Annotated in this window: 48 protein-coding genes and 1 riboswitch; of the genes, 27 read left to right on the plus strand and 21 right to left on the minus strand. The window is 39.0% G+C overall.

Going from position 1 to position 57,598, the window contains the following annotated elements; translation table 11 throughout:
• Nucleotides 1–251 precede the first annotated feature (251 nt).
• The 4 genes from rpe (at nucleotide 252) to OC25_RS21405 (ending at nucleotide 5,793) form a co-directional block, all read left to right on the plus strand.
• A complete protein-coding gene (gene rpe / locus OC25_RS21390) occupies nucleotides 252–923 on the plus strand; it encodes a ribulose-phosphate 3-epimerase (RefSeq protein WP_039480287.1) in 672 nt (223 codons plus the stop codon).
• An 80-nt stretch (nucleotides 924–1,003) separates the two neighbouring features.
• Nucleotides 1,004–3,424 (plus strand): TonB-dependent receptor, encoded by a 2,421-nt coding sequence (locus OC25_RS21395; RefSeq protein WP_039480290.1) that lies wholly within the window; start codon nucleotides 1,004–1,006, stop codon nucleotides 3,422–3,424.
• Nucleotides 3,425–3,701: 277 nt separating this feature from the next.
• Nucleotides 3,702–4,775 (plus strand): 3-phosphoserine/phosphohydroxythreonine transaminase, encoded by a 1,074-nt coding sequence (gene serC, locus OC25_RS21400; protein ID WP_039480294.1) that lies wholly within the window; start codon nucleotides 3,702–3,704, stop codon nucleotides 4,773–4,775.
• A 67-nt stretch (nucleotides 4,776–4,842) separates the two neighbouring features.
• Nucleotides 4,843–5,793 (plus strand): D-2-hydroxyacid dehydrogenase, encoded by a 951-nt coding sequence (locus OC25_RS21405; RefSeq protein WP_039480299.1) that lies wholly within the window; start codon nucleotides 4,843–4,845, stop codon nucleotides 5,791–5,793.
• A 49-nt stretch (nucleotides 5,794–5,842) separates the two neighbouring features.
• Here the strand turns inward: OC25_RS21405 and OC25_RS28165 are convergent, their stop codons facing one another.
• From OC25_RS28165 to OC25_RS21415, 3 genes are all read right to left on the minus strand, one after another.
• Nucleotides 5,843–5,989 (minus strand): hypothetical protein, encoded by a 147-nt coding sequence (locus OC25_RS28165; protein WP_167335428.1) that lies wholly within the window; start codon nucleotides 5,987–5,989, stop codon nucleotides 5,843–5,845.
• The gene (locus OC25_RS21410) at nucleotides 5,970–6,500 is read right to left on the minus strand and encodes a hypothetical protein (protein WP_039480302.1); all 531 of its coding nucleotides are present in this window, start codon (nucleotides 6,498–6,500) and stop codon (nucleotides 5,970–5,972) included. The genes OC25_RS28165 and OC25_RS21410 overlap by 20 nt, the downstream gene beginning before the upstream one ends.
• A gap of 91 nt (nucleotides 6,501–6,591) precedes the next feature.
• On the minus strand, nucleotides 6,592–7,380 hold the full coding sequence (locus OC25_RS21415) for an SAM hydrolase/SAM-dependent halogenase family protein (protein ID WP_039480305.1): 789 nt from the start codon (nucleotides 7,378–7,380) through the stop codon (nucleotides 6,592–6,594).
• 103 nt (nucleotides 7,381–7,483) lie between these two features.
• On the opposite strand from OC25_RS21415, the gene OC25_RS21420 reads away from it, so the two are divergent.
• The 5 genes from OC25_RS21420 (at nucleotide 7,484) to OC25_RS21440 (ending at nucleotide 11,246) form a co-directional block, all read left to right on the plus strand.
• A complete protein-coding gene (locus tag OC25_RS21420; RefSeq protein ID WP_039480308.1) occupies nucleotides 7,484–8,443 on the plus strand; it encodes a PhoH family protein in 960 nt (319 codons plus the stop codon).
• Between the two features lie 81 nt (nucleotides 8,444–8,524).
• Nucleotides 8,525–8,803, plus strand: coding sequence for a hypothetical protein (locus OC25_RS21425; RefSeq protein ID WP_039480314.1), 279 nt, complete (start codon nucleotides 8,525–8,527; stop codon nucleotides 8,801–8,803).
• 99 nt (nucleotides 8,804–8,902) lie between these two features.
• Nucleotides 8,903–9,847 (plus strand): phosphoribosylaminoimidazolesuccinocarboxamide synthase, encoded by a 945-nt coding sequence (locus OC25_RS21430; protein ID WP_039480317.1) that lies wholly within the window; start codon nucleotides 8,903–8,905, stop codon nucleotides 9,845–9,847.
• A gap of 44 nt (nucleotides 9,848–9,891) precedes the next feature.
• On the plus strand, nucleotides 9,892–10,269 hold the full coding sequence (locus tag OC25_RS21435; RefSeq protein ID WP_039480323.1) for an STAS domain-containing protein: 378 nt from the start codon (nucleotides 9,892–9,894) through the stop codon (nucleotides 10,267–10,269).
• A 71-nt stretch (nucleotides 10,270–10,340) separates the two neighbouring features.
• Nucleotides 10,341–11,246, plus strand: coding sequence for a ribonuclease Z (locus tag OC25_RS21440; protein ID WP_039480327.1), 906 nt, complete (start codon nucleotides 10,341–10,343; stop codon nucleotides 11,244–11,246).
• Nucleotides 11,247–11,431: 185 nt separating this feature from the next.
• Here the strand turns inward: OC25_RS21440 and OC25_RS21445 are convergent, their stop codons facing one another.
• The 3 genes from OC25_RS21445 to OC25_RS21455 form a co-directional block, all read right to left on the minus strand.
• Complete coding sequence (locus OC25_RS21445) at nucleotides 11,432–12,385, minus strand: MlaD family protein (RefSeq protein ID WP_039480330.1); 954 nt, start codon at nucleotides 12,383–12,385, stop codon at nucleotides 11,432–11,434.
• 162 nt (nucleotides 12,386–12,547) lie between these two features.
• A complete protein-coding gene (locus OC25_RS21450; protein ID WP_039480333.1) occupies nucleotides 12,548–13,324 on the minus strand; it encodes an N-acetylmuramoyl-L-alanine amidase family protein in 777 nt (258 codons plus the stop codon).
• A gap of 11 nt (nucleotides 13,325–13,335) precedes the next feature.
• A complete protein-coding gene (locus OC25_RS21455; RefSeq protein ID WP_039480421.1) occupies nucleotides 13,336–14,199 on the minus strand; it encodes an N-acetylmuramoyl-L-alanine amidase family protein in 864 nt (287 codons plus the stop codon).
• 164 nt (nucleotides 14,200–14,363) lie between these two features.
• Between OC25_RS21455 and OC25_RS21460 the strand changes: the two genes are divergently transcribed.
• The 6 genes from OC25_RS21460 (at nucleotide 14,364) to trxA (ending at nucleotide 21,176) form a co-directional block, all read left to right on the plus strand.
• Nucleotides 14,364–16,934: a putative LPS assembly protein LptD gene (locus OC25_RS21460; RefSeq protein ID WP_245222117.1), complete on the plus strand. Its 2,571-nt coding sequence runs from the start codon at nucleotides 14,364–14,366 to the stop codon at nucleotides 16,932–16,934.
• 4 nt (nucleotides 16,935–16,938) lie between these two features.
• Complete coding sequence (locus OC25_RS21465) at nucleotides 16,939–18,183, plus strand: competence/damage-inducible protein A (protein WP_039480339.1); 1,245 nt, start codon at nucleotides 16,939–16,941, stop codon at nucleotides 18,181–18,183.
• Between the two features lie 56 nt (nucleotides 18,184–18,239).
• Complete coding sequence (locus OC25_RS21470) at nucleotides 18,240–19,601, plus strand: dihydrolipoamide acetyltransferase family protein (protein WP_039480341.1); 1,362 nt, start codon at nucleotides 18,240–18,242, stop codon at nucleotides 19,599–19,601.
• Between the two features lie 64 nt (nucleotides 19,602–19,665).
• Complete coding sequence (locus OC25_RS21475) at nucleotides 19,666–20,280, plus strand: hypothetical protein (RefSeq protein WP_039480343.1); 615 nt, start codon at nucleotides 19,666–19,668, stop codon at nucleotides 20,278–20,280.
• A 13-nt stretch (nucleotides 20,281–20,293) separates the two neighbouring features.
• Nucleotides 20,294–20,842, plus strand: a complete 549-nt coding sequence (locus OC25_RS21480) for a hypothetical protein (RefSeq protein ID WP_039480346.1) — start codon at nucleotides 20,294–20,296, stop codon at nucleotides 20,840–20,842.
• Between the two features lie 37 nt (nucleotides 20,843–20,879).
• Complete coding sequence (gene trxA / locus OC25_RS21485) at nucleotides 20,880–21,176, plus strand: thioredoxin (protein WP_039480349.1); 297 nt, start codon at nucleotides 20,880–20,882, stop codon at nucleotides 21,174–21,176.
• Here the strand turns inward: trxA and pdeM are convergent, their stop codons facing one another.
• From pdeM to OC25_RS21505, 4 genes are all read right to left on the minus strand, one after another.
• Entirely contained in the window at nucleotides 21,177–21,815 is a 639-nt protein-coding gene (pdeM, locus tag OC25_RS21490) for a ligase-associated DNA damage response endonuclease PdeM (protein WP_039480352.1), read from the minus strand.
• Between the two features lie 65 nt (nucleotides 21,816–21,880).
• Nucleotides 21,881–24,358 (minus strand): ligase-associated DNA damage response DEXH box helicase, encoded by a 2,478-nt coding sequence (locus tag OC25_RS21495; protein ID WP_039480355.1) that lies wholly within the window; start codon nucleotides 24,356–24,358, stop codon nucleotides 21,881–21,883.
• Between the two features lie 179 nt (nucleotides 24,359–24,537).
• Complete coding sequence (locus tag OC25_RS21500; RefSeq protein ID WP_039480358.1) at nucleotides 24,538–26,127, minus strand: ATP-dependent DNA ligase; 1,590 nt, start codon at nucleotides 26,125–26,127, stop codon at nucleotides 24,538–24,540.
• Nucleotides 26,124–27,158 carry a ligase-associated DNA damage response exonuclease gene (locus tag OC25_RS21505; RefSeq protein ID WP_039480361.1) on the minus strand — a complete coding sequence of 345 codons (1,035 nt, stop codon included), beginning with the start codon at nucleotides 27,156–27,158 and terminating at the stop codon, nucleotides 26,124–26,126. The genes OC25_RS21500 and OC25_RS21505 overlap by 4 nt, the downstream gene beginning before the upstream one ends.
• Before the next feature lie 184 nt (nucleotides 27,159–27,342).
• Here OC25_RS21505 and OC25_RS21510 point away from each other — a divergent pair, with 184 nt between their 5' ends.
• Together OC25_RS21510 and OC25_RS21515 are read left to right on the plus strand one after the other, a co-directional pair.
• Nucleotides 27,343–27,948, plus strand: a complete 606-nt coding sequence (locus OC25_RS21510; RefSeq protein WP_039480365.1) for a hypothetical protein — start codon at nucleotides 27,343–27,345, stop codon at nucleotides 27,946–27,948.
• A 3-nt stretch (nucleotides 27,949–27,951) separates the two neighbouring features.
• Nucleotides 27,952–28,662 carry a DUF3307 domain-containing protein gene (locus OC25_RS21515; protein ID WP_039480368.1) on the plus strand — a complete coding sequence of 237 codons (711 nt, stop codon included), beginning with the start codon at nucleotides 27,952–27,954 and terminating at the stop codon, nucleotides 28,660–28,662.
• A 32-nt stretch (nucleotides 28,663–28,694) separates the two neighbouring features.
• Here OC25_RS21515 and OC25_RS21520 read toward each other — a convergent pair whose 3' ends face one another.
• From OC25_RS21520 to OC25_RS21545, 6 genes are all read right to left on the minus strand, one after another.
• Nucleotides 28,695–30,863, minus strand: a complete 2,169-nt coding sequence (locus tag OC25_RS21520) for a S9 family peptidase (protein WP_039480371.1) — start codon at nucleotides 30,861–30,863, stop codon at nucleotides 28,695–28,697.
• 96 nt (nucleotides 30,864–30,959) lie between these two features.
• Nucleotides 30,960–31,643, minus strand: coding sequence for a hypothetical protein (locus OC25_RS21525; protein WP_039480374.1), 684 nt, complete (start codon nucleotides 31,641–31,643; stop codon nucleotides 30,960–30,962).
• Between the two features lie 23 nt (nucleotides 31,644–31,666).
• Nucleotides 31,667–32,443, minus strand: a complete 777-nt coding sequence (locus OC25_RS21530; protein WP_039480377.1) for an enoyl-CoA hydratase/isomerase family protein — start codon at nucleotides 32,441–32,443, stop codon at nucleotides 31,667–31,669.
• A 1-nt stretch (nucleotide 32,444) separates the two neighbouring features.
• Nucleotides 32,445–34,520 (minus strand): ComEC/Rec2 family competence protein, encoded by a 2,076-nt coding sequence (locus tag OC25_RS21535; protein ID WP_039480381.1) that lies wholly within the window; start codon nucleotides 34,518–34,520, stop codon nucleotides 32,445–32,447.
• Between the two features lie 2 nt (nucleotides 34,521–34,522).
• On the minus strand, nucleotides 34,523–36,550 hold the full coding sequence (locus OC25_RS21540; protein ID WP_039480384.1) for a ComEA family DNA-binding protein: 2,028 nt from the start codon (nucleotides 36,548–36,550) through the stop codon (nucleotides 34,523–34,525).
• A 373-nt stretch (nucleotides 36,551–36,923) separates the two neighbouring features.
• A complete protein-coding gene (locus tag OC25_RS21545) occupies nucleotides 36,924–37,259 on the minus strand; it encodes a MerR family transcriptional regulator (RefSeq protein ID WP_039480387.1) in 336 nt (111 codons plus the stop codon).
• 116 nt (nucleotides 37,260–37,375) lie between these two features.
• Here OC25_RS21545 and alaS point away from each other — a divergent pair, with 116 nt between their 5' ends.
• Nucleotides 37,376–39,988, plus strand: a complete 2,613-nt coding sequence (alaS, locus tag OC25_RS21550) for an alanine--tRNA ligase (protein WP_039480390.1) — start codon at nucleotides 37,376–37,378, stop codon at nucleotides 39,986–39,988.
• A gap of 82 nt (nucleotides 39,989–40,070) precedes the next feature.
• On the opposite strand, the gene OC25_RS28000 is transcribed toward alaS, so the two are convergent.
• The 3 genes from OC25_RS28000 to OC25_RS21560 all read right to left on the minus strand — a co-directional run bounded on the left by OC25_RS28000 (nucleotide 40,071) and on the right by OC25_RS21560 (nucleotide 41,844).
• Nucleotides 40,071–40,574, minus strand: coding sequence for a hypothetical protein (locus tag OC25_RS28000; RefSeq protein ID WP_156131553.1), 504 nt, complete (start codon nucleotides 40,572–40,574; stop codon nucleotides 40,071–40,073).
• A 93-nt stretch (nucleotides 40,575–40,667) separates the two neighbouring features.
• Complete coding sequence (locus tag OC25_RS21555) at nucleotides 40,668–41,177, minus strand: hypothetical protein (protein WP_039480394.1); 510 nt, start codon at nucleotides 41,175–41,177, stop codon at nucleotides 40,668–40,670.
• A 109-nt stretch (nucleotides 41,178–41,286) separates the two neighbouring features.
• Nucleotides 41,287–41,844, minus strand: a complete 558-nt coding sequence (locus tag OC25_RS21560; protein WP_052266382.1) for a hypothetical protein — start codon at nucleotides 41,842–41,844, stop codon at nucleotides 41,287–41,289.
• Nucleotides 41,845–42,159: 315 nt separating this feature from the next.
• On the opposite strand from OC25_RS21560, the gene OC25_RS21565 reads away from it, so the two are divergent.
• The 6 genes from OC25_RS21565 to OC25_RS21590 all read left to right on the plus strand — a co-directional run bounded on the left by OC25_RS21565 (nucleotide 42,160) and on the right by OC25_RS21590 (nucleotide 49,754).
• Nucleotides 42,160–43,347 (plus strand): ATP-binding protein, encoded by a 1,188-nt coding sequence (locus tag OC25_RS21565; protein WP_039480397.1) that lies wholly within the window; start codon nucleotides 42,160–42,162, stop codon nucleotides 43,345–43,347.
• A gap of 54 nt (nucleotides 43,348–43,401) precedes the next feature.
• A complete protein-coding gene (gene gatB, locus OC25_RS21570) occupies nucleotides 43,402–44,853 on the plus strand; it encodes an Asp-tRNA(Asn)/Glu-tRNA(Gln) amidotransferase subunit GatB (RefSeq protein WP_039480400.1) in 1,452 nt (483 codons plus the stop codon).
• Complete coding sequence (locus OC25_RS21575; RefSeq protein WP_039480403.1) at nucleotides 44,853–45,965, plus strand: TlpA disulfide reductase family protein; 1,113 nt, start codon at nucleotides 44,853–44,855, stop codon at nucleotides 45,963–45,965. The genes gatB and OC25_RS21575 overlap by 1 nt, the downstream gene beginning before the upstream one ends.
• Before the next feature lie 103 nt (nucleotides 45,966–46,068).
• Nucleotides 46,069–46,758 (plus strand): response regulator transcription factor, encoded by a 690-nt coding sequence (locus OC25_RS21580; RefSeq protein WP_039480406.1) that lies wholly within the window; start codon nucleotides 46,069–46,071, stop codon nucleotides 46,756–46,758.
• A gap of 444 nt (nucleotides 46,759–47,202) precedes the next feature.
• Entirely contained in the window at nucleotides 47,203–47,925 is a 723-nt protein-coding gene (locus OC25_RS21585; protein ID WP_039480409.1) for an RluA family pseudouridine synthase, read from the plus strand.
• A 38-nt stretch (nucleotides 47,926–47,963) separates the two neighbouring features.
• The gene (locus tag OC25_RS21590; RefSeq protein WP_039480412.1) at nucleotides 47,964–49,754 is read left to right on the plus strand and encodes a chloride channel protein; all 1,791 of its coding nucleotides are present in this window, start codon (nucleotides 47,964–47,966) and stop codon (nucleotides 49,752–49,754) included.
• 183 nt (nucleotides 49,755–49,937) lie between these two features.
• Here OC25_RS21590 and OC25_RS21595 read toward each other — a convergent pair whose 3' ends face one another.
• Nucleotides 49,938–51,341 carry a sigma-54-dependent transcriptional regulator gene (locus OC25_RS21595; RefSeq protein ID WP_039480416.1) on the minus strand — a complete coding sequence of 468 codons (1,404 nt, stop codon included), beginning with the start codon at nucleotides 51,339–51,341 and terminating at the stop codon, nucleotides 49,938–49,940.
• Nucleotides 51,342–51,452: 111 nt separating this feature from the next.
• Complete coding sequence (locus OC25_RS21600; protein WP_039480419.1) at nucleotides 51,453–52,700, minus strand: serine hydrolase; 1,248 nt, start codon at nucleotides 52,698–52,700, stop codon at nucleotides 51,453–51,455.
• Between the two features lie 86 nt (nucleotides 52,701–52,786).
• Nucleotides 52,787–52,981, plus strand: a riboswitch (cobalamin riboswitch).
• Between the two features lie 95 nt (nucleotides 52,982–53,076).
• On the opposite strand from OC25_RS21600, the gene OC25_RS21605 reads away from it, so the two are divergent.
• Genes OC25_RS21605 through OC25_RS21615 form a run of 3 tightly spaced genes read left to right on the plus strand, consistent with a single transcriptional unit; the run spans nucleotide 53,077 to nucleotide 57,375 of the window.
• On the plus strand, nucleotides 53,077–55,110 hold the full coding sequence (locus OC25_RS21605) for a TonB-dependent receptor plug domain-containing protein (RefSeq protein ID WP_052266383.1): 2,034 nt from the start codon (nucleotides 53,077–53,079) through the stop codon (nucleotides 55,108–55,110).
• Between the two features lie 19 nt (nucleotides 55,111–55,129).
• Entirely contained in the window at nucleotides 55,130–56,233 is a 1,104-nt protein-coding gene (locus tag OC25_RS21610) for a YncE family protein (RefSeq protein WP_052266384.1), read from the plus strand.
• Nucleotides 56,234–56,253: 20 nt separating this feature from the next.
• Nucleotides 56,254–57,375, plus strand: coding sequence for a hypothetical protein (locus OC25_RS21615; RefSeq protein ID WP_052266385.1), 1,122 nt, complete (start codon nucleotides 56,254–56,256; stop codon nucleotides 57,373–57,375).
• Nucleotides 57,376–57,598 lie beyond the last annotated feature (223 nt).

A 57,598-nucleotide genomic window follows, 5' to 3' on the forward strand; every position in this document is an offset into this window, starting at 1 on the left:
TCATGCTGAACTTGTTTCAGCGTCTCAATAATGAAAACCCTTTCAGTTTACTGAAAGGGTTTTTGTTTATACATTGAAAGTGAAATATCAACTTTTCTTCTAACCATTGTATAAAACTTTTACTTCGTACAAATATATCTTGCATCAGCAAACTTAAAACTTTCGCACATCTTTTGTAACTTGCATACTTAGTAAAACCTAAAAACAACCGTAATTGCGACACACAAAGCAATTACGAAAACCCATAAGAGATGAAATACATTATAGCCCCATCCATACTTTCGGCCAATTTTGGCAATTTGCAGCGCGATATCGAAATGATCAATAACAGTGAGGCCGATTGGTTTCATGTTGATGTAATGGATGGTGTTTTTGTACCCAATATATCTTTTGGCTTCCCGGTTATGGCTGCAGTTAAAAAACACGCTACCAAACCTTTGGATGTGCATTTAATGATTGTTGAACCTGATAAATACATCAGCGATTTTGCAAAGGCCGGAGCCGACCGCATTACCGTACATTACGAAGCCTGCACACACTTGCACCGTAGCATTCAATTGATAAAGGCATCGGGTTGTAAAGCAGGGGTGGCTCTAAATCCGCATACACCTGTTACTCTGTTGCAGGATGTAATTGAAGACCTGGATCTGGTTCTGATTATGTCGGTTAACCCAGGCTTTGGTGGTCAGGCATTTATTCACAATACCTACAAAAAAATACAAGACCTGAAAGCATTGATTAAAGGCATAAACGACGATTTAATTATAGAAGTAGATGGAGGTGTGGGCTTGCAGAATATCGCTGCGCTTGCATCTGCTGGTGCCAATGCTTTTGTGGCAGGTAATGCAATTTTCGCAACCGAAAGCCCTACAACAACAATTGCTAAAATGAAACAATTAACCCATAACAGTGTGAGTATTTAATTGTTTTATTGCTATATTGTTTCTGATATGACGACTGTTTATCAGTCTTAATATTTAAAACTTCAGTCTTTCTGTTAAAAATGCTCAAATTTCGGCTGCTCTTTTTTCTTTTAATTGCTGGTTGCAGTCTGGCACTTGCGCAACCACTGGTGAGGGTTTCCGGAATAGTGCAGAATGAAGAAAAATTGCCGCTGGCGCAGGTTACGGTTATTGTACTCGGTCAGGCGCAATCAACTGTTACTGACGAATTTGGTGTATATACCATATATTCTAAAACCCGGTCTTTTAGCATCAAATATTCGTTGCTGGGCTATCAGCCCCAAACCATAAAATTTAATGAACGCTCTGGTGCAAGGATACTGCAAAAAGTAAATCTGATAGCCAATATCAACGAATTGGAGCAGGTAAACATTACCAATAAACAAAATCAGCTCAGCAATGCTACAACCATTAACGTTGCCGATATAGGCGCCATGCCTTTGGTTTCGGGCAATTTCGAAACTATGCTCAAAACCTTACCTGGTGTATCAACCAATAACGAGTTGAGTGCACAGTACAGCGTTCGGGGAGGTAACTTTGATGAGAATTTAATTTACATCAACGATGTCGAAATTAACCGGCCTGTACTGATCCGCAACGGACAGCAGGAGGGCCTTAGCTTTATCAATTCGGATCTGGTAAGTAAGGCCAAATTTTCTGCGGGTGGTTTCGAAGCGAAATATGGCGATAAACTTTCTTCCATTCTTGATGTCAGGTATGATAAGCCAGATAGTAATCAAACGATATTGAGCACCAGTTTGTTAAATACTTCACTAAGCACAAAACGCGTATTTAGACATAGCTTTTTGCTCGCAGGATTGCGTTATAAGAATAACACCAGCGTTTTAGTTAAGCAGGACGAGAAAGGAAGCTATAATCCCAACTATGCCGATGCGCAGGTGCTTTACCAATACGATTTTTCGCCTAAATTTAACATCAGTTTTTTAAGCAATTTTAACCTTGGTCAGTTTAAACTGGTGCCTACCAACCGGGAAACTCAGTTTGGCACCTTAAGCACTACACTGAAGTTAAATGTCGATTATACCGGGCAGGAAATAGACGATTACCAAACCTTTGGCAGTGCTATTACCGCTGCTTATTCGCCCAGGCCTAATTTGGTGATTAAATTTATCAACAGCTATTTTAATACCATCGAGCGTGAACGCTTTGATATTAATGGAAGCTATGTTTTTGCAGAAGTAGATAACAACTTTTCAGGCGAAAATTTTGGTCCTGTAAGTAAAAACAGAGGGATAGGGAGCTACTATAATTATGGACGAAACAGTTTAAATACTCAAATTTTTGCTTCTGAAATAAAGGTAGATCAGAATTTTAACAGTCATGTTTTTTCGTGGGGAGTTAAATTTGATCAGTCCAGATATAATGATCAGTTAAACGAATACAACTATACCGATTCTGCAGGCTTTATTTTGCCAAATAATAGTAAAAACATCGTCATGCAGAATGTAATTAACATTAAGAATAATCTTGATATTAAAAATTACAGCGCTTACATTCAGGATAGTTATTCACTTTCCAGCTCTGCCGAATTACAGTTGGGCGCACGTGCAACTTACAGTTCTTTAAGTAAACAACTGTTGATCAGTCCGCGGATGTTGATTGCCTACAGGCCCAATTCAAATAATAAGATTTTACGATTTACAGCGGGTGTTTACAAACAACCGCCTTCGTACCGAACCATTCGTGATTTTTCAGGCGTGCTGAATATTGATCAGAAGGCACAAAGTTCTTACAATACTTCTTTGGGCTACGAATATGCGTTCGATGCTCTGGGAACGCGTTTAAAATTTACTTCCGAAGCTTATTTTAAATATTCTGACCGGTTAATTCCTTACAAAATTGATAATTTGCGTATCAAATACCTGGCAAACGAAATTTCGAAAGGTTATGCCTACGGTGCCGATTTCAGTATAGGAGGGGAGTTTGTAAAAGACCTGGTTTCCTATTTCAGAATGTCGGTAATGCATGCCAACGAAGATATTATTGGCGATAGTTACGTGCAGAACGGTACCACCATTTATCCGGGTTATTTAAAGCGACCGACTGATCAACGCTTAAATTTCTCTGTTTTCTTTCAGGATAGGTTATTAAACAGTCCTACTTACAAGGTACACCTAAATGCCCTTTATGGTTCCCGTTTGCCTATCGGTCCTTCGCAAACACCGAGGTATTTGGATCAGTTTTTTGTTCCATCATATAAGCGTGTAGATATTGGTTTCTCTAAAGATTTTCTGGATGATGCGGCCCTGCATAAACCCAAATTTTTAGATCGTAATTTTAGCTCGGTGATTTTGTTTTTCGAGGTGTTCAACCTGCTTAATATTGATAACACCGTTTCTTATTTATGGCTTAAAGATGTAGATAATGTACAGTACGCCATTCCAAATTATTTAACCGGCAGGCAATTTAATTTAAAGCTGATTGTTAAACTTAAAAATTAATCAGATAACCCATTCTGCTTTATCAAAACCGATGGTAGAAGAGATCTTCCAGGGCAAAATTTGAATAAAAATTTAGTTCATTTTTGATGAAAAATTAGTTTTTACATTGTATTGTTTAAGTCTTTTAATCTGCGCATACCGCTTATTGCAAAAACTGCAACAAAAAGATCAATTTTAGTCTTTTTTTTAACAATATTTAATTTTTTAGGATACGATTTTATGGGCATAACTGCTATAAAAATTTTACATTTACGCCTATAAAACATTATATAATAAGATGAAGCATAATTTTGGCGCAGGCCCTTGTATTTTACCTCAGGAAGTGTTTAAACAAGCAGCTCAGGCTGTTTTAGATTTTAACGATGGATTATCGATTTTAGAGATTTCGCACAGAACAACCGAATTTGAGGCAGTTGTTGCAGAAGCTGATAAATTGGTAAAGGAATTATTAAATGTGCCATCGGGATATTCCGTTTTATTTCTACAGGGAGGAGCAAGTTTACAGTTTGCAATGGTGCCAATGAACCTATTGGGCGATGGACAAACTGCAAGTTATTTAGATTCTGGTGTTTGGGCCAGCAAGGCTTTAAAAGAAGCTAAATTAGTAGGTAATGTAAATGTAGTGGCTTCTTCAAAAGATGCTAATTATACCTTTATTCCGAAAGATTTCGAGATTCCGGCTGATAGCGCTTATTTCCACTACACTTCAAACAACACCATTTACGGTACGGAGCTTTTCGAAGCACCAAAAACCACTGTTCCGGTTGTATGTGATATGTCGTCTGATATCATGAGTCGTGTGATTGATGTTTCACAGTTCGATTTAATTTATGCAGGAGCTCAAAAAAATGTAGGCCCGGCCGGATTAACCATCGTGATTGTTAAAGATGAAATTTTAAATAAAATCGACCGTAAAATTCCATCAATGTTAAACTATCAGTCTCATATCGATAATGGTTCGATGTACAATACTCCTCCGGTTTTCTCTATCTATGTAGCTTTATTAAATCTACGTTGGTTAAAATCAAAAGGTGGTGTTGCAGAAATCGAGAAAGAAAACAAACAAAAAGCAGAAGCACTTTACAGGGAGATTGACCGCAATCCATTGTTCAAGGGTACCTGTGCAGTTGAAGACCGTTCTAAAATGAATGTTTGTTTCGTGATGGAAAATGCTGAATTGGAAAAACCATTCCTGAAATATGCTGAAGAGCAAGGTATTGTAGGTATTAAAGGCCACAGAAGTGTTGGTGGTTTCCGCGCTTCAATGTACAATGCTTTACCAATTACAAGTGTACATGCTTTAATTGATGCAATGCAGGCATTTGAAGAACAACAGGCAAAAGCAAATTAATATAAATTATAACCACAACTTAATGGATTACACCTAAATCCATTGAGTTGTGCAATGATAAATCACAATGTTTAAAATATTAGCAAACGACGGAATTGATCCGATCGGAAAAGAATTATTAGAAAAAGCAGGTTTTCAGGTAGATACTGAAACAATTGCACAAGATCAATTAGCTGAAGCTTTAAAAAACTATGATGCCATTACCGTACGTAGTGCTACAAAAGTTAGAAAAGAACTGATTGATGCCGTGCCTAATATCAAATTAATTGGCAGAGGTGGTGTTGGTATGGATAATATCGACGTAGAATATGCACGTAGTCAGGGTATTGCAGTGGTAAACACACCGGCTGCTTCTTCTTTATCAGTAGCTGAATTGGTATTCTCACATTTATTTACAGGGATCAGATTTTTACAAGATGCTAACCGTAAAATGCCTGTTGAAGGTTCAACCCAGTTTAATAACCTTAAAAAAGCTTATGCAAAAGGAACCGAGCTAAGTGGTAAAACCATAGGTATTATTGGTTTTGGCCGTATTGGCCGTGCAACCGCAAAAGTTGCTTTAGGTTTAGGAATGAATGTTTTGGCTTACGATTTATATCCTACAGAAACCGAAATTACTTTAGATTTCATGGGAGGTCAATCAGTAAGTATTCCGATTAAAACCGTTTCATTAGACGAAGTAATTTCTGGAAGTGATTTCTTAAGCTTACACACCCCATTTGCTGATAAACCAATTTTAGGTGCCGAAGAATTTGCTAAAATGAAAAAAGGCGTTGGTATTGTAAACTGCTCACGTGGTGGAACAATAGATGAACCAGCTTTAATCGAAGCCTTAAATTCTGGTAAAGTATCTTTTGCAGGTTTAGATGTTTTTGATAACGAGCCTACTCCGCTAGCTGAAATTTTAACACACCCCAAAATCTCGTTAACTCCACACATCGGTGCATCTACAAACGAAGCTCAGGAGCGCATTGGCGCTGAATTGGCTACGTTGATTATCGAGCATTTTAAAAAATAATAATATAAGTTAGACCTTATAGGTTTCAAAAACCTATAAGGTCTTTTTATTAATCCAACGCCTGCGTAAGCACCCAATAGCGGTAACCTAATATCGCCTTTTGCCAGGTGCTTAATTTATTGGGGTCTTTCTTGTATAAATTGGGTAAAATGGCATTGTTAATTTTAACCAGAACTTTAAACAGTGCTTTTTTCATACCTTTTATATTGCTGTAGTTTTTTGTTGAAAAAATAAAAGCCCCCTGCCATTACCAGAATTAAAAACACAATGAGATAATTAACCAGGTTTTTGCCTTTATCTCTTTTGTCGGCAGCAAGCCTTAACTGCTCGTTCTGGTCCTGTAATTTTTTAATGGTTTGCATGTAACGCTGTATGCGTTCTTCTGATTGATCAGATACGGCAATTTTCTGCTGGTTCTGAAGATCTTTATAATCCATTAATACCTTAAGCTCGGTAAAAATATTATTATCGGTTAGAACAACCTGACGCAGGATTTCATTTGAATTTTTAATATCGCGCTTGGTTTGCCAGCCAAAAATCCCGGTACGCTGGTTCAGGCTTTGATCATATTGGCCAAATTTTGCACTTCTTTCAGCCAGTAAGCTATTTATTTTGGCGCGCTGTGCAGCATAAGCAGTAGTATCTTGTTGAGCAAAACCCTGAAAATGAAACAGGAGGGCAGCAAGCAGGTAAATGTATTTCTTCATGTGCTATAAACGTGAAAAAGACTCAACTTGTTTTGTTTTCCCAAAGATGCATTAAACACGCTTTCCGCTTTGGTCTTTAGTCTTTCTGCTTTTAGCTCACTTTAGAATGAAACTCAACTCTTACAATATCGCCCAGGTGCAAGCCTAACAATCCACTCGCTTTACCCTTATTAATGGCAATTTCGAGGTGGTTACTAATCCCGAACAGGCAAAGTTTTTCACCTTCCTGTACTTCATTGTAATGCCAGCTCAATTGGGTAATGGTTTCACTTTTTCTGAAATGCAGGGTGAAGTCGCGGTTTTTCTGGATGCGGGTAAAAAGGTCTTTGGTAATATTGGTAATTACATTGCAAAAAGTATCGATATATACCACACTTCCGCGAATGATATCTTTCTCTATAACAGGGTGTAAAAGCATTTTTTGCTCAATCTCTGCTACAGGTAAACCAATGTCTTTTAATTTCCCTCCTTTAGCCAGATGTGTTGCAGCTTTTACAAAAATATCAACCAAAGGGAAGTGGAGATATTTCAGGTCCTGCATAATATTCAGCTCTACTACATCTTCCGGATGCTCATCAAAAAGCAGGGAGAAAATACCATTATCGGCACCTACAAAATAATGGTCGCGGTGTTTAACGGCAATGTATTTGGTGTTTTCGCTATACACAGAATCGATACCAATTAAGTGTACCGTATTTTTCGGGAAATATGGATAAGCGTTCTTTAAAACGAAGGCTGCATACGAAATATTGAACGATGGAACTTCGTGGGTAATATCAATTAAATTAACATTAGGCATAAGACTCAGCAGACTACCTTTTAGTGCACTCTGGTAAAAATCTTTTGAACCTAAATCTGTTGTTAAAGTAATTATCCCCATTAAAAATTCATTATTATTGCTTATTCTTGTGTACAGGCCTAAGCGTCTGCAAATATTCAAATTTTAATTAATATACCCCGATAACTTTTTAAAATACTACAGTTTGAACGAATTAAAATTAACTCTGGATACCGTAAATCCTGCTCACTTTTGGGGGCCGAATAATGAGAATTACGAAATGATTAAAGGTGCTTTCGCGAAGTTGAAACTGGTAGCGAGAGGAAGTGATGTTAAGGTTCTCGGTGATGAACAGGAACTTAAGTCTTTTGAAGAGAAGTTTAACCAGCTCATTGCGCACCTCGAAAAATATAGTTCGTTAACCAATAACGATGTAGAATCGATACTGGGAGCGAAGGCAACAAATCTGGCAAAAAAAGATGCCGAACAGCCAACTGGCGGTGGTGGAGAAGTGATTGTTTTTGGTACAAATGGTTTGCTGGTGAAAGCCCGCACGGCAAACCAGCGCAAAATGGTAAGCAGTATCGCAAAAAATGATATCTTATTTGCCATTGGTCCGGCAGGAACCGGGAAAACCTATACCGCTGTTGCTTTAGCGGTAAGGGCACTGAAAAATAAAGAAATTAAGCGCATTATTTTAACCCGACCGGCTGTTGAGGCAGGAGAGAACCTGGGCTTCCTTCCGGGCGATTTAAAAGAGAAGATCGACCCATATTTACGTCCGCTTTACGATGCACTGGATGACATGATCCCGGCAGAAAAGCTGAAGTTTTATATCGAAAACCGTACGATCGAGATTGCTCCTTTGGCCTTTATGCGCGGCCGTACGCTTGATAATTGCTTTGTGATACTCGATGAGGCTCAAAATGCCACCGATATGCAGTTGAAAATGTTTTTAACCCGTATGGGGCCAACCGCTAAATTTATCGTTACGGGCGATGTTACTCAGGTAGATTTGCCTAAAAAACAAATGTCGGGTTTGTTTAACGGTTTAAGGATTCTGGAAGATATTAAAGGTATCGATATTATTTATTTAAGTGGTGAAGATGTGGTTCGCCATAAACTGGTTAAAGATATTCTTAAAGCTTACGGCGATATCCAGTAGTTTTTGTAAAATGGAAATGGTAAGATGGACAATGATTAAAGCTTTTTAAAATCATTATCCATCTTACATAAAATACCCCTGATGGAAAATATTGATCTGAAAAATGGCTTGAAATTTTCTTTCGAAAAACTCCCGCATACCATTAGACTAATCATTTCGAAAAATGATGAAGAATGGGTTTGCAGAAAAGCGAAACTGAGTAAGCTTTATGCATTTGTTGCTATTAATCAGGCACATGTTTTCAATGGGCGGCTACAGTTGATGAAATCTGAAAACGATATTATTGTCCTGGTTAAAAATGAAAATATTGGCATCATTCCAGTCAGAAAATTTAAAGAGGCGTTAAAGGAACTGGAATAAAATTATCTCCATAATTTATCCGGTTTAATAAACTATATTTCCAGACTTCAAGACCTCCTTCTTCCGACTTTCCGACTTTTTTCCTATTTTTACGGCCTCATGAAAGCACTTAAAGAAACCCATTTTAATTTCCCAAATCAGAGCAATTTTTACAAAGGTAAAGTTCGCGATGTGTATACTATAGCTGATCAGTTTATGGTAATGGTGGTGTCAGACCGCATTTCTGCATTTGACGTTGTCTTGCCAGAGGCTATTCCATTTAAAGGACAGGTGTTAAATCAGATCGCAGCTAAGTTTTTATCTGCAACTCAGGATATTGTTCCAAACTGGGTTTTAGCTGTGCCCGATCCAATGGTAACCATTGGTCGTATCTGCGAGCCTTTTAAGGTAGAGATGGTAATCAGGGGTTATTTAGCTGGTCATGCATGGCGCGAGTACAGTGCAGGTAAACGTTCGGTTTGTGGCGTTGCATTGCCTGATGGCTTAAAAGAAAACGATAAATTGCCTCAGCCAATTATTACCCCAACTACTAAAGCTGCTGTAGGCCACGATGAAGATATTTCGAAAGAAGATATTTTGGCAAAGGGAATTGTTTCTTTAACCGATTATGAGCAACTAGAACAATATACTTACGCACTTTACCAACGTGGTACTGAGATCGCTGCAAAAAGCGGATTAATTTTGGTGGATACGAAATACGAATTTGGTAAAGCAGATGGCGTAATTTACCTGATTGATGAAATCCATACCCCAGATTCATCACGTTATTTTTATGCAGAGGGTTATCAGGAACGTCAGGATAACAATGAACCGCAGAAACAACTTTCTAAAGAATTTGTGCGTAAATGGTTAATCGAAAATGGTTTTCAGGGTAAAGATGGCCAGGTAGTACCGGAAATGACATCTGAAATTGTAAATTCTATTTCTGAGCGTTATATCGAGCTTTACGAAAAGATTGTAGGCGAGACCTTTATCAAAGCTGATGCTGATGCCATTTCGAGTCGTATCGAAACCAATGTTTTAAAGGCCCTTGAAACGCTTTAATTTTCGAAAGAAATTTATACATTAGTGCTATAAAGATTAGAGAGATGAAATTTTCAGTAGATAAACACGATAAATACGTAAGCTTAAGGTTAGAAGAAACCAGGTTTACTAACGATAATGCACCTGGTTTAAAATCTGAACTGTATTTGCTTAATGCAGAAGGTTTTAAGAATATTATTGTTGATCTTAGCCATGTTACCGAATGTAATGATGCGCAGGATTTAAGCAGCTTATTGGTTGGTGATAGACTTTGTAAGGCTGCCGGAGGATTGTTTATCGTAACCGGAATTAGCGATGAACTGGCTACAATTATAGAATTATCAAACATATTTCAGTCTGTAACGTTTGTTAATACAATAGAAGAGGCAACCGATTTCATCTTTATGGATGAACTGGAAAAAGAATTCAGAGGCGCTAAATAATCCACATTATCCAATAATATTATAGCCTCGTAGTTTCTCAAAATCTACGAGGTTTTTTATATCACATCATGATGAAGTTTGAAGTTACTATTTTAGGAAGCAGTTCGGCCACTCCTGTTTTTAACCGGAATCCATCGGCACAGCTTTTAAATTGTAACGAAAAATGTTATTTAATTGATTGTGGCGAAGGTACGCAGCAGCAACTGGCTAAATTTAACCTCAAAGCTGCGCGTATCGATTATATCTTTATCAGTCACTTACATGGTGATCATTATTTTGGACTGATTGGTTTACTCTCAAGCCTTCATTTAAACGGCCGGATCAAACCCATGCAGATTTTCGGACCAAAAGCATTGCTCGAGATTCTAGAAATCCAGTTTAAATATTCAGATACTGTTTTGCGCTATCCGATTGAGTTTTTCCCGATTGAGGCAGATGAACCAAAACTGATTTTTGAAAACAGCGACCTGACTGTAAAAACCATTGTTTTAAATCACCGCATTCCAACCACAGGTTTTCTTTTTCAGCAGAAGAAAAGACAACGTAAGCTGATTAAAGATAAGGCAGAAAATGTGCCTATGGCTTATTATACTGCACTGAAAAAAGGAATGGATGTAGAACTACCTAATGGAGAAATTTTGCGCAGCGAAGATTATACGGTAGCTGCAGATGCGCCAAGGTCATACGCTTATTGTTCTGATACCTTGTTCGATGAAAGTTATTTGCCTACAATTATGGGTTGCGATACGCTTTACCACGAAGCTACCTTTATGCACGATTTGCTCGACAGAGCAAGAGAAACACACCATACTACCGCGCAACAAGCTGCTGAGGTGGCTAATATTATCGGTGCAAAGAAATTATTAATCGGTCATTTTTCTTCCCGCTATAAAACCCTGCAAATGCTTTTCGAAGAAGCGCAGGCTGGCTTTGAGAATACCGAACTGGCAGTAGAGGGGAGAACCTTTCAGCTTTAATTTTTTTTAATTGATCCTGTGCGATAGTCCGTCATCCTCAGATAGCTATCGGATGGGGATCTTAAGCTTTGTTACTTAAGTGTTTTGACCTTACAGGTTAACATGTTACATTAAGATTCCCGCCTGCGCGTTAGACATAAAAAAAGCCCTGAATTTCTCCAGGGCTTCCGAATTATAAAAATTAATTACTTGTCTTTTTTGTTGCCACCTCCAAATACCGAGAAGTGAACATAACGCTTAGGGTTAGCTTTTAAATCGATCATTAAAGCATCCAGGTTTTTAGAAGCGTTATTTAAGTTTTCGTACATTTTGTTATCGTTCAGTAACAAACCTAAACTTCCTTTTCCATCTTTAATGCCTGCAATTACACTTTGCAAATCAGCAATCGCATTGTTGGCATTATCTAAAGTTTGTTTAAAGTTGGCAGCAGCAAACTTATCGGTAACCGTATTGATATTGGTTAAAATGTCGCTGATCTTTTTGTTATTGTTGTTCAGGTTAGCAGTTATGCCTTCTACGTTTTTGAAAATAGCTTCAATACGCGCGCTTTCAGAGCCTACCAAACCATCTACTTTTTTAGAGGTGGTTTCTAAAGAAGCTAAAGTACCCGCAATACTGTTAAAGCTTTTGTCAACGTTTTTCTGGAAGTTAGGATTCAGAATAGAGTTTACACTGCTTAAAATAGAGTCCATTTTGCCGATAATCAACTCAGCTTTCTTTTGAACCGGCTGAACCTGCTCCATCAACCCTTTTTCTACATTGGCATTTAAAGTATAACCATCTTCAGCCATTTTTTTAGAGTTACCTAACGACATTACAATAGCTTTACTACCCAATAAGTCGGTCCCTTCCAAACGGGCAATACTGTTTTCAGGAATTTCATACTTACTGTTGATGCTTAAAGTTGCAATGATGGTACCATCGGTTTGAAGTGCCAGTTTAGCTACGCGACCAATCTGATAACCATTAATCAGGACTGGTTTAGATACCGTTAAACCATCTACTCTGGTGTATTTGGCAAACAAAGTGGTTTCGTTTGAGAAGATAGAATTCCCTTTTAAAAAATTATATCCGATTATTAATAAAGCAATGGCAAACGCAGCTAAAATACCTACTTTGGTTTCGTTCTTAATCTTCATGTTGTTTCTTTAATGGCTACAAGTTTTGTTATCGATCTAAACTTGTTAGAGCGTAATTCATTTTTAAGCTAAACTTTATAAATACACAAAGCCAGCATTAATTGTTTGGTATATGTTTTATATTTTCTGCAAAGTTAAAATAACTATCATTTATAATGCCAGTTATTTGACTTCGATATTTTTTTTATACGTTTTTATTGCCGCCACAATAGAGCTGGCAATTTCACTCTGGCCTTTTGCGGAGTTGATGTATTTCTCTTCTTCCGAATTTGAAATAAAACCAACCTCAGTTAACACAGCCGGCATTCCACAGCGTTGTAACACCAGTACACCTTGCTCTTTAACCCCTCTGCTCAATCGTTCATCCCTGCTGATGTAGCTGTTCTGGATTAATTTCGCAAATTTAATACTTTTATCGCGAAAGGTATTTTTTAACAGGGAGAAAAGTATAAAGCTGGCCGGATTGCTGGGATCGTAACCATCGTATTTGGTTTTATAGTTCTTCTCGAGCTTGATATCGGCATTTTCCCTGATGGCTGCATCCTGCTCTTTTAAGCGGTGCGAACCTGCAACCAATGTTTCTACACCTTTAATGTGTTTGTTTCCGGGTGGCATAGAGTTGCAGTGAATAGAGATAAACAGATCAGCATTGGCATCGTTTGCGATTTCGGCCCTTCTGTATAAGTCAACATCAATGTCTGTTTTCCGGGTATAAATGATTTTAATTTCTGGCAATTCGTCTTTTAAAAGTTCGCCCAGCTTAAGTGCTACTTTTAATGAAATATCTTTTTCTTTAGAGTAACTGCCTGATGCACCAGGTTTTCTGCCGCCATGACCAGGATCGATCACAATTGTTTTAATTTTGTACCCTTGCGCAAAGGTATGTGTAACAGCTATCAGCGAAAGAAAAAATAAGGTAACCAGAAGTTTAATCTTCATTTAAAAGGGGGTTAAAATGAGGTTTCAGCTATACGTCTGTAATTTTTAATTGCCTTAATAATACCATCAACGATCTCTTTTTGTCCTTCAGGCGAGTTCATGTAGTCTTCTTCATCCGGATTACTAACAAAACCAATTTCGGTTAAAACTGCAGGCATTGCTGCCCTCGCCAATACCGCAAGGCTTTTTTCCTGCACACCACGGTTAATACGACCTGCGTTTACATATTCCTGTTGAAGCATCGAGGCAAACTTTAAACTCCTGTCGCGGTTGGTTTGTTTCATTAAAGATAACATAATATCGCTTTCAGGGGTGTTGGCAATAAAACCCTCGTAGTTTTTCTGGTAGTTATCTTCCAAAAACATCGAGGCATTCTCACGTTTGATTACCTCGTCCTGCTCGCCCAAACGTCCGGTTCCGGAAACAAATGTCTCTGTACCTCGGGTAGAAGTACTTTTAGAGGTAATCGTTCTGTAAACTGGCACTTTTCTGCCCCTTACTTTTTTATAATAATCAACTACCCGCGAAACGCGAACCGGCATATCGTTTAAGTGGATAGAGATAAAAAGATCGGCTTTGGCATTGTTGGCAATATTGATCCGCTCATAAAGTGGAATAAATACGTCCGACTCACGCGTATAAATCACTTTAATATCTTTCAGGCTATCCTGAAGCGCCCGGCCCAGGTTCAGAGCAGTTTTAAGGGCTACATCTTTCTCCTTCGAATATACCCCATGTGTGGCACCATCTTTGCCACCGTGGCCGGCATCAATTACAATTGTTTTAATTTTATATTCCTGTGCAAAAGCTTGATTATCAAAGGTGTTTGATAGTGTCAAACAAATAATAAATGTTAAAATGGATTTAAGATACATCAATGGTATATTTTTCACTAATTTTGAACGTTTTTGATTAAACATTTGTGCAAAAATAACATTCAAATACGAATTTGAAACTTCTTAAGAGCTCTATTTTACTAATTTCTGTCATTTTATTAACACACGTTGTTAGTAAAGCTAACGCATTTTCTCATTTTTCATTGCAGCAAATCATTAAGCAAGACACAACTAAAAAGGATACCACCCAGAAAAAGGGGAAAAACAACAGTAGTATCGATCGGAAAGTCGAATACAAAGCTGATGACTCGGTTAAAATGAGTGCCGATAAAAATATTGTTTATCTGTACGGTAACGCCAGGGTTGTTTATGGCGATTTTGAGCTGGATGCAGGTTACATCAAATACGACAAAAAACAGAACACCATTTTTGCTACAGGGGTAAAAGATCCGAAAACCGGACGATATACCGGGAGACCGATTTTTAAATCGGGTGCCGATGGCACTGCAATAGCAGATTCTATATTTTACAATTCGGAGACCACGCGTGCCAAGGTTTATGGCGTTTTTTCTGAACAGGAAGGAGGCTTCTTCTCTGGTGGACAGAGTAAGAAACAGATAGACGATGAGCTGCACATTAAAAATGTGATGTACAGTACCTGTAATTTGCCGCACCCGCACTTTGGTTTAATGATTTCGAAAGGGGTGGTAACCGAAAAACAAATTATCACCGGACCGGTTTACATGGTTATTGAAGATATTCCAACCTTTTTTGGTTTACCTTTTGCCTTTTTTCCAAAGCCGAATAAACGAACTTCGGGGGTGATTTTACCCACGCCCGGTGAAGATGCAACCCGTGGTTTTTTCTTGCAGAATGGTGGTTATTACCTGGGTTTAAATGATTACTGGGACGCCAAATTAATGGGCTCTATCTACACCAATGGCTCTTATGAAACCAGTTTACTGAGTAACTATACGAAAAGATATAAGTTTAACGGTAACATTAATCTGTCTTACTCAAGCTTTAAAGATGGATTGGAAGGAACCGAAGCTTTTAAAAACCCAACCAAAAACTTTAGTATTAACTGGAGCCACAGTCAAAATGCCAATGCCAAGCCTGGTACTACTTTCAGCGCCAGTGTAAGGTTGGTATCAAGTGGTCAAAAAGGTTATTATCGTAATACTGCGGCAGGTACTTCTTATGATATCCGTGCAATTTCTACCAACTCAACGAGTAGTAGTATCAGTTATGCCAAAACATTTTCAAACAATATGAACTTGTCGTTGGCTGCTTCAAGTGATCAGACTTTAAGTACCAGGGCTATCTCATTGCGTTTACCGGAACTTACCTTTAACGTACCTACATTTAACCCTTTCCATTCAAAGAATTCGGTTGGAGAACAGAAATGGTATCAAAAAATAACCGTAGGCTATAGCTTGCAGGGAACCAACCGGATTGATACTTTTGATAGTTTACTTTTTGATAACGATGGTTTAAAGCGTCTGCGTAGTGGATTTGCACATAGCATTCCGGTTAATATGTCGTTTACAGCCTTAAAATATTTAAACTTCAGTTTGGGCGGAACTTATAACGAGGTTTGGAATTTCCAGAGTGTAAACAGAAGGTATACCCAATTTGCCGATAATACCTATACTTTTAGAGAAGATACCGTTAGTGGCTTTAAAAGGGCAGGAAGCTATAGTCTTTCTACCAGTATGTCGACCAAAATTTATGGACGTAGAGATTTCAATCCACAAGGTAAAATACAGGCTTTGAGGCACGTAATGACCCCAAATGTTTCTTTCTCTTATTCTCCTGATTTTACCAAAGCAGGAGCAGGGCCTTACAGACCTGCTATTGATCAAAACGGAAAAGAAATTTTAACCAATGGCTTACCTTTAAAATATTCGATTTTTGATGGTATGGCGCAGCCTGGATCTTTCGGCGGACCAAATGCCTCTATTGGTTTCGGGATTGACAATACAGTAGAGTTGAAAGTCAGGAATAAGAATGATACAACAGGTACCGGATCGAAAAAGATACCGATTATACAGGGTTTGAGTTTTAGCGGATCTTATAATTTTTTGGCCAAATCGTACAAATTATCGACCATTGGTTTTAGTGGGCGCTCGCAATTTACCGATAAACTGGGCATTAACTACAATGGTACTTTAGATCCATATTCGTTGAGGCCTGATACCATTCCTGGTTCTAATTTGCTGATCAGGCAGGATCGTTATTTCTGGCAGACCGGAAAAATATTGCCACGTTTGGCTAACCTGGGTTTTTCATTCGATTATAGTTTAAATCCGGAGGCATTAAAACGTAAAAACGAGGCCAATGATAAATTAGGAGAGGCAGCCAATAAGAAAGGCTTAACCGATATTCAATCTGAGCAATTGGCCGCCATTAGCCGCGATCCAAATGCTTTTGTTGATTTCAATATTCCATGGAATTTTTCGTTCTCATACAGTTTCCAGTACTCGAACGATGGAAACAATACAACCATTTCAAATACACTGAATTTTAACGGCGATGTGAATTTAACTCCAAAATGGAAAGTTACCTTTAACTCGGGTTACGATTTTAAGAACAGAGGTTTAACGCCTATGAACCTGGCCATTTACCGCGATTTGCATTGCTGGGATATGAGTGTAAACTGGGTTCCTTACGGTGCTTACAAAAGTTATTCGGTAACGATTAAAGTAAAAGCATCGATACTGCAGGATTTGAAATTGAGCAAAAGACAAGGTTTTTACAGCACATACCAATAAATTTATGCTAGCCGAAATTATTACCATTGGCGACGAAATTCTGATCGGACAGATTGTAGATACCAATTCTGCTTGGATGGCAAAACAGTTAAACCTGACGGGGATTTCGGTAAAACAAATCACTTCGATATCTGACGACGAACAGCATATTCTGGATGCTTTAGCCCAGGCTGAACAAAGAGCAGATATTATTTTGATTACTGGTGGTTTAGGGCCGACAAAAGACGATATTACCAAAAAAACACTGGCCAAATACTTTAATATGGGCTTTAGGAGGGATGAGGCTGCTCTGGAAATGGTTCGCCAGATTTTTGAAAAGTTTAAACGCCCCTTAATTGATGTTAATATTCAGCAGGCAGATGTACCCGATGGCTGCGAGGTAATTGTGAATAAAAACGGAACTGCTCCATGCATGTGGTTCGAAAAGAATAACAAGATTTTTGTCTCGATGCCTGGCGTACCATTTGAAATGATGTACCTCATGGATGATGAAATTCTTCCACGTCTGAAGCATAAGTTCAAACTTCCGGCCATTGTACATAAAACAATCCTTACTGCAAACATTGGCGAATCGTTTCTGGCTAAAGAAATAGAAGCAATTGAAGATGCTTTACCAGCACATATTAAACTCGCTTATTTGCCTAAATTAGGGCAGGTACGCTTGCGTTTATCGGCCAAAGGCGATGATGAAAGCAAGCTGAAAGCCGAGGTTGAAGGCTTTGCCAAACAGATTATGGCCAAGGTGGAGAAGTTTGTGGTGATTGATGAAGATATCCCTCTGGAGAAAGCTATTCTCAACGTTATGGATGCCCGGGGTCTTACGCTGTCAACCGCCGAAAGCTGTACTGGTGGATATATTGCCCATCTAATTACGCAGCATCCGGGTTGCTCTTCGGTGTATTGGGGTGGGGCTGTTACTTATGCCTACGAACTTAAAGAATCAGTACTTGGCGTAAAACCAGCTACATTGGCTACGTTTGGTGCGGTTAGCGAAGAAACCGTAAGAGAAATGTCGGAAGGTGCTGTAAAACACTTTAAAACCGATTATGCACTTGCCGTAAGCGGAATAGCAGGACCGGATGGAGGTACCGCAGATAAACCTGTTGGTACGGTATGGATTTCAGTTTCTTCGAAAGATAAAACCGTAGCTAAACTGTTTAATTTCAGCAACAAACGGCTACAAAACATCGAACGTTCGGCTGCAGCAGCCCTAACCATGCTATTAAATCTACTTAAAGAAACAGTTTAGAAGGAATAAAAACTGTATTTTTGTGGCGTTACCAATATAAAATACTGTAATTTAATATGGCTCAATACGAACTATTGTTACCAAAAATGGGTGAAAGTGTTGCAGAAGCAACGGTGATTAAATGGGTAAAGCAACCGGGTGATGCTATTGATTTAGATGATACCATCCTGGAAATCGCTACCGATAAGGTAGATTCTGAAGTTCCTTCTCCTGTTGCGGGTAAATTGGTTAAACAATTATTTAAGGAAGATGAAGTTGCCCAGGTTGGTGATGTAATTGCAATTATAGAAACCGAAGGTGGCTCAGCTGCTCAGGTAGAAGAAGCTCCTGTTGCTGCTCCGGTAGCAGAAGAGAAAAATGAAACCATTCCGGGCATTGAACAATTACCGGTACAAAATACAAACCCACAAGCCGATTTTAGTGCCAGTGAGCGTTTTTACTCACCGTTGGTGAAAAGCATTGCTGCACAGGAAAATATTTCTATTACTGAACTCGATGCGATTAAAGGCTCAGGTGCTGATGGCCGTTTAAATAAAGACGACTTATTGAATTATATCGCCAACAGAAATGGCGGAAATGTAATTAAAACGCAAACTGTTATTATGGCTCCGCCTCCTCCGGTTGAGAAAGCCATTGAGAGCAAATCTAATACTCAGCCGGCTACACAACCTGCCGTTGCCAGTAAACCATCTACCACATCTGTTAGTGGTGGCGATGAAATTATTGAAATGGACAGGATGCGTAAGCTAATTGCCGACCACATGGTAATGAGCAAAAGCACTTCGCCACATGTTACTTCATTTGTTGAAGCCGATGTAACCAATATGGTTTTGTGGCGCAATAAAGTGAAAAACAGTTTTGAAAAACGTGAAAATGAGAAAATCACTTTTACCCCAATCTTTGTAGAAGCAGTTGCGAAAGCAATTAAAGATTTTCCGATGATTAATGTTTCGGTTAACGGAACACAGATTATCAAAAAAGCAGATATCAATATTGGTATGGCTGCTGCTTTACCTAGTGGAAACCTTATTGTTCCGGTAATCAGAAATGCCGATCAGTTAAATATAGTGGGCTTAACCAAAGCCGTAAATGATTTGGCTGTACGTGCCCGAAACTCTAAATTAAAACCTGATGAAACCCAGGGCGGAACTTTTACCTTAACCAATGTAGGTAGTTTTGGTAATGTAATGGGCACACCAATTATCAACCAGCCACAAGTGGCTATTCTAGCTGTGGGTGCCATTAAAAAGAAACCTGCAGTATTAGAAACCGAACACGGCGATGTAATTGCCATACGCCACATGATGTTCCTTTCATTATCCTACGATCACAGGGTGGTTGATGGTTCGTTAGGGGGGATGTTTGTACGCAGGGTTGCCGATTATTTAGAATCCTGGGATTTGAACAGAGAGATTTAATCAGTTAACAGTTTTCAGTTGGCAATATCTCCAACTAAACCATTTACCAGTTTAACCATTCAGAATGTTAGATTCAATTTTAAAAAAGATAGTTGCCGATAATGTGTTGCATGCCAAATGGTTAAATACGTTATCTTATATGGAAAATGCAGGAGCTAAAAAGATTTCAGCATCCGAGCATAAGGAAAATGTAAACCTCATTATCCTGAAACATGCTGCTGAAGAACACCGCCATGCCTATTACCTGAAAAAACAGATTGCAAAGGTTGATGAAGCGCTTTGTAAAACTTATACCAATGCCGAGCTTTTATCGCCTAACAATACCAAATATTATTTACACGCTTTAGATATTGCCGTTTGCCGTTACCTTAAAGCAGAGTTTAATCTGTCGGGTTACGATTTAAAGTTTGCGGCCTATCTTTTTGTTACTTATGCTATAGAAGTACGTGCAGATGAGCTGTATCCGGTTTATCAGGCAGTTTTAGATGAAGCCAAAAGCAAGGTAAACGTAAAGTCGATTATTCTGGAAGAAGAGGGCCATCTGGAAGAAATGATAAACCAATTGGTTAGCTTTTCTGATGATTGGGAAAAACACGCAGCCGAAGTAATTAAAATAGAAAAAAGCCTGTTTGATAGCTGGGTATCAGCTTTAAACGTAGAGCTGCCGGTAACTGCTTAGTTGTAACTAACGAATGCAAAGAATCAAATTTATTGAGGGTAATGATAAGAAAGAAATTATTATTCCCTCATCTAAAAATTGGTTTTTTATTATTGTTTTTTTTGCTGTCATATTAGTTTGGTTGGTAGTTGAGCTGATCATAGTTCCCGCCTTAATTATTGCTAATTTAGATCATTTTTTATCATTTGCGCCTTGGCTAGTTGGTTGGACAGCAATTGGATTATTTATCATTAAAATCTGGGTCTGGGAGGCTTTTGGGAAAACCATTTTATTAATCAGGGAGAACGAGCTTGTTATTAAAAAGAAATTCGATTTCATTTCATCAACCAAATATTTCAAGTTAATTGGTATAACTGATTTATCAATATTAAATAAGGATATAGAGACTACCAGATATTTTACGCGTCCGAATTACCTGTTTTCTTCTAAAACAAAATCTATTATTTTAAATTATGGTTTTTTAAAAGTTAACGTTGTTGATTGGCTTAATCAGGAAGAAGCGGAACAAATCATAGCTGTTTTGAGTAAATCAATAGAATCTTCAAAATCTCAGGAAAACTAAAATAAATATGATTTGTTCCTAAATAAAAAGAAGTAGCATGTCTAAATTCTCAGATTTAATCAATGGCGAAAAGCCTGTTCTGGTCGATTTTTTTGCCGAATGGTGCGGCCCTTGTAAAATGATGAAACCCGTTTTGGATCAGTTGAAATCTCAGGTTGGAGATTCAGCTGCAATTATCAAGGTAGATATCGATAAAAACCAACCCGCTGCTGCAGCTTTTAATGTGCAGAGCGTACCAACGTTAATTTTATTCAAAAAAGGTAAACCGGTTTGGCGCCAGAGCGGCGTAGTCCAGGCGGCGCAACTGAAACAGGTTATCGATCAGCACGCTTAATTAAACCTCTACAACAGCTTTAGGCGTCACAGCAAATATCCTTTCGTTATTCTTAGGGTAAATGGTATATAACCCTGTAAACAAACTAAAAGCAGGTAAAACGGCATAACTGTTGCCAAAATAAAAGCAGGGAAATTTGAGCCGTTGTTTGGCCTTACCCACTATCGTTACACCGGGGTGGATGTGTCCGCTAATAGGGTAAAGCTCATCAGCATCATTTTTAGGCGCATCGTGAATAAAGCAAAAAGGGCCTAAACAAAAACTGGGATCGTGTATTTCAATTTGCATTGCAGTATAATCTGCATGTGATAGTTTATCGTGATTGCCTTTTACAAGCAGTAATTTCAAATCGGCATACGCATTTCTCCAATTCGAAAAATCATCGATATCTGTATTTAAACCATGGTGAAACATATCGCCCGTAATGAGTAAAGTTTTGGGACGATATTTTTCAATTAAGCCACTTAAGCGCTGCAAATCACTCTGGCCAATAGTAGCAGGTACCTGTACACCAGCTTGCCTGAAATGGGCCGATTTGCCTAAATGTAAATCGCTTATAGCCAGTAGTTGATGTTGGGGTAAATATAAAGCCCGCTCTTTATCTAAAATCAGTTCTTCTCCGTGGCTTGTTATGGTCATTTTATAGTGTTGTCATCCTGAGCCTGTCGAAGGATTTTTAATCAAACAGGTTCATGCAGTATCGTTTATTTAATCTTATCAGATTCGGCTTTCATTCTGCTAATGCGTTGCTCCAGCTCTTCCGAACTCATATTTTCGCGCAAACTATCTACCTTAATCGGGAAAGAAAGCGGCGTAAAACTTTTCGGGTGTGTAATTACAATTGCACCGTACTGAATCCTTTCCAGTGCAGCGACCAGTCGCGGTTCTTCCAGTTGCTGGTAAAATACCTCATCGTAAGCTTGCCGTAAAAGTAAATTATGTGAATCATAATCACTAAAAACATTAAAAAATAAACCTGCCGATGACTGTAAATGCTTATTGGCCACATATTTTCCGGGGTAACCCTGAAAAACCAAACCCGAAATACAGGCTATATCGCGAAATTTTCTTCGGGCCATTTCAGTCGAATTAATGCTTAGGGTAATATCCTCAGTTAAATTTTTAGGCGAAAAAACCTCATAGGCAATAGATTCATCCATCGGTATTTCGGTTTCGCTGAGCAACTCAAAGCCATAATCGTTCATGGCAATAGAAAAACTGATGGGCAGTAATTTGCTTAAGCGGTAAGCCACCAGGGCAGCCAGTACCTCATGTACCAACCGGCCTTCAAAAGGGTAGGCAAATAAATGGAAGCCTTCTTTATTGTTAATCAGCTCGATTAATAATTCATCGTTGCGCGGTACATGCGATCGTTTTTCCTGCAGCAAAAATAAAGGATAAACTAGATCCAGTTCCTCGTCCTGATGGGTTTTATCCAGGGCTTCGTTGTATTTTTTACGTAAAACCGAACCTAAATTAGATGACAAAGGCAACCGTCCACCATTCCAGCTGGGTGATATCGCATTTTTCTGCTTACTGTTACGCACAATTACTGTCATATCCTTTACATGGATAAATTCGAGCACACGGCCTGCCAGTCTGAAATTATCGCCAGCTTTTAGTCTCGTTACAAAATATTCTTCCACCATACCCACATAACCTCCCGAAAGGAATTTTACTTTCAGCATGGCATCACTCACAATCGTTCCAATATGCAGGCGATGGCGCATGGCCAGCTGGCGGCTCTTTACTTTCCAAAGCCCATCCTCATCTTTAGTTACCTTCTTAAATTCGTTATAAGCACTTAAACTATCGCCACCCGATGTTATAAACTGCATTATCCAGTTCCATTCTTCCGGCAATATCATTTTAAAAGCATGGGTATTTTTAACCTGGTTATAAATTACCTTATCATCAAAGCCATCGCCTATGGCAAGGGTAACCAGGTATTGCACCAGCGTATCGAAAACCATAATAAAAGGTTCCCTGCTTTCGATATTGTTGGTTTTGGCCGCTTCTTTAATGGCAGCAGCTTCTACCAGTTCTAATGCATGGGTAGGCAGGAAGTATATTTTGGAGGTTTCGTGCGGTGAGTGACCTGAGCGACCTGCACGCTGTAAAAACCTGGCTACCCCCTTAGGTGAGCCCACCTGCACTACCGTGTCAACAGGTTTAAAATCTACACCTAAATCCAGCGAAGAAGTGGCTATAACAGCTTTCAATTGACCGGTGTGGAGGGCATCTTCAATCCAGTTGCGCAGTTCGAAATCTATTGATCCATGGTGTATAGCAATACGCCCTGCCAGTTCAGGTTCAATATTCAGCAAATGTTGGTACCACATTTCCGATTGGCCACGGGTATTGATGAAGATTAAAGTGGTTTTACTTTTTTCGATTATGGGGAGCAGTTTGTAAGCCAGCTTTAACCCTAAGTGACCTGCCCAGGGCAGGGTTTCAATATCATCGGGCAGGATAGATTTAATCAGGATTTTCTTCTCCAAATCAGCCTTAACGATAATGCGTTTGGTATCTGCATCCGGTTCTAAAACATCCAGGGCTTCTTCAATATTACCAATGGTAGCCGATATACCCCAAACCCTTAAAAACTGCTGTTTTTCCTGCTTTTGCAAACCTTTTATGCGCGAAACCGCCAATTCTACCAAAACACCACGTTTACTGCCCAGAAGTTCGTGCCATTCATCCGCTACAATACATTTCAGGTTTTTAAATAAAGTTGACGACCCTTTTTGAGCCAAAAGTAAATGCAGGCTTTCGGGGGTAATGAGCAGTATTTCAGGCATCGATTTTTTCTGCTGAACCTTTTCTGCCTGACTGGTGTCACCATTTCTCACACCCACATGCCAATCGAGCTCCAATTCCAGTAAAGTTTCGCGCATGGCACGTGCAATATCTTTCGCCAATGAGCGTAAAGGGGTAATCCAGATCAGTTGCAAGCGGTCTTTTGCTTTTTTATTGCTGTTTTCAGAAGCATTCAAAGCCTCAATTACAACCGCCAAAAATAAAGAGAAGGTTTTGCCGAAACCTGTTGGCGCATTTACCAAACCGCTGTAACCATTCAAATAATACTGCCAGGCCTCTTCCTGAAATTGAAAAGGCCTTCGCTTATGTGTTTTAAGCCATTGTTTTACCTGCTTGTATCCTTTGGTTTTGGTTTGGTCCATGCCTAAATATAGTTGCTTTATTGCTGGCGGTTTAATTTTATATTATTTTTTTTGAAAAGCAAAAGCAGTAGTGCTTCGGTTGCGGCAGTCCCGCCATACGCTTTACCTTTTTTGTAAATCAGCTTTAAATAGGGACTACACTTAGGCAAAAAAGGGTATCGCTGCTGTCGGGTTTAAAATCACAAGGTTGACTGCAGTAACTGCCTTAAATCTTCGAGTGTATTAATTTCTGCTGCTTTTTTATCCTTTCGCCAACGCAATATGCGGGGGAAACGAAGGGCTAGCCCTGCTTTATGTCGTTTACTTTCAGCAATACCTTCAAAGGCGATTTCGAAAACCAACTCAGGTTTAACGGTGCGTACCGGGCCAAATTTTTCGATGGCATTGCGGGTTACAAAGCTGTTTACCTCTTTAATTTCCTTATCGGTTAAGCCCGAATAAGCTTTGGCTATGGTAACCAGGTTTTCACCATCGCGAACGGCAAAAGTATAATCGGTAAAGAAATTTGCCCTGCGGCCACTTCCTTTTTGTGCGTAAATCATTACGGCATCAACAGTGTAAGGGTTAATTTTCCATTTCCACCAATCGCCACGTTTGCGTCCACTGTGGTACAATGAATTGAGTTTTTTAAGCATAATGCCCTCACTGTTTATCGAACGCGAATCTTGTCTTAAGGTTGCCAGCTCTTCCCAACTGGTGCAATTGATAACCGGGGAGAGGATTACCGGACTATCGCCTAAACCAGTTATAACCTGTTCTAAAATTTTTCTTCTTTCGCTCAGTGTCTGCGTTCTAAAATCCTGGGTTTCATATTCAAGTAAATCGTAAACGAAAAACCCAATGGGCGCGTCTTCTAACTGTTTCTTACTAATTGTTTTACGGTTTAAACGCTGTTGCAAGGTGCTGAAAGATAATACTTTTTTATCCTGTACAGCCAGTATTTCGCCGTCTAAAACAATACCATCGGGCAGCACATCAACCAGAAAATGCAATTCAGGAAACTGTTCCGTTACCAGTTCTTCGCCACGGCTCCAGATAAAAAGCTCTCCGTTCCGTTTAATAATTTGCCCGCGTATGCCATCCCATTTCCATTCGGCCTGCCAGGCTGTAATATCGCCCAGGCTTTCTGGCGCCTGCTCCAAAGCATAAGCCAGGCAAAAAGGGTAGGGCCACGAATTATCGGTATTTACATGGACGCCATTAACAAGTTCATGAAAGGTAATTTCGTAAGGATTCCACTTGCCCATAATGCTGTGCATAATTTGCGCACTATCGAGGCTGCTTTGTTTAGCCAAAGCATTAACCAGCATTTTATTTGAAACGCCTATTCTGAAATTTCCTGAAATCAATTTGTTTAAAATAAAACGTTCCTGTGTTTCGAGGTGGTTCCAGGCATTTAGAATAAAAGCTTTCTTGGTATCATCGTCCTTTCCTTCCAGGTTATGCAGGTCTTCAATCCATTGGTAAAGTTGCAAATCTGACGTGTTTTCTGCAGGAGGGAGCAATAGCGCAATGGTTTCGCTTAAATCGCCCACATTGGTATAGCTTTCGGCAAAGAGCCATTCTGGTGTTTGCGTAATTTCTATTGCCCAGTACTTAAGCAAGGCTGATTTGATGGGTCTTTTAGGCTTTTTACCCGTAAATAAAGCAATTACCCAAACTTTATCTTTGTCATCGGCATAGTTAAAATAATGAACCAAAGCGGCTATTTTAGCATTGGTTTTATTGCTGAGCTCGAGCTGCTGGATCAGTTGTGCAAAACGTTTCATGGTAGTTTACTTTCGTTTTGCGCTACTAAATCTACCTTGCTTTCTTCATCATCTTCCTGCCCGAATTTGGTTAATACCTCACTTGCTTCAATGCCTTGCTCATTTAAAAACCGAGTAAATGCAGCTGTAAAACCATGTGTTACATAAACCTTTTCTGCCCCGGTTGCCGTAATGGCTTCCATTAGGCCATTCCAGTCGGCATGGTCGCTCAGTGCAAAACCCGCATCGGCACTTTGCCAGCGGCGATGCGCCCTAACCTGCATCCAGCCAGAGCAGATACCGGTAACCGGCTGGGCTAAATTTTTAATCCAGCGGCTATCACGCATTACGGGCGGAACAATCACAATTCCTTTTTGTAAGGCCTCTTTGGTAATTTCGGGCACAATCCTGATGGTTTCGGGTAGGTTTACGCCTGCATTTATAATTACCTCGTTCAGGTTAGCGATACTGTTGTGTACATATATCGGAACGCTGCCTGCCAGGTTTTTAATCAGGCGTTGTGCCTTGCCCAAACTATAAGCAATTAACACGCTCGTGCGTTGCTGGCTGATGTTATTGTTTACCCAATTTTGAATGCCGTTAAAAACCACCTCTTGTTTTTGCCATTTGTAAACGGGTAATCCAAATGTACTTTCCGAAACAAATGAATGGCATTTTACAGGTTCGAAAGGCGTGGTAATGCCATCATCTTCAATTTTATAATCGCCAGATACTACACAGATTTCACCTTTATAAGCCAATCTAACCTGTGCCGAACCAATAATATGCCCTGCCGGAAAGAATGAAATATTTACCCCGTTTCGGGTAATGCTTTCGCCATATTCGAGTGTTTCTACATTTAAATCTTCACTTATTCTACGTTTAATAATGGGTTTGGTAAGCGTATGGCAGAGGTAATGTTTATTACCAAACCGAACATGGTCGCTATGCCCGTGCGTGGTTACAGCATAATCTACAGGCCACCAGGGATCAATATAAAAATCTCCCTGCTTGCAGTAAATGCCCCTTTTGGTAAATTCGATCAGTGCCATGCTTATTTAAACAATAAATGTATCAATTGGTTTTGAAGTAATATCGGGTAATTAGCCGATAAATTAAAATATCGGGTAATTAGCCGATAAATCGAAATATCGGGTAATTAGCCGATAAATCGAAATATCGGGTAATTAGCCGATATTGTTTTGCATTTTTAATTATTTTATCGATATTGGTATTATGATTTCCATTATAACAGGCGATATTATAGGCTCACGCAAAATAAAAGACAGCTGGTTGGCAAGCTTAAAAGGGGCGTTAAAGGTTGTTTCCGGGAAGCACAGCCGGTGGGAGATTTTCAGGGGAGACAGCTTTCAGGTAGAAATAGATGCAACAGAAGCATTAAGAACAGCTATATATTTAAAAGCCTGTATCAGGTTAAATAAATCAGCAGATGTGCGGATGGGGTTGGGGATTGGTGCAGTGCAGGGCAAAAGAAAGAAACTTACAGAAGATAGTGGCGATGCTTTTGTGTACTCGGGTGCTGCTTTTGATAGCTTAAAACAGATTAAACTAAACCTGGCCATTAAAACCAGTTCTGCTGATTTCGACGAAGAAATCAATACACTGATTAAGCTCGCCCTCATTGCTATGGATAGCTGGGGAGTAGTAGCTGCCGAAATGGTTAAACTGGCGCTCGAACATGAAAACATATTGCAGAGCGAACTGGCTGCCATTTCGGGCAGAACTCAATCATCAGTTAGCGAAGCCTTAAAACGGGCTCATTTTGCCGAAATAATGGATATGGATAAGTTATACCGTAAAAAATTGAACCAAATGTTTTAAAAAATGGATATCTACCTCATTAAGCTCATTATTGCCCATTTAATTGGCGATTTCTTTTTGCAACCAGGTTCGTGGGTTGAAGAAAAGGAAGTGAAGAAACTAAAATCAGCTAAGCTTTACCTGCATGTAGCCATACATATTGCACTCATATTCCTGATTTTTTTAAGTTTTGGCGTATGGAAAGTAGCCTTGTTAATCGGGCTGATTCATTTCGCAATTGATGCTTTGAAGTTACTGCTGCAAACAAAAAAGAATGCCCGTTTATTATTTTTCGTCGATCAGGTATTGCATTTTATTTCCATTGTAGCTGTATGGCATTTATTTTATAAAGGAAGCCTGGATATCAGTTACCTCAAAGAAACCAAAACGTGGATATTCATTTCGGGGGCTTTGTTTTTAACCCTGCCTACCTCCATTACCATGCGCGTTATTATTGCCCGCTGGATTCCGGATAATCAGCCCGATAGCCCTAAATCACTACAAAATGCTGGTAAATACATTGGTATACTGGAACGGGTACTGATATTTGTATTCATCTTAACCAATCATTTTGAAGCAGTTGGTTTTTTGCTGGCTGCAAAATCGATATTCAGGTTTGGCGATTTAAAAGAAGCCCACGACCTTAAATTAACCGAATACGTACTAATTGGCACATTACTGAGTTTCGGTATTGCCATTGTAACCGCCATGCTCACACAGCAACTTATTGCATAAAAAAAGCAGCCCTAAAGCTGCTCTTTTATGATTTATTTTCCTCCCGGAGGGCAGTTTTCTTTTAAAAACTTGGTGTAGGTTAAAGATAAATGCTCGCTGGTTCCATCACCTTCAGAAATACTGTGGGTGCGGTTTGGATAGCTCATTAATTGAAAAACCTTTCTGTTTTTGATTAACTCGTTAATCAGCATTTCTGCATTCTGGTAGTGTACGTTATCATCGCCAGTACCGTGGATATACAATAAATTACCTTTCAGGTTTTTGGCATGTGTAACCGGCGATCCTTTAACATAAGCTTCCTTGCTTGGGAAAGGTGTACCCATATAACGCTCCTGATAAACATTATCGTAAGTTAACTGATTACCCACAGCCGCAATAGCAATACCTGTTTTGTAAATTTCAGGATATTGGAACATCAGGTTCAGGGTAGATGAACCACCACCGCTCCAGCCCCAAACTGCCACACGGTCTTTATCCATAAAGGCATTAGTAGCCAGTAATTTCTTCGCAGCCATAGCCTGGTCGCGGATGTTAATTACGCCAATGTTTTTATAAATACCTTTGTGCCATGCACTGCCTTTTGGTACCGGTGCACCTCTGTTATCCATCGAAATGTAGATGTAACCATCTTTGGCCATATCGCCGGCATATAAAAAGTTTCTTCCTGCGCCATAGGTATCAAGTGCGGTTGCAGAAGCAGGCTCGCCATACACATAAAAAACAACAGGATATTTTTTAGACGGATTAAAATTATCAGGCTTTTTCATCCAGCCATCCATTTCAACACCATCTTCGGTAGTTACTTTAAAAAACTCTACTTTATTTTTGGGTGCTTCTTGTTTCGAAAGCTGGTTAGTGATGCTGCCATCCATGGTAAACGGATTGCCCGTTGTAAAGTTCATCCACTCCGTAATAGGTCTGACAATAGAACTGTTATATGAATGACGTGCAAATGCAGCATTTGGAGAAATATCGTAGTTGTGTGTGCCCGGTAATACCGAAGGGGTAACCTGCTCTAATTTTCCTTTTCCATCCAATTTGGTTTTGAAAAGATATTTCTGAGTAGCATTTGTTGGCGATGCAAGAAAATAAACCATGTTGTTTTTAATGTCGATTAATTTAACATCAATCACATCATAGTTCCCTTTGGTTACCAGGGTTTCTTTTTTACCGTCAACACTAATCCTGTAAAGGTGATTCCAACCATCTTTATCTGATACGATGGTAAATTCTTTATTGTCGTTTAACCATTTCCACTCATCCTGTGCATCAATCCAGGCTTTGGCTTTTTCAGTATAAACAGCCTTGGCTGCGCCAGAAGCCGCATCGCAGATAAACACAATACTTTCATTCTGCTCGCGGTTAAGTTGTTGTAAAATGATGTTGTTGCTGTTGGGCACCCATTGCATACGCGGGATATAATGCTGAACATTATCGCCCGGTACATTTAACCAGTTGGTTTTAGCAGTATTGATATCAACTACCCCAACTTTACAAGACGAAGGATTTTCCCCAACTTTAGGATACTCAACAGGGATTGTATAAGGATAAATTGAATCCGTATTGTTAATCATCAAAAAGTTTTTGATTTTGGTCGCATCCAGTTGCCAGTAGGCAATTGATTTTCCATCAGGGCTCCACCTGAAACCATCACGGCAATCAAATTCTTCTTCGTAAACCCAGTCGAAAGTACCATTAATCATGCGATCGGTACCATCAGTAGTTAAGGCTTTTGCACCAGTCCCGTCAATATTTTCTACATATAAATTATGCTGACTTACATAAGCCACTTTACTGCCATCAGGCGATAACTTGGCAAACATTAATGAAGAGGCTGGCCTGTCTTTACCAATCTGTACAATTTTGTTTGATGTTAAATCTGCCAGCCAATAATCGCCACGGGTATCGTAACGCCAAACTTTCTTGCTGTTGGTATAAATTAAAGCTTTTGTGCCATCATCCGATAACTGGAAACTTCTTACCGCTATGGCATCACTTTTACCCGCGGGGGTTAATAATGATCTTGAAATAATTGTTTTCCTGTCGCTTTTAGGGAGCGTTACCGAAATAATTTCTCCGCTGGCAATCTGGTAGTAGGAGTTTCCATCTTTTGCCCAGTTAATGTTTTGGGCATTTGAATCAATTACAGCACATAGGGCAATGCAGGTAACTGATAATCTGAGTAATAGTTTTTTAATCATATAAAGTTAGGTCATAAAAAAAGCTTTTTAACTTTGGGGCTAATTTAAATAAAAAGCCGTCAGTTAAAAAGCTATTAATTAGCTGGAAATGGTTAATTATTCACCTCCACCTTGCATTTTTGCTAAATCTTCCATCGTTACCACTTCGTATCCGGTTGGAACTTCTTTCGAAATCGGGCCAACTTTACCTTCAGTAATCGATTTTAAAGTTGTAGTAGTTTCGATACCTCTTTGAACCAAAGTATATTTTACCGGGAATGCATTTAAACCAGGGAAATAATTTTGAGAACCCACATTTGGTAATTCTACATCTTTAGTCGCCCAAAGTTCGTGCGCGCCGCCTTTGTCATCTTTAAAAGTATATTTTTCTGCATTAAAGCCTCCAACAGTCTGTTTTTCGCCTGTGGCTTTGAAGTCAGAAAATTTAGGCATAGCACCCATTACTTTTTCTACATCTTCTTTTGTTTGTTTAACCGCGAATTGTTTTTGTGCAATTGGCACATCGATTAAAAGTAACCCGGTTTTATCATTATTATCAGATACGATACCAATTAAGGCAGGACCTTGTTCCATTTCGATTTTAGTTAAACCATTGTTGAATTTAACTTTCAGTTCTGCAGGTGGCTCTTGTCCGCCCATAGCAGATTTTTGCTCTTCAGTTAATTTGTATGCTAAACCGTAAGTAAGCGTACCTTCGGTCATTTTCTTTTGCGCATTGGCAAGTACAGCACTGCTTACTAAAATTAAAGCTACAACGCTTGTTTTGATTGATTTGAACATGTTTTTATTTCAGTTTAGTTTTTTTACCAGTTAATTTTTTCTTTTTTTAGAAACGAAGCAATTCCTTTTTTAAAATCTTCACTTTCTCTAACGCGGGCATTGATTTGAACAGCTGTTTCTAAACTTTTTTCCAATAAGGGGTTATTCGTTTGGTTAATAAGTTGTTTGGTAATCATTAATGAATTTCCTGAGCTTTCGCTGCACAAACTTAATGCAAAATCTTTTACTTTTTGATGAATCTCTGCCGGATTTGTTACAAAATTAATCAAATTATATTGTTGTGCCTGTTCTGCTGAAAAGGTTTTTCCGGTGAGCAGAATTTCTTTAGCAATGGTTTCGCTAACCTTTTGTTTTAAAAAGCAGGAAACAATAGCCGGAACGAAGCCTATTTTTACTTCGGTATAGCCAAAATTACTTTCTGGCGTAGCAAAAACGATATCGCAAATAGTAGCTAAACCACAGCCGCCCGCAATGGCGTGCCCCTCAACCTGCGCAATAACCACCTTGGGTAAATAATAAATGGTAGTAAAAAGCTTTTTCAGGTTGTTCGAATCGGCTACATTCTCTTCGAAAGTGTTGTGTTGTAGTTGCTGCAGGTAGTCTAAGTCGGCGCCTGCACTAAACGAATTGCCGTTAGCATTTAAAATCACTACTTTAACCAAATCATCTTCCGATGCCTGAATAAATGCTGCAGTTAGTTCAGAAACGAGTTGGGGATTTAAGGCATTCCTTTTTTCAGGCCTGTTAATCGTTATTGTTGCAATTCTTTCGGCAACATGGTACAAAACCAGATTTTCCATGCTATTGGGTTAGTTGGATCAAATATGCTTTATTTTTCTTTAAAACGTAAGCATCTTTTCTGTTTTTCTGTAATTGTTTAATTCGGTATTGCTTATTGGTTGCATCAACTAACAGCGTTTGAAACCGGATATCTGAAGGAATATTACTTAAATCGAATTTACTGTTTCCTGTCAGCCATATTGCAGAAAAGACGCTTCTTGTCTGTAATTGCTTGTGGTTTAGGTGGTTGTCAATCAATAAAATACTACAACCTTGAAATACAATCTGGTTATCTTTTAATATGAAGTTACGTAATACTGTGTCTTTTTCTAAGCTAATGTGATGGATACGGTCAATTTGCATCGACATCAGTGCCGGCTTAATGAAAAACGCATAGCTTTTATCTGTTACTTTTAAGTCAGTAACCAGAACAGTTTCTTTTCCCCGCGTAAAAGCTGCAGCGTAGTTTTTTCTTAATGAAAAGAACAGGATGTTACGCTGTTGCAATGCTGAGAGACTATCGTAAGCAATGAGGATTTGATAAAAGATAAAAAGTGACAAGGATAAAAATATCAACCTCTTGCTGAATTTGGCTAATCCGTAAATGAAAAAGCCCAGGCTAAAACTCAATAATATAAATTCAGGTAAGCTGATGTAAATGGCAGAAAAATTAGCAAATGGCAGGCTGGCTATCCACTTTAAAACCGAATTGGTAAAATTAATCAGCCATTCGAAGATTGATGCCAAAAAACCAAGCCCCGGAATTAATGTGGCAATACCCAAATACATCATCAGCACCAGCGGCAGTGTGATAAAGAGGTTGCCAAGAAGAAAATAAAGAGGAAATTGGTGAAAATAATAGATACTTAATGGAAAAGTAGCAATTTGTGCTGCCAGCGACATCGCAATAAAGTTCCATAATTTATCCAGCCCTTTATTTTCGATGTAAAGCACGTTATAAATTTTCGGCTGAAGATAAAATAACCCAAAAACAGCTAAATAGGAGAGTTGAAAGCCAACATCCCAAATGGAGAAAGGATTGTAAATGAGCTGGCAAATAGCCGAAAAAGCTAAAATATTATAGTTATTGGTGTTTTTGGATAAGGTTTTGGCTATAATAAATACACTAATCATAATGGCCGACCTCACCACAGAAGGCGATAAGCCTGTAATTAAAGCATAGCCCCATATCAAACTACAAATGATCAGAAGCTTAGTAATTTTTAATTGGCGATTCCGGTTCAAAAACAGAAATATAAAATCTAAAACCACATATATAATGGCTACATGCGCTCCCGAAACAGAGAGCGCATGTAAGGTGCCGGTATTGGCATACGCAGCCAGCGTTTCGGGGCTTAAATCGGCACGGTAACCCAAAATCAGGGTCGATGCTACTGCAAAGGCTTCGTTGCTTTCAATTAACCTCCTGAATTTTTGAACCTGTTTTTCCCTTAAACGCAGTGCTTCTTTAATAATGAAATAACCAGCATCTTCGCCTGTTTTAAGTATGTTTTCCTGATCTACAAAGGTCTGGTGGTAAATGTTTTGTGTAGCCAGCCAGGCTTTAAAATCAAATTCAGCAGGGTTGTAAGGTGGCTCTATGGCTGTATATTGGGCAGGTATAATAATTACGTCGCCATATTTAAGTTTTAAAGGCATTGAGTTAGCTAATCTTACCGAAACCAGCAGCTGACCTGATGCTTTAATTTGCTTGTGGGCAAAATAGCCTGCAATAACCTTTGCTTTAAAACGCAAAATGCTTCCACTTTGCTGAGGTTCATCGTTCACCCATATTTTTAACTGGTTATAATTCTTATTTGCAAAATGGTTACTGTTTAGTTTTTCATTCTTTAATAGAGAAACAAAAGCACCCAGCAAGAAGAACATCAAAAAGATTGAAATTCCAATTACCCCCTTAAAACGGTAAATGCTTAGTTTTTTGTAGACCAGGTTTGTTACCAGGGCAATCAGCACCATGAACAGCGTGGCTATTACGGTAAAATACAAGCAAGCCCTGTACGGCAAAAAATAAAATAGGCCAATTCCAATAACAAACGGGAATAAAATCCTTACAAAAACGTATTCTGCTTTAAACATCTTTAGAACTGATAGCGTAGCTGAACTTTAACCTCTGATTTTTTATTCCCATTAATTTCATCGAGATAAGTACCAACGGTTTCTGCATCCTGATAAATGAATACGGCATATCTTAACCATAGATTTAATTTTTTAGCCAGGGTATATTTTAGGTTTAAATAACTCCTAAACCCCTTTCCATTGTACATGCCAAATGAAAAGCTGTACAAAACATCGTCTTCGTACACATAAATGCGGCTATTGTAACTTGGGGTATTAAAATAAGCCAGCCTGATGTTGCCTGTAAGCCTGGCAAATAGGGGTGAGTAATCTACATCCTGATAAATCATGTAGCCAAATTCCCGTTTAGCATCGCCCTTTTTGTATTGCGATACTTCTGCGCGGTTTTGGAGCATCCAGTTTTTATTCAATTGCCAGCGAAGTTCCATCCGGTATCCGGCTTTTATTACATTATCCAGGAATTTAACAGGAACGTTCAGGTCTGTATTCTGTTGTTTATTTTCACGTTTATACCGGGCTAAAATTTTAAAAGTTTTGGTTGGTGTGTAAACAGCCTGTCCAAGTATTTCGTAACCTTTGGAAGGAGCATCAACACGGTATTTCAACCAGGGGAATTTGAAGTAATCACCATAAAAAGAAAACGCCCAATGTTTATTAGGGTTAATATTTAAACCTGCGTACAAGCCTCTTTCATTTACTGCTTCTGTTGATTCTGATACGCCCTGGTTAAAAAAATTATGGTAACTTTTACTGTAGTTACGATAGGTTACCGCCGCTGAAACTGTGGGCGATAAGCTGATCAATACACCGTTTATGGCTGCAATACCGCCGTTTATGGACTTGCCAATTTCGCCGTACCAGTACATGTTTTTTAAGGTATAATTATAAAAAAGCCCCAGGTTGGTGAGTTTGTTCCCGGTAAAGCTATACTTGTCATAAAGTGCCGTTTGGGTTATAAAACTATTGTCGTAGTAGCTTTGGTAAGCAATAGCGCCAGCACCAAATTCGTTTTTGGTGTATTGCAAAGCCATACCGTAAACGCTTTGAGTAAGGCTGCTTTTATTCTTGATTTCGGTTGGCGTGCGGTGTAAACCTGTTTGGTTGATGGTCGATTGAACCGGTTCGCCTGCGGCATTTGTTTTCTGGCTGGCATCTAAACCCCTGAATGAAACAAAAGGAGTGAGGTCGAAATTTTTATACAGATTAATCGTGGCAGCTGCGCCCCTGAAAAACGAATACTCATTGGTTGAAGTGTAAGGTCTTAAGCCCAGATCTTTTTTAGCCACACTGGTTACATCAGGACCTTTGCCAAAAGAAAAACCCGACCAAAGGGTTAATCCCTGGCCAAACTGTAGAGTGTAATCACCCGCGACAAGCTTTTTGATTTTTCCTAACTTGAATAAAGCAACATTGGCCGAAACAAAATCGAATGGTTTACCAATAAATTTTTCGCCTGCATCCTTATCAAAGGTTAACGCTGCCGAAATTATTGTGCTGTAATTATACCGGTAACGCGTTTGAAAACGTTCTGGCGATCCCAGATAACGGTTACCTGGCAAATCTGTAAAGCCCTTTTGCTTTTCGAGGCTTTGTGCAAACCGTACCATCATATCATGCTCGCCGGCAAACAGGTTGCTTAATTTAAAGTTTTCATATTCCGGTATTGTATTTACCGTAACAAAAGGAATCAGGTTTTCAATCGTTTTAACATCAAAACCATCAATGCTTTGCAGTTCGTACACATCAAGCAATTTTCCGTTCGCTTTCATATAAACAAAGAAATTGCTGATTTGCAGGGGCGAAATGAATACCAATGTTTTTAACTCTTCTACCGAGGTATTATTTAAATTAATGGGATGTTTTCGGTACCGCGATAATACTTCAACCAATTCGGTAATATCGTAATCATCAGGAAGGTTTTCGGCAACGCTTTCAATGATATCGCGTATGGCTACTTCCTGTTCTGTAGTTTGTGCATTTGCGATAAATCCGATCATCACAAATAACATGCTTAAAATTTTAGAACGCATAATTTATTGTTTTTCAGGTAAATGTGGTATCTGCAGGCGATTGTCTGTTAGGAGATGATTTTCAGGATAGCACAAGTATGCCTATATCGCATTCGAAGCAGGAATGGCCTGAATCAATGTCGGTATTCGCCAGAAAAGGAATAAAAAATAGCGGGCATTTGAAAAATGCTGTGCGATTACCCAAATGATATGGAGCAGGGTAGCAGCATAAAAAAAGACGCAACAAAAAAAGCCATACTTTCATAAGCGAGTATTAAATCGGTTAAAGAAAATAGGGGTGATTTTTTGTTCTTCAGAACTAATGTAGTAAAAATATTTCTAAAACTACAAGAAATGTAATTTTAAAAATACTCTAGGGTATGGTGTGTTAGCTTTAAAGCTCCTGCGAGAGGTTAACCAGGAAACCTTTCAGTTTTTCTAAAGCATCAATAATTTTCTGATTTTCTTTCACATCAGATTTATTATTTTTCAGATAATCTTTAGCGCCCTTTAAAGTGAAACCTTTCTCATCAACCAGGTTGAAGATAATCTTAAGGTTTTCTATATCTTCAGGAGTGAAAAGCCGGTTGCCTTTTTTGTTTTTTTTGGGTTGAAGGATATCGAATTCTTTTTCGTAAAAACGAATCTGCGAAGCGTTTACGTTAAACATTTCAGTCACTTCGCCCATGGTATAATACATTTTATTGATGTCTCTTTCTTTATACGGCATATTTTGAGCTTGATTATGAGTGTTTTATATCGATTAATTAAAGTGTTCAAATGTAGCTCGATTTTTCCTTAATAACGCAATAAAATTTTAATTTTGTTCCCTCCAATAATATTGAAATGACAGCAAAAGAGATTAGACAGGCATTCCTTAGTTTTTTTGAATCGAAACAACACCATGTTGTACCTTCCGCACCGATTGTGGTTAAAAACGACCCAACCTTAATGTTTACCAATGCGGGTATGAATCAGTTTAAAGATTTGTTTTTGGGAGAGGCCGCCATTAAATATTCTCGCGTTGCAGATACACAACGTTGTTTGCGTGTTTCAGGTAAGCATAACGACCTGGAAGAAGTGGGTATTGATACCTACCACCACACCATGTTCGAAATGCTGGGCAACTGGAGCTTTGGCGATTACTTTAAAAAAGAAGCCATTGCCTGGAGCTGGGAATTACTGACTGAAGTTTATAAAATCCCCAAAGAGAAATTATACGTTACCTATTTTGAAGGTGACGAAAAAGAAGGTTTAGCTAAAGATCAGGAAGCTTTTGATCTTTGGAAACAATATGTAGATGAAAGCCATATTTTACCCGGAAATAAAAAAGATAATTTCTGGGAAATGGGCGATACCGGACCGTGCGGACCTTGTTCAGAAATTCATGTGGATTGCCGTACCGATGAAGAAAAGGCATTGGTAGATGGTGCTTCGCTGGTAAATGCCGATCACCCGCAGGTAATCGAAATCTGGAACAACGTATTTATGCAGTTTAACCGTCTAAAAGATGGTTCTCTGCAAAGTTTACCAGCCAAACATGTAGATACCGGAATGGGATTTGAGCGTTTGGTACGTGTTTTACAGGATAAAACTTCTAACTACGATACCGACGTTTTTCAGCCGCTGATTCAGTTTATTGCTGATAAAGCAGGTATTAAATACGGAGCTGATGAAAAAACCGACATTGCGATGCGTGTAATGGCCGATCATATCCGCGCCATTTCATTTGTAATTGCCGATGGTCAGTTGCCATCTAACAATAAAGCAGGTTATGTAATCCGCAGGATTTTACGCCGTGCGGTACGTTATGCTTATACGTTCTTAAACTTCAAAGAGCCTTTCTTAAACCAATTGGTACCTTTATTGGCCGATCAGTTTAAAGGTGTTTTTGATGAACTGGTTTCACAGCAGGATTTTGTGCAGAAAGTGGTTTTAGAAGAAGAGGTTTCTTTCCTGAGAACGCTTTCAACAGGTATTCAGCGTTTCGAGAAATACCAGGCAGTTAATAATATTGTTGAAGGTACTTTTGCCTTCGAACTTTCAGATACTTTTGGCTTTCCGATCGATTTAACCGAGCTAATGGCAAGGGAAAAAGGCTGGACAGTTGATTTAGTGGCTTATGAACAGGCACTGAAGAAACAGAAAGATGATAGCCGTGCCGCAACTGCTATTGATACCAGCGACTGGGTTATTGTAAATGCCGACGATCAGAGTGAGTTTGTAGGTTATGATGATTTAGAAATAGAAACCGAAATCTTAAAATACCGCAAAGTAAAGGCAAAAGGAAAGGAGCAATATCAAATTGTACTGCGTCAAACACCTTTTTATGCTGAAAGCGGTGGTCAGGTAGGAGATACAGGCCGTTTGGAAGACCATAGCCGCCAATTTTGGATTGACATTACCGATACCAAAAAGGAAAATGGTTTAACGGTTCATTTTGCAGATATTTTACCTGATAATCTGGAAGGTAAATTCTGGGCAGTTGTAGATGAAGATAAACGCATTTTAACTGAAGATAACCACTCCGCTACGCACTTGTTGCATGCTGCTTTAAAACAGGTTTTGGGTCAGCATGTTAACCAAAAAGGATCTTTGGTGAATGCCGATTACCTGCGTTTCGATTTTTCTCATTTTGCCAAAGTAACCGATGAGGAACTGGCACAAATTGAGGTGATTGTGAACCAGAAAATCAGACAGAATATTAAACTGAAAGAGCAACGAAACGTACCCTATCAGGATGCAATTGAAAGTGGTGTAACTGCTTTATTTGGAGAAAAATATGGTGATTTTGTTCGGATGATTACTTTCGATGATCATTTTTCTAAAGAACTTTGTGGCGGTACACACGTAAAGGCTACAGGACAAATCGGTTCGTTTAAAATTGTTTCAGAAAGTGCCGTTGCCGCTGGTGTTCGTCGTATTGAGGCCATTACTGCCGATAAAGCAGAGCAATTCTTCCTCGATCAGCGAAAAGAACTTGGACAGTTAAAAACATTGCTAAACGGAAGCAAAGATTTACCAGCTGCCGTACAAGCTTTGCTTGATGAAAATGCGAAACTGAAGAAAGAGATTGAAAAATCGACCCTTGAGCGTGTAAATACCTTAAAACACGAGATTGTGCACCATGTTCGTGGAATTCACGGCATTAATTTGATTGCCAAACATATTGATATTCAGAGTGCTGAGGCAGTTAAAAACCTGGCCTTCTCGTTAAAAGATATGGTTGATAACCTGTTTTTGGTTTTCACTACAGAAATTGACGGCAAGCCCGGTATTACCGTAATGCTTTCCGATCATTTGGTTAAGAAAGGATTAAATGCATCGAATATTGTTCGCGAGCTTGGAAAAGAAATCCAGGGTGGCGGTGGCGGACAGCCATTTTACGCAACCGCTGGAGGTAAGAATCCTGCAGGTTTAAAAGCAGTATTGGAAAAAGCAGAGAGTTTTATTCCTTAGAAAATCGTCATTGCGAGGAACGAAGCAATCTTTTGATTGATATTCATAAAAAAAGAGGCCCTAAAGCCTCTTTTTTATTATTTTAATGTCTGCCGTGTTTTTCGCGGTGTCCTCTCGAGAACAAGCTTGAATTTACACGTGGATCGTGGTGTCTGTTATCTACTCTGTAACTTCTATAATTATTTCTTGGCGAATTGTATCTGATTCTATCTCCACCTCCATAAGAACTGCGGTAGTAATTGCCATGACTTGCGTACCTTACCCTATGTACATTGTAACTGTTGTATGGGCTGTTTCCGTACACTACGATTTTTCGGCCGTGGTGCAAATCGTAACCCCTGTACCTTGCTGGCAAATATCTCGATCTGGTCCATCTGTTTCCGTGTAAATACACAAATTCTCTTCGTGGAACGTAATAATAAGACTGAACTTCTGGGAGATAGTAGTAATTAACGTTTTGATAACCGGCTGGTATCCAAGCTGGTTGCGCGCCAATATTCACATTAATACTTACCTGAGCGTTAGATTGATTAGATGTTAAAGCCACGATACCTAAAATCGCGGACAGAATGAATAACTTTTTCATAATAATCTATTAATTTGTGTGTGGTAAACGTAATTCAAACGCTGTGCCAAAATTTCTATTGTAACAGCTACGTGAAAAACTTTTCAACTATAATTATTCCCAATGTTTTCCTTTGCCATTTCCATGGCCTTTACCATTACCGTTATTTCCTTTTCCGTAAATCTTTTTAGCTTGTCCCGGAGGCATTCCGTGCGGATGGCCTTTTATTACATAATACTTGCTATCGCGACTATCACGAATAATGATCTGGTTTTTGTTGCCTTTGTATTTGGCATATTTTATTTTATCGCTTCTGAAATTTAAATAAGGTCTTGGCGAGTTAATTACTACTTTATATCCATTATACAAGTCATAATTGCCATACCTGGCTGGTAATGCATTGGCAAAAACCCAATCGTTTCCATTCAGGTAAACAAACTGTCTTTGCGGAACATAGTAATAGCTCTCTACATCAGGAAGATAGTAATAGTCTACATGATCGTAGCCCACAGGCCCCCATAATGGTTGCGATCCAATATTAACATTTACGTTTAACTGAGCCTTTGCAGGTATGCTGAAGAATGAAACCATCATTATTGCAGCAATTAAGAATAATCTTTTCATGGTTATTTAATTTGTGTGATAATGGTTTATTTTCAAATGATGTGCCAAAGTGTAAATACAAAAAAAGGAGCACCAATTGGTACTCCCTCTTCCTAACCTAAATTTGGGGCTAATGACGCTCGTTTCCGCGGCCTTCGCCATATCTTTCTGGTCGGCCGTTATGGCTTCTTTCTACCCGTTTAACCACTTTTACGCGTTGTGGCTGGTTTCTTTCCGGACGAACCACAGTTACTTGTTTTGTATTATAATTAGGATGACCTTTTACCACATAATATTTAGCTTCGCGGCTGTCTCTTATTATGGCCTGGCGACCGCCGTAGTTTTTGTAACGGCTATATCTTGTTACGTAATAATTATTTTGGAGGTATGGCCTTGGTTTGTTTATCACTACTTTATAGGAACGATATAAATCAAAGTTGCCATAGCGGGCGGGGAGATTGTTGGTCCATACCCACTGACTACCATTCAAATAAATATACTGTGCAGAAGGAACATAATAATAGGCATTAATATCGGGGAAATAATAATAATCTACATGGTCATAACCGGTAGGACCCCAAACAGGTTGCGAACCAATATTTATATTTAAACTAACCTGTGCTTTTGCATAATCTGCGCCGAATAATGATATCATCAGAACCGCGGCAATTAAAACTAACTTTTTCATAATCTTAAAGGTTTTTGTGTGTTAATACTGGGATAGACTTGTGTGATATAAAGTGGTTTAATGAGCAGATTAGGATTTAACATTTCTTTAACTAAACCAACTGTTCATTTTATTAAGTAATTTTACTCATTATATTGAGTAAATTGTAATTGTGCTTCTAATTGTTTGATAATTAGTGTGTTATATGGTTATTGAAATTGTATAAAGAGATATTTACAGTTTTGAAACTTTATAAATGAATTGAATAATTGTTGGATTTGGAATTACTTATCGTATTGAGTAATTTTACTCATTATACTGAGTAAATTGTAAAATATGCACGAAAGGATTGAATTACAGAAAGTTGTGAAAGTAATGAAAGAGCCAAAACGGTTTATTCAGGTACTTGTTGGTCCCAGGCAGGTTGGTAAAACTACCTTAATTACTCAATTGGTTCAGAAAATAACAATCCCCCATATATTTGAATCGGCCGATGCCGTATTTGCATCCGATCGCACCTGGATTGAGCAGGTTTGGTTCAATACCCGCGAGCTGGTTAAAAACAATAATGAGCATGGCTGTCTTTTAGTAATTGATGAGATTCAAAAAGTAGATAACTGGAGTGAGATCATTAAACGCCTTTGGGATGAAGATATGCGTAACGGCGTAAATATTAAGCTAATTTTATTGGGTTCATCACGATTATTGATCCAGCAGGGGCTTACAGAATCTCTTGCCGGTCGTTTCGAATTAACTTATTTGGGGCATTGGAGTTTTACAGAAATGGAAAGTGCCTTTGGTTTTACAGCCGAAGAGTATGTTTGGTTTGGAGGTTACCCTGGTGCAGCTGGTTTAATCAAAGATGAAGAGCGCTGGAAAAGCTATGTTTCAAATGCTTTGATTGAAACCAGCATTTCTAAAGATATTTTAATGCTTACCCGGGTGGATAAACCTGCACTGATGAAACGCTTGTTTGAGCTCGGCTGCCTGTATTCCGGTCAGATCTTGTCATTTACTAAGATACTTGGACAGCTTTCTGATGCCGGCAATACTACTACATTATCACATTATCTGCAACTGTTAGATACTGCGGGTTTGTTAGGGGGAATTGAAAAATTCGCAGCAGATGTAATTCGAAAACGTTCATCCAGTCCTAAATTTCAGGTGCATAACAATGCATTGGTGAGTGCGCAGCGCAATGAGCTTTTTGAAACCATAAAAAAACAACCGGCTGAATGGGGGAGAATGGTTGAGTCATCAATAGGGGCGCATCTGTTAAATTGTTCTTTTGTAGAAGGCTACAAGGTATTTTATTGGCGACACAGGAATGATGAGGTTGATTTTGTTTTAGAAAAACGCGGTAAAACAATTGGCATTGAGGTTAAAAGCACTGGCTTTGTTAGTGGTACATCGGGTATGGATGCTTTTAATAAAATGCACAAGCCCGATAAAATGCTTTTGGTTGGTGGTGGTGGATTGCCCTGGCAGGAATTTTTAAAAATTTCTCCATCAAGCCTTTTTTAACGAAAGACTAAATAATAACTATATTTGCTTATAATTTTAACACATAAAGCTTTAATGCCTTTACAAAATAGCAATTTCGAACTCGTTTCAGGACTGGAAATCCACGTTCAGTTAAATACCAATACTAAAATATTTTCTGCTGATAGCGCCGCTTTTGGTGCTTCTCCGAATCAAAATATCTCTACTGTTTCGCTGGCTTTGCCAGGTGCTTTGCCAAAGTTAAACAAAGAAGTAGTAGCTAAAGCAGTTCGCATTGGCCTTGCGCTAAATTGTACCATTAACCAGATCAATCATTTCGACCGGAAAAATTATTTCTATGCCGATTTGCCTAAGGGATACCAGATCACGCAGGATAATCAACCCATTTGTGTAAATGGTTTTCTGGAAGTTGAACTTTCAGATGGTTCGACCAAGAAAATTGGCATTAACCGCATCCATTTAGAAGAAGATGCAGGTAAAAGTATCCACGATCAGGACGATCAATACTCGCTGGTTGATTTAAACCGGGCCGGCGTGCCTTTAATTGAGATTGTTACTGAGCCCGATATCCGCAGTGCAGAAGAAGCTTCGGCCTTGTTAAGCGAAATCAGGAAATTGGTAAGGCATTTAAATGTGAGCGACGGTAATATGGAAGAAGGCAGTTTACGTTGCGATGCCAATATCTCCATTCGCCCGGCAGGTACAACTGAATTTGGCACCCGTTGCGAAGTGAAAAACCTGAACTCCATGCGTAATGTACGCAGGGCTATGGATTTCGAATTTGGCCGTCAGGTTGAAGTAATTAGCAATGGCGGTAAAATTATTCAAAGCACACTTAATTTTGATGCTGAGCAGGGTACAACTTCGCCCATGCGTACTAAAGAAGAAGCTAACGATTACCGTTATTTCTCTGACCCGGATTTGCAACCCATCCACATTTCGGATAGCTGGTTAGCTGAAATTAAATCGGCCATGCCTGCATTGCCAAATGAGATTTCGAAAAAAATGATTGCTGAATTTGGCATTAGTAAAGCCGATGCCGCCTTATTTGCCGAAGATTTGGCATTACTTACTTATTTTAATGTTGCCTTACCGCTTGTAAATACCAAAAAAAGCTTAATTAACTGGCTTATTGGTCCGGTGAGGGCTATTTTAAATGAAAAAGGTATTGCTATTGATGCATATAACGTTAAGCCGACGCAACTTGCAACAGCCATTAATCTGGTTGACGATAAAAAAATAACCCAGCAGATTGCCATACAGCAATTGTTACCTGCCATTGAAACCAAAGCAGATGCCAATGTAGCGGACCTGGCACAGGCATTAAACCTTTTAATTACCGATAATGGTGATGAATTGGGTACTTTTATTGATGAAGTGTTAAATAAATACCCGCAACAGGTAGAGGCATATAAAAAAGGCAAAAAAGGCGTTTTAGGCTTGTTTGTTGGCGATGTAATGAAACTGGCCAAAGGAAAAGCAGATGCCAAGAAATTAAACGAATTAATACTTGAAAAACTGAAATAATGAGAATAAAACAATTGAGCCTGATCATGCTGATTGCAATTGCTTTCACTGCATGTAAACCAAAAGATAGCTTTACCATCGACGGAACTTTCCAAAACCCGGGAGCAGAAAAAAAAGTGTTTTTGTATGGCATGCAAAACAGCAACATGATTGCAATCGATTCAACCAATTTATCAGAAAAGGGCGAATTTAAGTTTATCCGTAAAACCCCATCAGTTGATTTTTTCAGGGTATCGGTTGGTAACCATGAATTTATGTTGATTGCTAAAAATGGCGATGCAATTAAGTTGGAAGCTGATTTGGCTGATAAAACTATGGCGTATAAAATTTCTGGTGCGAATGAGGTGGATAAATTATCTGAGTTGAATGGTATCAGAAATACGTTTGCCAAACAGGTGGAGAAGTTACAAGCCGATTTTGAAGCGAAAGTCGCTACACAGCCTCAAAACAGGGCAGCGATACTGGAGTCGATGAAACCGCAATACGAATCTTACATCAACCAGTTAAATACGCAGATCTTAAAATTTGCCAAAGACAATAAAGGTACACTGGCCAGCTTTTATGCCATGAATACTTTAAGTCCGCAGGAATTTGAAGCAGAATTGGTAAAGTTTGCCGACGAGGTTAAAGAAGATATTAAAGGTAACGCCACCGTAGATGCTTTTGTGAAACAAATGGCACTTTTAAAAGCTGTACAAGTTGGCGAAACAGCACCTGGCTTCACCATCAATACAGCAGAGGGCAAACCGGTTAGTTTGGCAGATTATAAAGGAAAATACGTACTGGTAGATTTTTGGGCATCATGGTGTCAGCCCTGCCGTCAGGAGAACCCTAACGTAGTAAAAGTTTACAATCAGTATAAAACCAAAAACTTCGATATCCTGGGTATTTCACTCGATACGGATAAAGCAGCCTGGTTAGGTGCTGTTAAAGCCGACGGTTTAAGCTGGACACATGTTTCGGAATTGAAGGATTTTAATGGCGAAACCGTAAAAAAATATCAGGTACAAGCTATTCCAACTTCATATTTAATTGATCCGGCAGGTAAAATTGTAGCTAAAAACCTTCGTGGAGAGGCCTTAGAGGCCTTCTTAGCCAAAACGTTACGTTAAAACAAATTTCATGTTAAACTAATTTAAGTAATTAACAATTTCTTAACTTAGGCTTAACTAAATATTGCATCATAGACAGTACTTTCGTAACAAATATTTAACTATGAACAACGCAGGTCAGAAAATATTAATTGTTGATGATGAACCAGATATTCTGGAGCTTATTGAGTACAACCTAAAGAAAGAGGGGTATCAGGTTTTTACGGCAACCAATGGCCAGGAAGGTATTACCGTTGCAAAGAAGGTTCATCCTGATTTGATTATACTGGATATTATGATGCCTAAAATGGATGGAATTGAGGCTTGCCGTTTAATGCGTGCAATCCCCGAATTCAAAAATACATTCATGGTTTTCTTAACAGCCAGAAGCGAAGAGTATTCGGAAATTGCTGGTTTTAATGTGGGAGCTGATGATTATATCGCTAAGCCAATTAAACCAAGAGCTTTAGTAAGCCGGATTAATGCAATTCTAAGAAGAAATGCAGGTACTGAAGAAGTATCAGAAAATAAACTTGAAATTGGTGATTTGGTAATCGACCGTGAAGCTTACCTTGTTTTCCAGGGTGGTAATAAAGTGGTACTGGCTAAAAAGGAATTCGAATTGTTATACCTTTTGGCTTCTAAACCCGGTAAGGTTTATACCCGCGAATCGATCCTTAAAAATATCTGGGAAGATTCAGTGGTAGTAACCAACCGTACTATTGATGTACATATTCGTAAACTGCGCGAAAAATTAGGCGAAAATTATGTTTCTACCGTAAAAGGGGTAGGTTACAAATTTGAGTTAGCGTAAGTTAATTTTACCACAGATATACACAGATTAACACAGATTTTTTCTGATGCTTAATCTGTGTTTTTTTATGCACCAAGATGTCAAAAGCTAAATGCTTATCTGTGTTCATACTTTTTATATGTTGTTAATTTCTAAATCAATAAGTTAGCATAAATTAATATAGCCACAGATATATACAGATTAACACATATTTTTCCTGATGCTTAATCTGTGTTTTTTTATGCACCAAGATGTCAAAAACTAAATGCTTATCTGTGTTCATCCTTTTTATCTGTGGTTAAAGATTAATAAGATAGATGGGCGAATCCTGTGTTTCCGTGGTTAAATGTGTAGGTTTATACAACGATAGCGCTATTATCATTGAGACCCTGAAATAAATTCAGGGTGACGATCGCCTTAAAAAAATAAAATCGTATTTTTGCGCTTCATTAATCACACCACAGTTTGAAGTTTCCAAATTTTAAAGACCTTATTCTTTTCGAAGACAACGATTTTATTGTCATCAACAAACCTCCGTTTTTAGCATCGCTTGATGAAAGAGGTGCGGCTGGCGAAACCAATGTTTTGCGTTTAGCCAAGCAGTATAGTTTTGATGCACAGGTATGTCACCGTTTGGATAAGGAAACCTCCGGAGCTTTAATTATCGCCAAAAATCCGGCAGGTTATCGCCATGCTTCTATGCAGTTCGAAAGAAGGAAGGTGAACAAAACTTACCACGCTGTGGTAGATGGTCATGTGATTTTTGATCAGCTCCTGGTTGATTTACCCATCTTAAACGATGGCAATAAAAATGTAACCATCGATAGGAATGAGGGCAAAAGAGCGGAGACCATTTTTGACTCGTTAAAATACTACAAACATTATACATTGGTAGAATGCAAGCCCATTACTGGCCGTATGCATCAGATCCGTATCCATTTAGCTACCCAAAGGGCCGCTATTGTTGGCGACGAAATGTATAAAGGTAAACCTGTTTTTCTTTCTTCGATTAAAAGAGGTTACAGGCTAACCAAAGGCGAAGAAGAGCAGCCGATTATGAAGCGTTTTGCCTTACACGCCAGACACCTGGTATTTAAAGGACTCGATGATAAAGATATCGTAATTGATGCGCCTTATCCTAAAGATTTTGCTACTTTAATTAAGCTCCTGGATAAATTCGACGCTTAACCACTAATTTTTCCGCTGGAATATAAAAACAGAATAAAATGTATATCCGCTTTGTAAATTACCTTGATAAGATTAACCAATACCGGAAATCAAAAATATCAAACCGTAATTTCTTAGTTATACTGGCGGTTATAGTAGGCGTACTGGCCGGACTTGCTGCTGCTGCTTTAAAAAGTTTAACCCATCACATCGAGGAGTTTCTCCAGTCAGACTGGCATTGGAAATATAAATACTACCTGTATTTTATTTTTCCGATGATCGGGATCTTTTTAACGGTTTTATATATCAAGTATTTTATCAGGAGATCAAAATTCGAAACCGGCTTAACGCCTTTGCTGTACGCCATCTCAAAGAAATCGAGTAGGGTAGAAGCACATAATATTTATTCGCAGGTAATTACTGCAGCTGTTACCGTTGGTTTTGGTGGTTCAACAGGTTTGGAAGCGCCAATTGTTACCAGCGGTTCGGCGATCGGTTCAAATCTGGGCCGATTTTTAGGCCTTTCTTACCGTGAAATTACCATGCTGGTGGCCTGTGGTGCCGCAGCAGGTATTGCTGGGGCTTTTAATAGTCCGGTTGCCGGGATTGTGTTCGCTATCGAAATTTTGCTTCCCGAGTTTACCATTCCCGCTTTTATTCCGTTGCTTTTATCGGCAGCAACTGCAGCTGTAGTAGCCCGGGCATTTTATACGCAACAGTTATTCTTTTTGGTAACAGAGGGCTGGAGGATGGATGCATTGATTTATTACGTGCTGTTAGCTGGGTTAATTGGTCTTTTTTCAATTTATTTTACCAAAGCGAATTACGCTGTTAAAGGCCTTTTTTATAAAATAAAACATCCTTATACCAAAGTTATTGTTGGCGGTTTAATGCTGGGGGCTTTGGTATTTCTTTTTCCCACGTTATACGGTGAAGGTTATATTACCATAAAAGGCTTGCTAAAGGGCGATTATCTGACGGTGATTAACAACAGTATTTTCGAAGATTATAACAATATTCCTGCCGTCGTAATACTTTTTACGGTGGTTACCATTTTCATGAAATCGTTGGCTACGCTCATAACTTTAGGGGCTGGCGGTAATGGGGGTACATTTGCGCCCAGTTTAATTATGGGCGGTTTAATGGGCTTTATTTTTGCCTATGTTGTGAATCTGTCAGGCATAGCACATTTGAATGTATCTAATTTTATCGTGGCTGGTATGGCCGCTGCGTTGGGGGCGATTATGCATGCACCCTTAACGGGTATTTTCCTCATTGCCGAGATTACCGGAGGCTATATTTTAATGGTTCCATTAATGATTACCACTGCCATTTCTTACGCCATTAACCGCAGTTCGCAAAAACATTCTATTTATACTAAGGCATTGGCAGATAAAGGTGAGCTTTTATCGCATGAGGATAAGGATACCACGGTATTGAACCAGATGAAACTAAAATATCTGATCGAGAAGAGCTATCCTCAGGTACAGATGAACGATATGCTTGCGCTTAAGATGGGAGAAATTATACAATCGCATAAAAATATCTGTGCTGTTATTGATGAAACCGGTGATTTTAAGGGCATCATTTATATTGAAGAATTGTTTCAGGAAATGATGAATAATGCCGATAAAGAGAATTTAAAAGCGGCAGATTTGGTACAATCCGCACCCATCACCATTACTGAGGGCGAGGATCTTAAAATGGTATTGGAGAAAATGGAGCAGGAAAATGTATGGATTTTACCCGTACTTACTGAACAAAACCGCTACCTGGGTTTCGTTTCTAAAACTGCAATCTTTAATAAGTACAGGGCCTTGCTGATGCGGCAGAATGATTATATGGGGTAGATGCTAATCCCTGCGAGATCGTCATTTCGACCGTAGTGGAGAAATCTTTCAGAGATATAATTATAGATCTCTCCATTCCGTTGCACTTCAGTCGAGATGACGATTCGTGTATTAACAAAAAAAAGGAATGTTCTCCGGCTAACCTTCAAACATTCCAACTTTAAAACTTTTCAACCTAATTAGCTACTCAGCTCTTTTTAAGCCGAATTTTTCAATTTTGCTATACAGGTGACTTCTTTGAATATCAATTTCATCAGCTGTTTTAGATACGTTCCAGTTATTTTTTTCGAGTTTGAATTTAATAAACTCACGCTCAGCATGATCTTTATAATCCTGAAAGTTATTAAACGAATCAAAGGTAGAGGCAAGGCTCGAACCACCTGAACTGGCAATTTGCGCGCTGCTTGCAGCACCAATGTTGGTTCCACCACCCGGATTGGCAAAGGCACGCACATCATTTTCAGTAATCACCTTATCACTCAAAATAATTAAACGCTCAATCATGTTGTGCAACTCACGTACGTTACCGGTCCACGGTAACGCCTGTAATGCCGACATTCCGCCTTCATTTATCTTTTTAACAGGCATACCGTAATCGCCACAAATGCGCTCTAAGAAGTTTTGCGCAATGACCGGAATATCATCGGTACGTTCGGTTAAATGCGGTACATGAATATTAATTACATTTAAGCGGTGGTACAAGTCCATACGGAAATTACCATTCTCAATTTCTTTTAATAAATCCTTATTGGTAGCCGCTAAAACACGCACGTTTACATCAATTTCTTTTTCGCCACCTACGCGGGTAATTTTATGTTCCTGTAAAGCACGCAACACTTTTGCCTGTGCCGAAAGGCTCATATCGCCAATTTCATCTAAAAATAAGGTACCACCGTTGGCCAGTTCAAACTTACCAATACGCTGTTTTACTGCAGAGGTAAATGATCCCTTTTCGTGTCCAAACAGTTCACTTTCAATTAACTCTGAAGGAATAGCAGCACAGTTTACTTCGATTAAAGGACTTTCAGAACGGTTTGATTTTTCGTGTAACCAACGGGCTACCAGCTCTTTACCGCTTCCATTTGCACCTGTAATTAATACACGGGCTTCGGTAGGGGCAACACGTTCAATGGTTTCTTTAATTTTCGAAATACTTTCCGATTCGCCCAGTATTTCGCGCGTTTTACTTACTTTACGCTTTAAAACCTTAGTTTCGGTTACCAAAGTTCCACGGTCTAAACCATTGCGTACGGTAATGAGTAAACGGTTTAAATCAGGTGGTTTGGAAATAAAATCGAATGCACCTTTTTTACTGGCTTCGATAGCGGTTTCAACAGTACCGTGACCAGATATCATAATAAAAGGTAAATCGGGCTTAAGGAGTTGTGCCTGTTCAAGCACTTCCATTCCGTCCATCTTATTCATCTTGATATCGCAAAGTACGAGATCATAATTACCTTTTTTGATCATCTCGAGGCCATCAATACCGTTATCGATATCTTCAACTTCGTAATTTTCGTATTCCAGAATTTCGCGTAAGGTACTCCTTATCGCTCGTTCATCGTCAATTATTAATAGTTTAGCCATTAGCACTTTATTCTTTTATTTGAAATGCGAATATATTATTTTTTAATTAATGTATAGTTTTTTGTACAATTAATACGCTATAAACCCAAAATGTGCCGAAAGGTTTTAGTCTTAATGGGAATAATCGAGTTTAAATTTACTCAAGTCCGGTTGATGCGATTTTTTGCGGTTTAATTCCACTTCGTAAATGCTTTGGCCAAGGTTTTTCATAAAAGGGAAACAAACCGTATCGTATTCATATTTATTGTCGTTAAATATGCCATCTTCATTACTGTGTACCACTGCAGTTAAAAAGTATTCAATTCCGTTTTTAAAATCTACGAAATAAGAATTGTCGATGATGTAACCATAACTGTCGCCATATTTATTAAAGATGCGGATGTTTGGATCAGGACTAACGTTCTCTCTGCCATAATACAGCATTTTAGCATAGGTAGGCCAAAATTCTTTTGGGTCATATTTCGGGAAATCACTTTCAGTAGGGTACTTACTCATATAAGTATAAATGAGTTTATAATCAGCAGCAGTTAACTTAAACCTTTCTTTTGCGGGGAAAGCTTCCGGAAAAATTAATTTCTGCATCAGTTTCTGCTGATCGTTAATGGCAAATGCATTTTTACCTGCCAGGCTAAAAGGCTTGTTCACCAGCTTGTCGGCGCTATCGAGGTAACCTTTGCCCATGGTGAGGTTGCTTAAAGTTAAATCGTAATCTTTCGGATCGTATTGTGCAGGTTGATTGTAAACCAGTTTATCGCCATTATAAAATTTGATTGGATTGCTATGCCTGGCCGATTCGCCTGCATCGCCAATGGCCAGACGGTTTAAAATACGGCTGTCATTAAAACCATTGGCTTTTAGTTGCTGATTAATTTCTGCCCGGCCAATAAACTCGAATAACCTGTTAAATGCGTCATTATCGCTGGTTAGTAAGATCTTTTTAACATAATGTGCGATTGAGGGCAGACCATTTTTAGCACTGGTATCGGTTAAAACTTTGCTTTGTCCATTAAAAGCACTATCCGTAATCATCGTGCTGGATGCCGTTAAGCCCGTGTTTTTTAAGCGGTTTACTTTTTCGAGCGCAAAAATTACCGCAGCGAGCTTCACTGTGCTTGCCGGATAAAAATAATGATGGGGATCTAAATTATAGCTGAATGTTTTAAAGCTGGGTTTGTTTTGGGTATTGCGGTTAACCTGCGTATATAATATTTGTATCTGGTTTTTGTTTGGGTGATTGAGCACTGAAGAAAAAAGACCGGGTTTCGACTCCATCAGTTTTTTAAGAAATACGGTATCGGTTTTTTGCGCCATAGCAGATAAGCTGATTAACGAGCATGCAAGAGTTAAAAATTTTCTCATTATATAAAAATGTGATTCCTAATTTAGCTTTTTCTGCTAAAACCACCATTTTCCATCACGCATTTTACAAGTTTGGCTAATTTTCATACCTTTGCCACGCTTTTGGTTTCCGGATTTACACCCGGAATTAAAAGGGAATACAGTGTAAATCTGTAACTGTCCCGCAGCTGTAAGCTCCTTAACGGATTTCCAATCATTTTGCCACTGTGCCGACTTGTCGGTATGGGAAGGCCGGAAAGCCGGGAGTAAGTCAGAAGACCTGCCTTAGCATTATATTTCATAGCTTTCGTGGATTGAAGCTAGGGGTGAGGTACTTACGTTTTTCGTATTTTCATTTCTTTTCTATCTGTTGGCTGTGGGTTAAACTCACAATCAAATGATCAAAATTAAAGGTGTTTTACCAAACACCAGGTTTTTCTTTTTGCTGGCCCCGTTATTGGGTATGGGCATACTTTTGCCCGGAATTTCTGCAGCACAGGTGGATACGGTAAAGGCCAATCAACTGCAGGAAGTTAAAATTACCGAGTATAAAAATTCGAGGGTAAACCTTTCGCCAACTCCTGTACAAATACTTGTCGGATCGGAGTTAAGACGCTTAAACAGCTTATCAGTTGCCGATGCGGTACGCTATTTTGCCGGCGTACAGTTAAAAGATTACGGCGGGGCTGGAGGCTTAAAAACCATTAACGTAAGGAGTATGGGGAGTAACCATACTGCTGTGTTTTATGATGGTGTTCAGTTAGGCAATGCGCAAAATGGCCAGGTAGATTTAGGTAAATTATCCTTAGATAATCTGGAAGAAATTGCTGTTTACGTTGGTCAGAAACCGGAATTACTGCTGCCAGCCAAAGGTTTTGCCGCAGCAAGTGCACTTTACCTCAAAACCGCACAGCCGGTTTTTAGTCCTGGCAAAAAGTATGGATTAGGCATTAGTTTTAAAACCGGCTCTTTTGGGCTAATTAATCCCAACATCAGTTATAAACAAAAAGTCAGCAATAAAATCGCTTTTGTTTTAGATGCAGGCTATTTAGAATCGAACGGTAAATATAAATTCAGGTATAAGGAGCTGGCTTACGATACCACCATTATCCGGAATAACAGTGATGTTAAATCGGCAAGGGTAGAAGCTACATTTTTTGGCTCACTGGCCGATAGCAGTAACTGGAGCCTTAAATTGTACAACTATAACTCGGCCCGCGGACTCCCCGGAGCGATAGTTTCGAACAGGTTTACCTTTACACAGCGCCAGTGGGACGATAATAGTTTTGTTCAGGCTTCGTATCAGAATAAAAAAAGTGCCCGCTATAATTTTTTGTTGAATACGAAGTATGCCTATAGTTTTATGCGTTACCTCGATCCTGAATTTAAGCAGCAAAACAGCTTTTTAGATAACCGCTATACCGAAACGGAGTGGTATATCTCTGCAGCCCATCTGTATAAAATAGCTAAAATCTGCGAGCTTTCTCTCGCTACCGATTACAGCTTTCAAAAGCTTAATGCCAACTTATACGATTTTGTCTATCCCAGTCGCCATACAGGTTTAGTGGCACTGGCCACGGCCATAAATTTAAACAGGCTAAACCTGCAAGCTAATGTTTTAGCCACACTAATTGCAGAGCAGGTTAAAAATAGGAATCCGTCTACCAGCAGGCAAGAATATACCCCCAGTTTGATGGCTTCGTGGCAACCTTTTCAAACCAAAGATTTCCGCGTACGGAGTTTTTACAAATCTATTTTCCGTATGCCCACTTTTAACGATTTGTATTATACGTTTATTGGCAATACCAAGCTGAAACCCGAATACACCAGTCAGTACGATTTAGGTTTTACTTACGGGCATACCTCAAACGGAAAACGCCTCGCTTATCTATCTGTTCAGGCCGATGCCTACTATAATCTGGTAAAAGATAAGATTGTGGCCATTCCGGGCAATAATTTAGGCCTGTGGAAGATGTTTAACCTTGATCGGGTGCAGATTAAAGGTTTCGAAACCAATATACAGACGGTTTGGGATTTAGCCGCACAGCTGAAATTGAAAGCAAGTGCCAATTATACCTTCGAAAAAGCAATAGATATCAGCGCTACTGCTTTCAGGTATGGCGATCAGATCCCCTATATTCCCGTACACAGCGGATCGGCGAGATTCGGTATCGATTACAAAAACCTGATGTTTAATTATAGTTATATCTACACTGGCGAAAGGTATAGCCAAAAAGCCAATATCGCCGCCAACTACGTTAAACCCTGGTATACGCACGATTTAACACTGGGTGCAAATTTCGTTTACCAGCAAACCCGTTTCTTTTTCAACGCCGAAATCAATAATGTTTTTAACCAGTATTACGATGTGGTGCTCAACTATCCAATGCCGGGCCGCAACTACCGTTTTACTTTATCCGCTAATTTTTAAACCAATTTAATATCACGATATGAAACACCAATTACAACAAATTTTTAAACGTACCGGCTTACTGCTGTTAACTGCCCTCGCTTTTGCCTGTAGAAAAGATACACCGGTAGATGAAGATTCGGAGCAAGGCGCTAAAACACCGTCAGTAACTGTAAAAGGATTGTATGTCTTAAACGAAGGCAACTGGGGTTCTAACAAATCATCTTTAGATTATTACAATTATGAGGATGGTAAATACACCAGAAATATATTCGGAGCGGCTAATCCGGCGGTTACATTAGGTCTTGGAGATGTAGGTAACGATATCAAAATTTACGGTGCTAAAATGTATGTGGTAGTAAACGGAAGCAATAAGGTTGAAATCTTAAACGCCGGCAATGCCAGGCAGGTCGCTAAACTGGATATCAACAACCCCCGTTATGTAACCTTTTACAAGAATTTTGCTTACATCACCTCTTACGATGGCTATGTCGCTGTAGTAGATACCACCGCTTTAAGCACCATTAAAACTAAAATAACGATAGGTAACCAGCCCGAAGAGATGGCAGTTGTGGGTAATAAACTTTATGTGGCCAATTCTGGTGGTTATAACTATCCAAATTACGACAGAACAGTATCGGTAATTGATTTAACTACCAATACTGAAACCAAAAAGATTGATGTAGCCATTAACCTGCACCATTTAAAAGCCGATAAATATGGCGATATATATGTGACCTCGAGAGGTGATTACGGAGCAGTTGCCTCTTCATTATATGTGATTGATAGCCAAACCGATGCCGTGAAAAAGAATTTCAATATTCCGGTTAGCGATTTCTGGATTAATGAAGACGATGCCTATCTGTTTTCTTACAGCTATGCTACCTCAAAGTCGACCTATGTAAAACTTAATGTAAAAGACGAAACCGTAGTAAGCAACAATTTTATTGCGGATGGGGTTGAGGCTTCTATTACGCTTCCTTATGGTATTGCTGTCGATCCAACATCGGGAGATGTTTTCGTAACCGACGCGAGAGATTACGTTACACCCGGCACCATTTACTGTTTCGATAAAGCAGGTAAAAAGAAATTTACGTTTACCACCGGCGATATTCCCGCACACATTGCATTCTTATTAAAATAACATACAAAAACACACCAAAAATGAAAAAATCAATTATCTATTCAATGCTTTTCTGCCTGTTCTTATTCAGTTGTAAGAAAGATAACGTGCTTGGCCCCGATGTAAACCTGCTCATTAAAGAAGATGCTGTACAGGCTAAGGTAGCTGTAGTAACCAATTTTAGTGCAGGTACAAACAACGGACAGGCTTTTCAGCACGAATGGAAACTCGATGGCAAAGTGGTCAGCACCATTTTTAACTATAATTTTATTGCCGCAAAAGCGGGTACTTATGTTTTAGCTTACAAAGGTTATAACGAGGCTGGCGAATTCACCCATAACTACACCATTACTGTTCCGGTTCCGGTGGTAGGAATTACCCCAACCAGCAGCAAATATATCAGCCGTATTTTAGATTACCTGCCCGCCCCGGGCCAGTTTGTAAACGAAACCCTTGGTAAACCAGAGCAGGCACAAAAATTAATTGGAAGCACTACCAACCTGATTTCCTTAGGTGGTTTTGGTGGCTACATTATTTTTGGCTTCGACCACTCGGTAGTAAACAACACCGGTAACGATCTGGCCATTTATGGTAATCCATCAGGGGCTCCATATCATTTTTCTGAGCCAGGTGTTGTAATGGTTAGTCAGGATAGCAACGGCAATGGTCTTGCTGATGATGAGTGGTATGAGTTAGCCGGAAGTGAATACAGCAAAGCTACAACCATTAAAAATTACGAAATTACCTATACCAACCCTAAAGCATTTGCCAATGTAAGCTGGAAAGATAATCAGGGAAATAGCGGAGAAGTAAAAGTTAACAATTTCCATAAGCATAATTTTTATCCTGAATTTGCCGCGAACCAGGAAACCATCACCTTTAAAGGAACTTTGTTGCCACCTTCAACCGGTAAGGCAGGTAGTATTGTAATCAGTTCGCCATTTGACTGGGGCTACACTGATAGTTATTCTACCGGCGATGATTACAAAACCAATTTGTACAATAGCTTCGATTTATCGTGGGCGGTTGATAAAAACGGAAACAAAGTAGATTTAAAAACAATCGATTTTGTGAAGGTATACACCGGACAGAATGCTGATGCAGGTAGCCTTGGTGAAATTTCGACTGAAGTAAAGGGTGCGGTTGATTTGGGGATTAAATAAAGTCTGATCATCTACCTATAAATAACAGCCCAGTTGTTAAAAGGCCTGCCTTGTGGACATGCCCCAAAAAGTTAGACACTTTTTGGGGCATTTTTTATGAGTAGAAAACAAAAATATGACTATCAGTTTAAACTTGATTTAGTCAACAAGGTAATCAAAGAAGAACACTCTGTACATGAACTTTCCAATATGTATGGATTGGCTAAATCACAGTTACAATTTT

Source organism: Pedobacter kyungheensis (assembly GCF_000812965.1).
Taxonomy (GTDB): Bacteria; Bacteroidota; Bacteroidia; order Sphingobacteriales; family Sphingobacteriaceae; genus Pedobacter; species Pedobacter kyungheensis.

What these genes read in the sequence shown, in the direction of transcription:
- OC25_RS21410 (WP_039480302.1), bottom strand. Translation starts at nt 6,500, where the DNA reads ATGAAGAAATACATTTACCTGCTTGCTGCCCTCCTGTTTCATTTTCAG.
- OC25_RS21610 (WP_052266384.1), top strand. Translation starts at nt 55,130, where the DNA reads ATGAAACACCAATTACAACAAATTTTTAAACGTACCGGCTTACTGCTG.
- OC25_RS21445 (WP_039480330.1), bottom strand. Translation starts at nt 12,385, where the DNA reads ATGAAGATTAAGAACGAAACCAAAGTAGGTATTTTAGCTGCGTTTGCC.
- gatB (WP_039480400.1), top strand. Translation starts at nt 43,402, where the DNA reads ATGCCTTTACAAAATAGCAATTTCGAACTCGTTTCAGGACTGGAAATC.
- pdeM (WP_039480352.1), bottom strand. Translation starts at nt 21,815, where the DNA reads ATGACCATAACAAGCCACGGAGAAGAACTGATTTTAGATAAAGAGCGG.
- OC25_RS21505 (WP_039480361.1), bottom strand. Translation starts at nt 27,158, where the DNA reads ATGGCACTGATCGAATTTACCAAAAGGGGCATTTACTGCAAGCAGGGA.
- OC25_RS21395 (WP_039480290.1), top strand. Translation starts at nt 1,004, where the DNA reads ATGCTCAAATTTCGGCTGCTCTTTTTTCTTTTAATTGCTGGTTGCAGT.
- OC25_RS21590 (WP_039480412.1), top strand. Translation starts at nt 47,964, where the DNA reads ATGTATATCCGCTTTGTAAATTACCTTGATAAGATTAACCAATACCGG.
- OC25_RS21405 (WP_039480299.1), top strand. Translation starts at nt 4,843, where the DNA reads ATGTTTAAAATATTAGCAAACGACGGAATTGATCCGATCGGAAAAGAA.
- OC25_RS21575 (WP_039480403.1), top strand. Translation starts at nt 44,853, where the DNA reads ATGAGAATAAAACAATTGAGCCTGATCATGCTGATTGCAATTGCTTTC.
- OC25_RS21440 (WP_039480327.1), top strand. Translation starts at nt 10,341, where the DNA reads ATGAAGTTTGAAGTTACTATTTTAGGAAGCAGTTCGGCCACTCCTGTT.
- OC25_RS21540 (WP_039480384.1), bottom strand. Translation starts at nt 36,550, where the DNA reads ATGCGTTCTAAAATTTTAAGCATGTTATTTGTGATGATCGGATTTATC.
- OC25_RS21530 (WP_039480377.1), bottom strand. Translation starts at nt 32,443, where the DNA reads ATGGAAAATCTGGTTTTGTACCATGTTGCCGAAAGAATTGCAACAATA.
- rpe (WP_039480287.1), top strand. Translation starts at nt 252, where the DNA reads ATGAAATACATTATAGCCCCATCCATACTTTCGGCCAATTTTGGCAAT.
- OC25_RS21480 (WP_039480346.1), top strand. Translation starts at nt 20,294, where the DNA reads ATGCAAAGAATCAAATTTATTGAGGGTAATGATAAGAAAGAAATTATT.
- OC25_RS21600 (WP_039480419.1), bottom strand. Translation starts at nt 52,700, where the DNA reads ATGAGAAAATTTTTAACTCTTGCATGCTCGTTAATCAGCTTATCTGCT.
- OC25_RS21495 (WP_039480355.1), bottom strand. Translation starts at nt 24,358, where the DNA reads ATGGACCAAACCAAAACCAAAGGATACAAGCAGGTAAAACAATGGCTT.
- OC25_RS21430 (WP_039480317.1), top strand. Translation starts at nt 8,903, where the DNA reads ATGAAAGCACTTAAAGAAACCCATTTTAATTTCCCAAATCAGAGCAAT.
- OC25_RS21455 (WP_039480421.1), bottom strand. Translation starts at nt 14,199, where the DNA reads ATGTATCTTAAATCCATTTTAACATTTATTATTTGTTTGACACTATCA.
- OC25_RS21475 (WP_039480343.1), top strand. Translation starts at nt 19,666, where the DNA reads ATGTTAGATTCAATTTTAAAAAAGATAGTTGCCGATAATGTGTTGCAT.
- OC25_RS21580 (WP_039480406.1), top strand. Translation starts at nt 46,069, where the DNA reads ATGAACAACGCAGGTCAGAAAATATTAATTGTTGATGATGAACCAGAT.
- OC25_RS21595 (WP_039480416.1), bottom strand. Translation starts at nt 51,341, where the DNA reads ATGGCTAAACTATTAATAATTGACGATGAACGAGCGATAAGGAGTACC.
- OC25_RS21535 (WP_039480381.1), bottom strand. Translation starts at nt 34,520, where the DNA reads ATGTTTAAAGCAGAATACGTTTTTGTAAGGATTTTATTCCCGTTTGTT.
- OC25_RS21560 (WP_052266382.1), bottom strand. Translation starts at nt 41,844, where the DNA reads ATGAAAAAGTTAGTTTTAATTGCCGCGGTTCTGATGATATCATTATTC.
- serC (WP_039480294.1), top strand. Translation starts at nt 3,702, where the DNA reads ATGAAGCATAATTTTGGCGCAGGCCCTTGTATTTTACCTCAGGAAGTG.
- OC25_RS21605 (WP_052266383.1), top strand. Translation starts at nt 53,077, where the DNA reads ATGATCAAAATTAAAGGTGTTTTACCAAACACCAGGTTTTTCTTTTTG.
- OC25_RS21515 (WP_039480368.1), top strand. Translation starts at nt 27,952, where the DNA reads ATGGATATCTACCTCATTAAGCTCATTATTGCCCATTTAATTGGCGAT.
- OC25_RS21450 (WP_039480333.1), bottom strand. Translation starts at nt 13,324, where the DNA reads ATGAAGATTAAACTTCTGGTTACCTTATTTTTTCTTTCGCTGATAGCT.
- OC25_RS21415 (WP_039480305.1), bottom strand. Translation starts at nt 7,380, where the DNA reads ATGGGGATAATTACTTTAACAACAGATTTAGGTTCAAAAGATTTTTAC.
- OC25_RS21425 (WP_039480314.1), top strand. Translation starts at nt 8,525, where the DNA reads ATGGAAAATATTGATCTGAAAAATGGCTTGAAATTTTCTTTCGAAAAA.
- OC25_RS28000 (WP_156131553.1), bottom strand. Translation starts at nt 40,574, where the DNA reads ATGAAAAAGTTATTCATTCTGTCCGCGATTTTAGGTATCGTGGCTTTA.
- OC25_RS21545 (WP_039480387.1), bottom strand. Translation starts at nt 37,259, where the DNA reads ATGCCGTATAAAGAAAGAGACATCAATAAAATGTATTATACCATGGGC.
- OC25_RS21565 (WP_039480397.1), top strand. Translation starts at nt 42,160, where the DNA reads ATGCACGAAAGGATTGAATTACAGAAAGTTGTGAAAGTAATGAAAGAG.
- OC25_RS21510 (WP_039480365.1), top strand. Translation starts at nt 27,343, where the DNA reads ATGATTTCCATTATAACAGGCGATATTATAGGCTCACGCAAAATAAAA.
- alaS (WP_039480390.1), top strand. Translation starts at nt 37,376, where the DNA reads ATGACAGCAAAAGAGATTAGACAGGCATTCCTTAGTTTTTTTGAATCG.
- OC25_RS21615 (WP_052266385.1), top strand. Translation starts at nt 56,254, where the DNA reads ATGAAAAAATCAATTATCTATTCAATGCTTTTCTGCCTGTTCTTATTC.
- OC25_RS21500 (WP_039480358.1), bottom strand. Translation starts at nt 26,127, where the DNA reads ATGAAACGTTTTGCACAACTGATCCAGCAGCTCGAGCTCAGCAATAAA.
- OC25_RS28165 (WP_167335428.1), bottom strand. Translation starts at nt 5,989, where the DNA reads ATGAAAAAAGCACTGTTTAAAGTTCTGGTTAAAATTAACAATGCCATT.
- OC25_RS21520 (WP_039480371.1), bottom strand. Translation starts at nt 30,863, where the DNA reads ATGATTAAAAAACTATTACTCAGATTATCAGTTACCTGCATTGCCCTA.
- OC25_RS21435 (WP_039480323.1), top strand. Translation starts at nt 9,892, where the DNA reads ATGAAATTTTCAGTAGATAAACACGATAAATACGTAAGCTTAAGGTTA.
- OC25_RS21470 (WP_039480341.1), top strand. Translation starts at nt 18,240, where the DNA reads ATGGCTCAATACGAACTATTGTTACCAAAAATGGGTGAAAGTGTTGCA.
- OC25_RS21525 (WP_039480374.1), bottom strand. Translation starts at nt 31,643, where the DNA reads ATGTTCAAATCAATCAAAACAAGCGTTGTAGCTTTAATTTTAGTAAGC.
- OC25_RS21465 (WP_039480339.1), top strand. Translation starts at nt 16,939, where the DNA reads ATGCTAGCCGAAATTATTACCATTGGCGACGAAATTCTGATCGGACAG.
- trxA (WP_039480349.1), top strand. Translation starts at nt 20,880, where the DNA reads ATGTCTAAATTCTCAGATTTAATCAATGGCGAAAAGCCTGTTCTGGTC.
- OC25_RS21555 (WP_039480394.1), bottom strand. Translation starts at nt 41,177, where the DNA reads ATGAAAAGATTATTCTTAATTGCTGCAATAATGATGGTTTCATTCTTC.